The organism is Rhodobacter sp. NTK016B, assembly GCF_017303295.1.
Lineage (GTDB): Bacteria > Pseudomonadota > Alphaproteobacteria > Rhodobacterales > Rhodobacteraceae > Pararhodobacter.
In genome coordinates this window covers 1-57,313 of record NZ_JAFKOK010000011.1, presented here as the reverse complement: position 1 = coordinate 57,313, position 57,313 = coordinate 1, and the positions used below count along the sequence as shown (strand labels likewise).

The window sequence follows — 57,313 nt, the reverse complement described above, 5'->3', positions numbered from 1 at the left end:
GTATCGGCGTCAGCCGCACCCCCGTGCGCGAGGCCCTGAGCCGCCTGAACAACGAAGGGCTGGTGCTTCTGGAACGCTATCGGCGCGGCCGGGTCGCCAGTTTCGACGGCCCCGATGTCGCCGAGGTGTTCCGCCTGCGTGCCAAGCTGGAAGGGCATGGCGCGCGCCGCGCTGCCCGGCGTATCAGCCCTGACGAGATCGCCCAGCTCGAAGCGATCGAGGACCAGATGGAAACCGCCTTCAGCGATCTGGGCTGGCACAAGCATCTGGCCGAGTTCGACCGCCTCAACAACGAGTTCCACGCCCTGATCGCCCATGCCGCCGGCAGCCCTCGGCTTGAGCGCATCCTTGCCGCGTCGCTGGAACTGCCCGCGTCGATCTTCAACACCTATTCCGAACCCGTCCACGACCGGACGCGGCGCACGCATGTGCAGCACCGCGAGATCATCGGCGCCCTGCGCGCGCGCAACCCCGACTGGGCCGAGGCGGCGATGGCGGGGCATCTGTTTTCCATCGTGCATCTGCCTGACTCCGGGGATTAAGACACCGGGATCAAGCGGCTTTGTGCAGGAACCGCAGCGTGGTTTCGGCAAACTCGGCGGCTTTCTCGACATGCGGCAGGTGCCCGCAGGCCGGAAAGACCTCCAGCGCGGCGCCGGGGATCAGGTCGCGATACGCCGGCGCATAGGCGACCGGCAGGACCTTGTCGTCGTCGCCCCAGACGATCAGCGTGGGCACCGCGATGCGATGCAGCCATTTCGGCAGATCGGGATTGTGCAGGCGCGGGTTCCAGCCCAGCCGCGCGGCAGTCTCGCGGTTCTTGAAGGATGCGAGCAGCTCGGCATCCCCGGCGGGCAGCGGCACCGAGGCCGCGAAGGCCTGATCGTGGAACAGGTTGCGGGCGGTTTCCTCGGCTGACCAAAGGAAGATGTCGCCGGGCGGCACGCCCTTGACCCGGATCCCCGCCGGAGCGACCAGCGTCAGCGATTTCAGCGCGCCGGGGTCGCGGATCGCCATCTCGGCGGCGATCCAGCCGCCCAGCGAGGTGCCGACGACATGGACATCGTCCAGCTGCAACTCGCGGATCAGGTCCAGATAGAAATACGCCAGATCCCCCACGGAATCGAGCCAGCCGGGCGTGTCAGACTGACCGAACCCGGGATGCTCGGGGACGATCACGTCATGGGTTTGCGACAAGGTCTCCATAAACGGCATCCAGCCGTCCGCCCCGGCGATTCCATGCAGAAACAGCAGCGGGGCGCCCTCCCCCTTGCGCATGATCCTGACCCGGCACCCGGCGATGGTTGCGCTCGTTTCCTGATGGCTCATGGCCGCCCTCCCCTATGCCTGTCCGCTATGGCAGGTCACTCTCCTTGTCCCGATTTTTGTATACCTTTGGTATATCTTTCGGTCAATAAGACAGCGCGCAGCTCGCTCCTAAATGCCGAAATTGCTCTTTAATATATGAAATACGGAAGAAACTCTTGCCTCACGCGGGCTCGTCATATTGCATACCTTTGTGAAAAAGGAGGCCACGGATGGAGCTTTTCAACCTGACCGGACAGGTCGCCTTGGTTACCGGAGCCGGCAGCGGTCTTGGCCGGGCCATGGCCGAGGCTCTGGCCGAGGCCGGGGCGCATGTCGTGCTGGCCGATATCAACCCCGACACCCTGGCCGAAGCGCACGCGACCCTGCCCGGCAGCGGAGAGGTTCTGCTGCTGGATGTTTCCGACCGCTCGGCACTTCGCGCGGCGATCACTGACATCGACCGACGCCATGACCGGCTGGATATCGCCATCGCCAATGCGGGCATCACCGCCGGACCCAGCCACATGACCGAAGGCGGACAATTGTCGGCAGTGCAGGACGGGCAATGGGATCAGGTGATGCACATGAACCTGACCAGCGTATTTACCACGATTCAGGCCGCCGCCGGGGTGATGAAACCGCGCGGCTATGGGCGGATCATCGCGACGGCCTCGGTCGCCGGGCTGAAATCCGAGCGCATGGTCGGCTATGCCTATGCCGCGACCAAGGCGGCCGTGGTCAATCTGGTGCGCCACTCGGCGGTGGAACTGGCGACGCATGGCGTCACGGTCAACGGCATCGCGCCCGGCCCGTTCCGCACGAACATCGCGGGCGGGCGCATCCGCGACCCAAAGGTGGCGGCGATGTTCGCCGAAACCGTACCCATGCGCCGCATCGCCGATCCAGACGAGATCAAGGGCGTGGCGCTGTTGCTGGCCTCGCCCGCGAGCAGCTATATGACCGGCGTCACAATCCCGGTGGATGGCGGGATCATGGCGATCTGACCTCACAGCGTCAGAACCAGCTTGCCGGTCATCCGCTCTTGCGCGAGCCGGTCATGCGCCTCTTGCAGGCTTTGTGCATTGAGCCCCTTCATGGTGACACTGCGGGTGGTCTTCAGCGCGCCACTATCCATCAAGCCTGCCACCTGCGTCAGAATTTCGCCCTGACGCCCGCGGTCAGCGGTCGCATGGGTCGAGCGGGTGAACATGTATTCCCAGACGATCCCCGCGCTTTTCTGGAACAGCGGCATCAGGTTCTGCGGCTGGCGCAGACCAAGGATCGTGCAGATCATCCCCTGCGGCGCGATCAGCCGCGCCATCGTTTCGAAATACCCGTCGGCATCATAGGCGCACAGGATGCTGTCGAAGCTCATATCCGGCAGTTCAGCCAGCGCCGCGTGATCCACAACCTCGGCCGCCCCCATCGCCCGGCACCAATCGGCGCTCTGGGCACGCGATGCTGTGGCGGTGGCGTGAAGACCGGCCAGCTTTGCCAGTTGCAGCGCCACCGATCCGACCCCGCCCGCACCGTTGATGACCAAAAGGCGTCCGGGCTGGGAGCCGTCGAAGCTTGCGGAATGACCCAGCCGCTCGAACAGCGATTCCCAGGCGGTGAGGGCCGTCAGCGGCATCGCGGCGGCATCGGCGTCGGACAGGCTTTTCGGGGCATGACCAACCAGCCGGGCATCGACCAGATGATAAGCGCCATTCGCCCCGTCCCGGTTCGCCGCGCCCGCATAGAACACCCGGTCGCCCGGCCTGAAGCCGCTGGCATCGGGTCCGACGGCCTCGACCACGCCGGCCGCGTCATAGCCTAGCCGCACAAGCGGCGCGTCGTTCGGGATCATCTGACGGCGCCGCAGATCCACGGGATTGACCGAAACGGCGCTGACCCTGACAAGCAGGTCTTCGCCCTGCGGTTCGGTCATCGGAACGGTAACATCCTCGAGTTTGCCGATCGCCGGATTGAAGGCGACGGCGGGAAAGGTGCGGGTCATTCCAAAGCTCCCTTCGGGACCGGAGCGGGCCGCGCCATGTGACGCTGGACCCGACAACAATTCATCTATAACAAATCATGTTATACAATCCTTGCCAATCACTTCCTCAGGAAGGCGGGTCGAATGAAGCGCATTATCGTCGGCATTTCAGGGGCTTCCGGCACCATCTACGGCATCCGCGCGCTGCAGATCCTGCGCGCGATGGGTGGGATTGAAACGCATGTCATCATCTCGCCCTCGGCCCTTGTGACGGCGCAGCACGAAACAGACATGAGCGCCGACGAAATCCGCGCGCTGGCCGATCACAGCCACGCGTTCAAGGATATCGGCGCGTCGGTCTCGTCGGGATCGTTCCGCTCGGACGGGATGCTGGTCGCGCCCTGCTCGATCAAGACGCTCAGCGGCATCGCCAACAGCTATGCCGACCAACTGATCGTCCGCGCCGCCGATGTCTGCCTGAAGGAACGCCGCAAGCTGGTGCTGATGCTGCGCGAGACGCCGCTGCATGCCGGGCATATCGACCTGATGGCGCGGGCCACGCAGGCGGGGGCCATCATCATGCCGCCGGTCCCGGCTTTCTACGCCCGTCCCCGCACACTCGATGAGATGATCGACCACAGCGTCGGGCGCGCGCTGGACCTGTTCGGGCTGGATACCGGGACCGTCAGCCGCTGGAAGGAATGACCTAGGCCTCGGGCGCCGGATTGGGCAGGATCGTCGACAGCGGCACTTCCCTCAACGCCAGCGAGGCCAGCGCCGCCACGACCGACAGCGCCGCCGCGATCAGGAAGATCGGGTGCAGCACGTCCGAAAACGCCTGCAGGACGGTGTCGCGCGGGCCCGGCGGCAGGGCGGCTACCGTGGCGGCATCGAGTGCCCGCAGATCGCCGATCTCTCCGCGCGCCTGTTCACCGGCCAGCCGCATCTGAAGACCCGACGCGAACATCGCCCCGAAGACCGATGTGCCGATACTGCCGCCAATCAGCCGGAACATGTTGGCGCTGGCCGTGGCCACGCCCAACAGCGAGGAGGCGACCGCGTTCTGCACCGCCGTGGCCCCCACGCTCATCGCCGGGCCGATCCCCAGCCCGGTCACCGCCATGAACAGCGCGATCTGCCAAAGCGGGGTATCGGGGGCCAGCCTCGCCATCAGCAGCATCGCCAGCGTCAGCACGCCCGCGGCGATCATCGGCAGGACCTTGTAGCGCCCCGTCGCCACCATGACCTGCCCCGCCAGCATCGAACTGCCCATGATCCCGGCCATCATCGGCAACAGGAACAGGCCCGACACGGTGGGCGTGACCCCCTGCACCACTTGCAGATACAGCGGCATGAAGGTGATGGTGCCGAACATCGCCGCGCCGGAGATCATGCCCCATAGGTTCAGCAGCATGAAATTGTTGTTAGTAAACAGCGTCAGCGGCAGGATCGGTTCACGCGCGCGGGCCTCGGTGGCGATGAACCCCGCAACCGCTGCCAGACCCAGCACCACAAGCGTCAGCAGCGCGCCCGAATCCCACGCCAGCGTACGCCCGCCCAGATTGGCGATCAGCACGCCGCAGCTGAGCAGCGTGGCCAGCAGGGCGGCGCCCATGTAATCCACCGGCGGCCTGGCGCGCGAGGGTGCGCGGCGCAGGATCAATTGCAGGATCACCAGAACGGCCAACCCCAGCGGCAGATTGAAGAAGAAGATCCAGTGCCAGCTGAGCTGTTCGACCAGAAAACCGCCGATCAGCGGGCCAATGACAGTCGAGACGCCGAACACGCCGCCCATCATCCCCTGCACCCGCCCGCGCCGACGCGCGGGCAGCACATCGGCCACGACGGCCATCGCCGTGACGATGAGCCCGCCCCCGCCCAGCCCCTGAATCGCGCGACCGAGCGTCACCATTTCCAGCGTCTGGCCCAGCCCGGCCACGACCGAGCCGCACAGGAAGATGACGATCCCGCCCTGAATGACGATCTTGCGCCCGAACAGATCCCCCAGCTTGCCGCAGATCGGCGCGCTGATGGTCGAGGCCAGCAGATACGCCGTCACCAACCATGAAATCCGGTCCAGACCGCCCAGTTCGGCGGCAATGGTGGGAAAGGCGGGCGAGACGCTGGTCTGACCCAGCGAGGCCAGCAGCAACACGGTTGCGACACAGGCAAGGATCAGGCCGACCCGTTGCTCTGGCGGCTTGGACGTTTCGGCTGGCGTCACGAAGGCATCCTCAGCCGTCCGCCAGCCGGTAGCCGCGTCCGTTACGCTCGACCCGGTAGAAGGCGGGCGCCAACAGATGCCCGCCGGTAATCAGCGCGCCGTCACCGGCCAGCTGGTCCAGCAGCCGCTTGCGGGCCGCGCGGGCCGTATCGGGGTCGATGTCGAAGACGATCGCGATCTCGGGGTCCGAGATCTGCACATAGGGCGCGTGGACGATATCGCCGACATGCACCAGCTGGTCCCTGCCCGAGGCCAGGCGATAACCGGCATGGCCGGGCGTATGACCCGGCAGCGGCAACGAATGCAGGCCTGGGGCGATATCGGCCTCGCCCTCGATCAGGCGCAGCCGGTCGCCATAGGCCTTGAGCACCGTCTGCGCCAAAGCCTGCCAGTTCAGGATCATCTCGGGGGCGCCGGGAATCTCGTTGCGCCAGAAATCGGCATCGGCTTTCTGCACGACCAGCTCGGCATTGGCGAACACCGCCTTGCCGTCGCCGGTCACTGCACCAGCGATGTGATCGGGATGCAGATGGGTCGCATAGAGGATGTCGATCTGCTCTGGTGTAACGCCCAGCTCGGCCAGCGCTTCAGGCAGATGGCCGCAGGCCGGGCCGAACAGCGAGCCCGCGCCAGCATCGACCAGTACAATCTTGCCGCCGGTGCGGATCAGGTTTGCGTTGAAATTCGTGCGGATGTCGGTTTCCCGATTGGCCTTGAGCACATCGTCGATATGCGCGGCCTCGGTTCCCGGAAACATCTCGGGCCCGAAGGTCGAAACACCGTCGGTCAGAACGGAAACCTCGGCATCGCCGAGCGTCGTGGTCGTCGTGTTGCCCATGGCATGGCCTCCCTCGGCATCTGTGGTCAAAGTCCTGCCGCCGCCTGCACAAGGACCTCCAGCGCGGCGGCGGTCTCGTCCGGCATGTCCGGCCCTGTCTTCGGGGCCAGCACATGGACAAGGTTGTCGCGGATCACCGGCGCGCCCGAAAGGTCGTCGGGCGGCGGGGCGAGGCTTTCGAGCAGCAAAAGCTCGATCTTCTCGGCGCCGATTTCCACCGCCTTCAACTTGTCGCGCAGCGCTTCGGTCCCAGCATCGGGCGCGGGTCTGGGGCCGGTCTTCATGCGGCGCCGCACCGCGCGCAGCGGGCGCACGATCTCGGCGTGCCAATCCGCCACCGCAGCGGCGGCAGACTGCGCCTGTTCCGGGGTCAACCGGGTGCGCCGCACTGCCCCGACCCAGGCGGCGAAGATCAGCAGCGTGACATCCGCCTGATGCCGGTCCTGAATCGTCAGGCAGGCATCGGGGATTCCGGGCGTGCCATAGAGCTCAAGCGTGAAATCCCAAAGCGGCCTGTCCACCCGGCGCCCCCCTGTTTACAGCGTCAGGCCCAGCAGCTTGACCGCGTTGTCCTGATAGATCTTGCGGCGCTGTTCGTCGGTGATGTCCATCGTGTCGAGCAGCTTCATCGTCTCACGGATATAGAACGGCCCGCCCTCGGGGTCGAACGGCGCGTCGGACGCGAACAGCACGCGGTCTTCGGTAAAGAACTCCATCGCGTGTTCGATGGCCTTGCGAGAGCCGAAAGTGGCGGTGTCAGCGTAGAATTCCTTGAAATACTCAAGATGCGGACGCTCGAGCTTGTCCAGCACATCGGCTTTCAGGTCACGATCCGAGGTGCGCGCGCCCATCTGGTCCCAGCCCGGCCCGACGCGGCCTTCGAAGAACGGGATCATCCCGCCGCCGTGATGGGTGATGACCTTGAGGCCCTTGTACTTGTCGAAGAGCCGCGAGAACACCATCCGCGCCATCGTGGCCGAGGTCTCGTAGGGCCAGCCGAAGGTCCAGTAGATCTCGTATTCCGAACGCGTCTCGGTCTTGTAATCGGCGAAGTCCTGACCGCGCGCCGGGTGCAGCCACAGCGCCTTGCCGTTGCCCGCCATGTATTCGAACAGCGGCTCGAATTCCGGCAGATCGACGGGCTTGCCGTTGACGTTGGTAAAGATCTGCATCCCCACTGCGCCCAGATCCTCGATCGCGCGGCGGCATTCCTCGACCATCGCGTCGGGATTGTTCATCGGCACGGTGCCGATGAAGCCGGGGAAGCGGTCGGGGTATTTCTGGCAAAGCTCGGCCATCGAATCCGAGCCGATGCGAGACAATTCCAGCGCGCGGTCGGGGCCTGCGAATTTCTCCAGCGGCGGCGAGGCAAGCGACAGGATCTGGCAATAATCGTCGCCGAACATGTCCATCACCTCGAACCGGCGTTCGAGGTCGGTCATCATCGGCACCATGCCCGAGCGGCGCGTCATATCGCTCATCGTGCCGATCGTGTCGATCAGCGCCTTGAAAAACGGCTCGGGCCAGATGTGATTGAAGACGTCGATCTTTTTCATGGTTTCCTCCGTAAGGACGTTGTTCCGCGCTCAGGCGATGGCCCGCGGGCGACGGATGTAGAGAAGCAGCGCGCCACCAAGGGCCAGCGCCAGAGCATTGGGCAGATGCGAGGTATCGGCGATCACCTGCACCGGCAGCAGCGCGACGATGCCCAGCACGATCAGCGCGCCCCGTTCCCACAGGCGCAGCGGGCGCCAGATGTAGCCGTAGATCGCGCCGGTGGCGAAGACGATGCCCGCGATGGCCCCGGCGCCGTTCCAGACGATGTCCTGCCACGCGCCCTGCATCACCAGACCGGGCTCAAGCACGACCATGAAGGGGATGAGATAGGCAACCCACCCCATCTTCACGGCCTGAAAGCCGGTCTCCATCGGTTTCGATCCCGATATCGCCGCCGCGGTGAAACTGGCCAGCGCCACGGGCGGGGTGATCATCGACAGCATGCCGAAATAGAGCAGGAACATATGCGCGGCGATCGGGTCGATGCCCGCGCGCACCAAGGCCGGGCCGATCAGGCTGGCCAGCAGGACATAGACCCCCACCGTGGGCATCCCCATGCCCAGCACGATGGATACCAGCGCCGCGATGAGCAGCAGCACGAACAGGTTGCCTGAGGCCATCTGCACCAGCTGCAATGTCAGCGAAAAGGATAGCCCGGTGATGTTCAGCACGCCGATCACCATCCCTGCGGAGGCAGAGATGGCGATGATCTCGACCACGCCGAAACCGGTGCCCGGAATGACGCCCAGCAGGTCGCGCACCGACGGTTTCGCCCCGCGATAGGGCACCACCAGCGCCAGCACCGCCAGCGAACCCGCCGCCGCCAGCGCCGACAGCTCGGGCCGCCAGTTCAGCCAGAACAGCGTGCCGATCAGGATCACGAAGGGCAGGATGAAATGCCAGCCGTCGCGCAACACGTCGCGCACGCGGGGGATTTCGACATCCTCGGGGATGGTCAGGCCCTGCGCGGTGGCGTGGATATGCACGTAGAGGAAAATCGAGAAGTAATAGAGCGCGGTCGGGATCACCGCCGCCAATACCACCGTGGCATAAGAAATCTGCAGGAACTCGGCCATCAGAAAGGCCGCGGCCCCCATGATCGGCGGCGCCAGCTGCCCGCCGGTCGAGGCCAGCGATTCCGTCGCGGCGGCAAATTTCGGGCTGTAACCCGAGCGCTTCATCATCGGGATCGTCACCACGCCCGACGCCACGACGTTGGCCACGGCCGAGCCCGAGACCGAGCCGAACAGGAACGACGACACAACCGCGATCTTCGCCGCGCCGCCCTTGGCCCGGCCCACGACCGCCATCGCCAGATCATTGAAGAACGCGCTGCCACCCGAGGCCTGCAACACCTGCCCCATCAGGATGAAGGCATAAACGACGATCGACGCCACCATCAGCGGCAGGCCGAGCATGCCGTTGGTATCGGCGACGACATAGATGAACAGCCGGTCCCACAGCAATTGCCGCGACATGGCGAAGGGCAGAAGGTGCCCGAACAGCCCGTACACCATGAAGGCCGCGACAACCACGGTCAGGCCCCAGCCCGTCGCCCGGCGCACGGCTTCGATGGTCAGAAGCGCGATGATGACCGAGATGATCTTGCCGTCCAGCGGCCGGTAGACCAGTTCGTTCACAAGGACCGGATAGAACAGCGCGATGTAAAAGGCCGCGCCAAATCCGGCCAGCGCGCAGGCAAGGTCGATCAGCCGGAGCCAGCCCTTGAAGGCCGGGTATTTCAGAAAGGCCGTGCCGAGTGTCAGCGCAAGGATCAGCGAAAGGTATTGCTCGGTATAAAGGGCGATCGACAAGCGGCGCGGAACATCCAGCGCATAGGCAATGGCGGCCAGAGTCATCAGGCCAGCCATCGCCCAGGCCAGCCATTGAAGCGCGCGCTCCAGCCGCAACGCGCCTGCGCCCCGTTCCGTCATGATATGTCCGTCCCGTCAGTAGAAAGAACGCACCGCCGGGCCCCGGCGGTGCGTCGATGTCATGCTCAGTCGACCTGACCCATGGCACGATAGGCGTCCAGCGCGCCGTCATGCCAAGCGACACCGATATCGGCATACATGGCATCGGGGTCCATGGTGCTGAAATTGGCGAAAGCCTCGGCCAGGGCGGCCTGATTGTCGTGCAGGACGGTGATCGCTTGCTCGACCACGTCATCGGGCACATGGGCGCCGACGATCAGGACGTAATCATAGGACATCACGCCCATCGCCTCGTCGACGCCGGTCAGGTTCGCTGCCGGTTCGACCGTCTGGACATAGGCTTGCGGCACGATGGCCTGCATCCGCGCGATGGCGTCCTCGTCCATCGACACCGGCAGGAACCGCACACCGCCGACCGCAGCATCCACTTCCGACACTTTACCCGAGCCCATGGCAAAGAAGGCCGCATCCGCGTTTCCGGCTGCGAAATCGTCCGCGCCGCGCACCACGTTGGGCACCAGCACCTGCTCGATATCGTCGGCACCGACTTCGCCGGTCGCCATCAGCGCATCGAGCACGCGGTTCAGCGTCACCTGCGCGGTGAAGCCATAGGTCACGCGTTGACCGGCCAGATCCGCAACCGATTGCACCGGGCTGTCATCGCGCACGAAGACGCCCACCCGGAACGGAAACAGGCGCGCCGCCATCCGCAGGTTGTTCAGCGGCCGCCCCTCGAACGCATACTGACCCGCCGTCGCCTCGCCGATTTCGAGCGCGTTGACGATGCCGAAATCCAGCTCGCCCGCGTCGATCAGCGGCAGGAAGGCGCTGGTCCCGGTCGAGGGCTGCACCAGTGCGTCAACGCCGTTGGCGGCAAAGACGCTGGCGATCGCGGCGCCCATCGAATAGCCCGAGGTGCCCTGCCCCATCGTGCCGATGCCCAGAGGCTGCGCGGCCACCGGAGCCGCGCCAAGCAGGGCCAGACCCGCAGCGGCGATAAGGTTCTTCATGGTCATGTCATTCCTCCCAGAATCTTTGCGGCGCTGTTGCCAGACGCCTTGCCGCGTCATTCAACATTATCGTAGCCATGATGTACATTGGCAAAATGTATGCAGAAGATACACCGATACGGCAACGCCTGCCTCTCAGGCGCTGCGCGGTGACAAAAGCGCGTCCAGACGGTCCCTCAGCCCTGCGCGGGTCTGCACGCCGAGCTTCTGATAAGCCCGCGCACGATAGGTGATCACCGAACTCGTTTTCAGCCCGATCCGCAGCGCAATCTCGGCCTGATCCAGCCCGGCCATGATCAGCGCCGCGACCTGCGCCTCGCGCGGGCTCAGGTCCGCCGATTCGCTTAGCCGCTGCGCAAGGGCGGCGGAATCGGTCAGCGGCGGCGCGGCCTCAAGCAGTTGCGCGTGACGCTCGAGCACCGCATGCAGGCACAGGGCCAGATCGGCAAAGGCCTGCGTATGCGCGGCGTGAAACGGGCCGCTGTCGCGTTCGCGGTAAGCATTGGCGATGATCGACGGCGCGCCCCGGCGATACAGCGACAACCGCTCGGTCACCGAGCCTTCGGTATAGCATTCATGCTGGTATTCCACATCGCGGATCCCCCGTGCCGGACGCTTGAGGATCTGCACGCTGCGATGCGCCCGCCCGAGGGTGGACAGGGCCGCAACATCGCGGCGCCAGTAGCGCTGCGCATAGCGAAGCGAGGCGACCCGTGCGAAGGCCGAGGCCTCGGGATCCCGGCTTTCGGCAACCAGAACACCGGGCTTAGTCCCGGCCAGCGTGAAGACCGAACACAGGTCCGCCCCGCAAGAAGCATGCAGCAGCGTCATCAGCGCCGGGCCGAAATCCGCAGTGCCGATCCGGCTGATCAGGGGGGCAAGGCCGTCAAGCATGTTGTCCTGCTGGAATGGGGACACAAGCATCAATCCGGCCCGTTAGCTTGTCAACATCCGGGGCCGAATGCCCCTTCAGGTCTGGAGGACATGATGACCGACGCACCCAAGATCAAAGGGCTGTATCACTATTCCTTTCCCTGCCGCGACGGCGAGGAAACCCGCAAGTTCTACGAAGACATCATGGGCCTGCCGCTGGTTGCCTGCATGATGTCCGACGTGGTGCCCAGCACCGGCGAGAAGAAACCCTATGCGCATTTCTTCTTCGAGATGGGCGACGGATCCTATGTCGCCTTCTTCGATCTGGGCGAGAACGAGATGCCGAAACCGTCGCCCAACACGCCCGAATGGGTGATGCATTTCGCCGTCGAGGTCGATTCTGTCGATGAGGTTCTGGCGATGCGCAAACGGCTGAACGATGCCGGTGTGAACACCACCGATATCGTCGACCATCACTTCATCAAGTCGATCTATTTCTTCGATCCCAACGGCCTGCGGCTGGAAGTCACCGCGCGCGTCGATGAGCCCGGCTTTCTCGAGCAGCAGGCGCGCGAGGCACGGGGCGAGCTGGACAAGTGGAGCGCCAAGAAAAAGAAGATGCTCGCTGGCGCAGCCTGACACCGCGGCCGCCGCCCTCTCCGGGGTCAGCCCGGCGAGGGCGGCGGATAAGAGTTGACCGGCCCGCATGTTTTGTCATAGTCGAACGAAATTCGATTAAAACAAATATCAGGCGGAGCCCCGATGCCGGCAAAGAGCCCCTGGCAGCGCAGACTGCAGATCGTCTCGTTCCCTGAAATCGTGAAAGCGACCGAGGTTTACGGCTTTGCCGGCAATTCCGGCATGGTCAATCTGGAGGGTCAGCTGCTGTCCGGCGACGCACCTTCCAAGACGGTGCTGATCTTCATGCACCCCGCCTCGACCCTGCAATTGCTGCCGATGCCGATGGCGCTGGCCGATGCCGGCTATCACGTGCTTTGCGCCGCCAGCCGCTATGCGCGCAACGATTCCGCGCTGATCATGGAAAAGGTGGCGATGGATCTGGGCCAGTGGATCCGCCACGCGAAAGAGGTGCTGGGCTATGAAAAGGTCGTGCTGGTCGGCTGGTCGGGCGGCGGGTCGCTGTCGCTGTTCTATCAGGCGCAGGCCGAAAGCCCGACGATCACCCATACCCCCGCCGGCGACCCCGCAGATCTGACGGCGGCCGGGCTGACCCCCGCCGACGGCGTGATCTTCATCGCGGCCCATCTGAGCCGGGCCGAGACCATGACCGAATGGCTCGACCCCTCGGTCATGGATGAGCTGAACCCGGATCAGCGCGACACCGAATTCGACATCTATTCGCCCGACTGCCCGCATCAGCCGCCCTATACGCCCGACTTCATCGCCCGCTTCCGCGAGGCGCAGCGCGCACGCAACCGCCGTATCACTGCCTGGGCACAGGATCTGCTGGCCGAGCTGAAAGCGCGCGACACGCCGGAGATGGAGCGCGCCTTTGTCGTCCACCGCACGATGTGCGACGTGCGCTGGCTGGATCCCAGCATCGACCCCAACGGGCGCAAGCCGGAATGGACCTATATGGGCCATCCGCTGACCGTGAATGTCGGCCCCGTCGGGCTGGCCCGGTTCACCACGTTGCGCTCGTGGCTCAGCCAGTGGAGCTATGACCTGTCCAACGCCAAGGGGCCGATGAACGCCGCGCGCATCACTCGCACCCCGGTTCTGCAGATCGTCAACGGTGCAGACGATGCCGTGCCCGCCACGCATAACCCGGCCATTCGCGCCGCGCTGGCGACCAAGGACCAGAGCTATGTCGAGCTGGACGGCGCGACGCATTACTACCTTGGCCAGCCCGAATTGCTGGCGGAATGCATCGAGACCGTGCGCCGCTGGTGCGAAGCCCGGGGATTCACGCGTTAATCCGATCCAATCGGATTTGACAGTAACGAACGTTATTCTTACATATATAAATATCGACCCTCTCTGCAGGAAGTGAGGGCCTGTCGCGAAAAGAGGGTCTCGACGTGCAAACCACAACCAGGATCATCATTGCCGGGGCGGGGATCGGCGGGCTGACCGCAGCTCTTGCCCTGCTGCAGCGTGGCTTCGACGTGACGGTGTTCGAGCAGGCGCCTGAGCTGAAGGAACTGGGTGCGGGCATCCAGATCGCCGCCAACGGCTCGCGCGTGCTGATCGAGCTGGGGCTGGAAGACAAGCTCAAGCCCATCATCTGCGAGGCCGCCTCGAAAGAGGTGCGGCTGTGGAATACCGGGCAATCGTGGAAGCTGTTCGATCTGGGCGCGGATTCCATCAAGCGTTTCGGCGCGCCCTACTGGATGGTCCATCGCGGCGATCTGCACCGGGTTCTGCTGGAGGCCGTGCAGGCGCTGAAACCCGATGCCGTGGTGACTGGCGCGCAGGTCGATGGCTTTACCCAATCCGACGGGATCGTCACGGTCCAACTGGCCGATGGCCGCAGCTTTACCGGCAACGCGCTGATCGGCGCGGACGGCGTCCATTCGAAGCTTCGCTCGCAGATGTTCCGCTCGCCGCAGGCGCGGTTCACCGGGCTGATGGCCTGGCGCGGGCTGGCCCCGATGGACAAGCTCAGCCCGGAATTGCAGCGGCCCGTCGGCACCAACTGGATCGGCCCGGGCGGCCATGTCATCACCTACCCGATCCGAGGCGACTCGCTGCTGAATTTCGTGGGGCTGGTGGAAAACGTCACATGGACCCGCGAAAGCTGGACCGAGGCGGGCACCAAGGAAGAATGCAAAGCCGATTTCGAAGGCTGGAACCCGTTGATCCACGAAGTGATCGACGTGATGAGCACGCCGTTCCGATGGGCTCTGGTCAGCCGCGACCCGCTGCCGGTCTGGACCGAGGGCAACGTGACCCTGCTGGGCGATGCCTGCCACCCGACGCTGCCTTTCCTTGCGCAGGGCGCGATCATGGCGATCGAGGACGGGCTGATCGTGGCGCGCTGCCTTGAAGAACAGCCCGACGATATCAACGCCGCGCTGAAAGCCTATGAAGCGCTGCGCACCGAGCGCACCGCCGCCATCGTGCGCGGATCGGAAGCGAACCTGCACCGGTTTCACAATCAGGCGCTGGCCGAAACCCAGACGGCAGTCGAATACGTCGAACGCGAATGGGAGCCGGACAAGGTGCGCAAACGCTATGACTGGCTGTTCGAATACGACGCCACGCACGTGCCGATCCCGGCCTGACGCGGGCCTTGAGGGCGTGGAAAAAGGGGGCCTCGCGGCCCCCTTTTCTCAGGTTTTCAGGAAGTAGCGCCCCCTCTCGTCGCGCTCCAGCCCCTGCCCGCGGAACCCGTGCAGCTCGCGCACGATCTCGCGCCCGTCGCGACTGCCGACAGCGGCGATCAGTTCCTCGAAGCGCTTCGGCCCGTCCTGCAGCGCCGCGCGGATCGACGGAAAGCTCTTGCCCTCATAAGTCGGGGCCGAGGGTGTGCGAAGCTCCCAGCGGTCGGCATGTTCCATCGGCCATGTCAGGTCATAGCCCGCCTTCGCCCCGGTCCGCGCCCCATGCAGCGACGGGTCCAGCGGACTGAGCCGCACGCCCGTGGCAATGACCAGATCGCGGTCGGCCTGAAACCTTGTGCCAAAGGCCCATTCCATCTGGTTGTCGTCGAAAATGTCGATGTCATCGTTGACCACAAAGACATTCTTGACCCCCACGGCGCCCAGCACGGCATAGAGCGCCGAGCGGCTTTCGCCCGGATAGGTCGGCTTGATCGAAAAGCGCATGCTCATCGACCCGCCCGCCGCGACCGGCGCATAGACCGCGACCGGCTGGCGCGCGACGCCTTCCAGCGCCGACCAGACCGCCATTTCCATGCGCAACGCCTCAAGGTTCGAGGTATCGGTCAGGTCCATCCGGTTGCCGCTGATCGTCGCAGTCTGGAACAGCGCGTCCTGACGGCGCGTGATGGCGGTGACGTGAAAGACCGGGTTCGTCTTTACCCCGCCGTAATAGCCGAGATACTCGCCATAGGGGCCTTCCTTCTCGACATAACCGGCTTCGTGGAAATAGCCTTCGATGACGATCTCGGCATCGGCGGGCACCATCAGGTCATTGGTCACGCATTTGACCACCGGCAAAGGCGCCGCGCGCAGGCTTGAGAGCAGCTCAAGCTCATCGGTCGGCACTTTCATCGTGGCCGAGACCATATCGATCGGGTGACAGCCGATGACATAGGCGACCGGCACCCGCTCGCCCCGCGCCGATGCCGCCATATACATCACCCGCAGATCCGAGGGCGCGATCAGATCGACCCCGGCTTCCAGCGGCCCGCGCATCATCAGGCGGCGCATCCCGCAATTGCGGCGGCCGGTGGCCGGATCAGCGGTGTAATCGATGGTGGCCGAGATATAGGGCGCGCCGTCCATCCCGTGCTGCAGATGGACGGGGAAATCCAGCAGATCGGCCTCGTCGGGCATCTGCACGACCTGCTGCACCGGCGCCTCGTCGCGCCGCAATTCCACCAGCTGGGGCTTGTTCGACAGACGGCGCTTCACCTCCAGCGCCACCTCGCCGGGCGGCACCCCGAAGGCCATCGCCAGACGCGAGCGGCTGCCGACGACATTGCCGATCAGCTCTTGGCCGCCGGCATTCTTGAACCACACCGCCTTGGGGTTGTTCTGCAAGATCGCCGCCACATCGACCAGATCGACCGGCTCTTCGCGAATATCCAGCTCATCGGCTTGGCGCATCGCCTCGACGAACCGGCGCAGGCTGAAGCGGTCAAGATCGAGGGACTCGGTCGTTCCATTGGCGGCATTCATGTGCGCTCTCCCATGCAGACATGTTGCATGGGAAGGTATGATGAATCCACCAATCTATCAAACGATATTCAACATTATACATCGCACGGCAGCAGCTTTCGCCTAGCCCTGCATGAGCCGGCCGATACGGTCGCGCAGCAGATCGTGCAGCACGTCCTGCTTGTCTGCCGGAAGGTCGGCAAAAACCTCGGCCTCGACCTCGTCCGCGATCTTGTCGCAGGTTTCGAGCAGGGCCAGACCCTCGGGCAGCACGCGGGCGATCAGGATCCGGCGGTTCGCTTCGCTTTCCTTGCGCGCGATCAGGCCGCGCCGTTCCAGCGCCGTGACCGATTCATTCATCGTCTGCGGGGTGACGAAGAACCGCCGGGACAATTCGGCCGAGGAAATGCCGTCGCGGTCGCGGATCAGGGTCAGGATCGTGTATTGCAGCCCGCCCAGATTATGCGGCTTCAACCGCTCGTCCAGCATCCGGCGCACCAGAAGATTGAGGTTGTTGACCAGATAGATCAACCGGGGACGCGCGCCTTGGCTGCGCTTGCTTCGCGTTGATGCCGACATTGACTATGTAAGGTTGCCTTATATAAGATTACTTCAAGGCTAGAGGAAATCAGGGAGTCTGACAATGAGCGACACGGCAAGCGGCCCGGGTTGGGGAGAATGCGTAACCACCGAGGTCAAGGACGGGATCGCCTGGATCACCCTGAACCGTCCCGACAAGCGCAATGCGATCAATCCCGGCATCGTGCGCGAGATGACCGCGGTACTGAACGCTATGGAGGGCGACCCCGACGCCGAGGTGCTGGTGATCACCGGCGCGGGCGACTCGTTTTCGGCGGGGCAGGATCTGAAGGAGTATTTCCGCGAAACCGAAACTTGGCCGCCGCACGAACGCGAGCGGCTGTTTGCCGACAATGCCGCCTGGCAATGGCGGCGGCTGATGCATTACCGCAAGCCGACCATCGCCATGGTCAATGGCTGGTGCTTCGGCGGCGCGTTTCAGGTGCTTGTGGGCTGCGATCTGGCCATCGCCGCCGAGGATGCGACCTTCGGGCTGTCGGAAATCAATTGGGGCATCATCCCCGCCGGTATCGTCACCAAATCGGTGTCGATGGTGATCCCGCAGCGCGATGCGATGTACTACATCATGACCGGCGAGACCTTCACCGGCATTCAGGCCGCCGAAATGCGGCTGGTCAACAAGGCGGTGCCGCAAGAGCAGCTGCGCGCCGAAGTGACCAAGCTGGCCGAAACCCTGAAAAAGAAGAACCCGCATGTGCTGCGCGCGGCGAAATCTGCCTATCACCATGTGCGCCAGATGGGTTGGGAGCAATCGCTGGAATACCTGATGGCAAAAGCGGATTCGACGACGTTCCGCGACCGCGATCGCGGTGCCGAAAAAGGCATGTCGCAGTTCATCGACGAAAAGAAGTACAAGCCGGGCCTCGGCGCATACGACCGCGACGCCTGACGCGGCGAGTGGCGGAAACGAAAAAGCGGCCGGGAAACCGGCCGCTTTTGCTTGGGGTAATGCCAACCTTATTCGGCGGCGGATTCCTGGGCCATGTCCCGCTTGCCGCGGTTGCGATAGGCGGACCAGATCGTCAGCACCACGATCAGCAAGGCCGCCGTCAGGAAGATCGCGCTGATCGGCCGGGTCACGAAGACCGAGTAATCGCCCCGATGCAGCGTCAGTGTGCGCCGCAGGTTTTCCTCCATCATGGGGCCCAGTATCAGACCCAGCACCAGCGGCGCAGGTTCGAATTTCAGGAAGGCCATCACGACCCCCAGGACCCCGAAGAACAACAGCACGTAGAGATCCGTCACGCTGCTGTTCACGCTGTAGACGCCGATGCAGATGAAGGCGACGATGAACGGATAGAGCACCGAATACGGGATCGACAACATCCGCACCCACAGCCCGATCAGCGGGATGTTCAGCACCAGAAGCAGGAAATTCCCGATCAGGAAGCTGACCAGAAGGCCCCAGAACAGATCCGGATGCGAAGTGATGACCGCAGCGCCCGGCTGAATACCGTGAATGATCATCGCGCCCATCATGATCGCCATGATCACGTCGCCGGGAATGCCCAGCGTAAGGGTCGGAATGAAGGCGGTCTGCACGGCGGCGTTGTTCGCGGCCTCGGGTCCGGCGATGCCTTCGATGGCGCCTTTGCCGAATCGGCCCGGTTCCTTGGCGATATGTTTTTCCATCGCGTAGGACATGAACGACGCCAGCAGGCCGCCGGTCCCCGGAAGCGCGCCAAAGAACGATCCCAGCCCGGTGCCCCGCAACATGGCGCCGCGCGACTTCTGCCAGTCGTCCTTGGTCGGGATCATCGAACGGAACGTGATGTCGCGCGCCTTCATCCGGCGCGGCATGATCTTGCCCGCGTTGCGGATGATTTCGGGCAGGCCGAAGATGCCCAGCGCCACGGCCACCAGCGGAAGACCTTCGTAGAGTTCGTCGACGCCGTAGCTGAAGCGCAGCAAGCCGCTATGCAGGTCGCGCCCGACCAGACCCAGAATCAGCCCCAGCCCGATCATCGCCACCCCGCGCAATGGCGAGCCCGAACTCAGCATCGACGCCGCAACCAGCCCCAGCACCATCAGCGAAAAGAAATCCGGTCCGCTGAAGCTCATCGCCAGAGCGGCAAGCGGCGGCGAGGCCACCCCCATCACGATCATGCCGATGATACTGCCGACGAACGAGGCGATGGCAGTGATGAACAGCGCGACCCCGGCGCGTCCGTTCTGCGCCATCGGATAGCCTTCGAGACAGGTCACCGCCGACGATGGCGTGCCCGGCAGGTTCAGCAGGATCGACGCGGTCGAGCCGCCGTAATTCGACCCGTAATAGATTCCCGCCAGCATGATCAGCGCATGCGTGGGTTCCAACCCAAAGGTCAGCGGCAGAAGCAGCGCGATGGCCGCGAGCGCTCCGATACCGGGCAGCACGCCGACAAAGGTGCCCAGCGTGACACCGACAAAGCACCACCAGATGCCCTGCCACGAGAACGCGACGCTGAAGCCGAGCGCAATGTGAGAAAAGAGATCGGTCATAGACGCCACCGCAGGATATCGGCGCTCATGCCGAGGCCGAGCTTGAAGATCAGGACCGACACAAGCGGCACCGCAATGGTCAGCAGGATCTTCTGCAACATCGGGGTCGAGTCATCGGCCAGCGAACCCAGAAAAACGGCAACGGCGGTGGCGGGCAACAGACCCACGCGCTCGATCAGCAGCGCGAAGGCGATCACCCCCGCGAGGATCATCAGCAATCCCCGCAAGCTGGGCAGCTGGCCGAAATTCAGGGCATAGCGAGCGGGTTTGCGCCCTTCGAGGATGATCCCGATACCGATCAAGATCATCAGGACACCGATATAGAACGGGAAGTACCCCGGCCCCATGTTGCGCGTGGTGCCCATGCTGAAATTCAGCGACTCCACAATCGACAGGACGCCGAGCAGGATCACGAAGAGTCCGGCAAGGACGTCTATCTTGTTCAGTTGCGCCAAGGAAGCCTCCGATGGCTCGTGGTAGAGTTACGTATGGCTGTGGCGGAAAGCCTGCGCTCTCCGCCACGTTGGTTCAGGCAGCCCTTGGGACAGGGCGGGCCGGGATCAGTTGCGCGGCAGATCGGCGAGTTCGACCAGCGCCTCGGCCTCTTCGACGGTCTGCACCATCATGTCGTCGACCTCTTGCGGCGTGGCGATCCACGTGTCGCCCCCCATCGAGGCCAGGAACTCTTGCGTGTCGTCGCGCTCCAGCACTTCGGCGAAGAGTTCGTTCAGGCGGTTGACGATATCGTCCGGGGTCTCTGCCGGAACCCAGGCGCCCCACCAGCCGACCTGAGCGATATCCAGCCCGGATTCGGTCAGCGACGGGATATCGGGGGCGACCCGCATCCGGGCACCGGCGCCGGTGGCAAGGGTCCGCGTGCGGCCCTCGCGCGCATTGATCATGGTCGACACCGGGTCCGACACGGCGAAATCGACCGCAAGGCTCATGATGTCCGGCAGCGCATCGGGGCCGGTGCGGTACTGCACCTCGACCGGCGACACGCCGAGCGCATTGGTAAAGGCCGCGCCCAGCACCCGGCCCGATGTGGCCGAAGTCGCATAGGACGCATCTTCGCCCGCCTCACGCAGATAGGCGATCAGGTCGTCGATCGTCTGATGCGGCGAATCCGCGCCGACCACGATGTAGAACGGCTGCTGGTTGATCGCCGCCACGCCGCGGAGGTCGCTGCGCGGATCGATCGGCGGGTTGGTCCACAGATGATAGTTCATCGCCGTCGACGATCCGGCATGGACATAGACCGTGTAGCCGTCAGGATCGGCCCGGGCGGTGTATTCGGCGGCGATGTTGCCCGCCGCGCCCGCCTTGTTCTCGACGATGACGGTGACGCCCGACACTTCGCTCACACCCTGAGCGAAGTAGCGCACCAGCACATCCGCGCCGCTGCCCGCCGGAAAGGCGCAGATGAAGCTGATCGTGTCGGACGGGAAATCCTGCGCGAAGGCAGGCAGGCCCGCCGTCGACGAGAGCAGCGTGGCACCGGCAAGCTGAAGGCTCCTGCGGCGCGTGAGATTGAATTTCGGATTGGTCATGTTTCCCTCCCTGGATCGATGAATTCTGGCTGTCATCTTGCGCGCCGGGCCGGATGTCATCATCGCCCAGACCCTCCCGGTTTGGCGATGTTCCTGGCCTGCCGCAGGCATTCCTCCCACCAGATCCGACAAAGAGGCAAGCGCGGTTCGGCGCCGAACACCCCGTCGTCTGGTATGCATGACAACAGCGCATGTTGTTCGCGCCAGTCAAGAAAATTCTTCAGTTCACGGATCACCTTTTCGGCCTCAAAGGCCCCGAGAAATCACCTCAAATATTTGTTTTTATTTTATTTTATATGGATATCACGCCCCGGAAAAGTTACTCGTCTTTGTCATATCGGTTTATACCATGACAGAAATAACGGATTTTTCTGCATGCAGAACGTGCAGCCGGCGCCGCAATGCATACATCGCGCGTGCTGGCTCAATCGCTCCCGAGCGAGCGCTGCCGAGAGGGATCTGGAGACGCCGACAACATGACATTGACAAACATCATTCACTATACACAAATGGCCGCGCAGCAGGGAAGGGACAGCGCCATGAGGCTCAGGGACAGGATCGCCATCGTCACCGGCTCCAGTTCGGGAATCGGCCGCTCGATCGCGCGCGGGCTGGCCGATGAGGGCGCGCGTGTCATTGTCGCCGCGCGCAGCACCGACAAGCTGGCCACGCTGGTGTCCGAGATCGAAGCGGCAGGCGGCAAAGCGCAGGCGGTCACGTCAGATGTGACCGACGAAGCGCAGGTACAGGCGCTGTTCCGGACTTGCCGCGAGAGCTATGGCGCGCCCGATCTGGTGGTAAACAACGCAGGGATCGCCGATCACACGCCCAGCACCGAGCTAAGCCTGCAGCGTTGGAACGAGGTGATCGCGATCAATCTGACCTCGGTTTTCCTGTGCAGCCGCGAAGCCATGCGCCTGATGACCGGCGGCGGGCGGATCATCAATATCGGCAGCATCTCGGCCAAGGTCCCGCGCCAGAACACCGCCGCCTATACCGCCAGCAAGTTCGGGCTTGAGGGTCTCACGCGGTCGCTGGCGCTCGACGGGCGCGAGAACGGGATCGCCGTGTCCATGCTGCATCCCGGCAGCACCACCTCGTCGCTGGTGCCCGGCATCACCGATCAGCCGCGCCCCGGGTCGATGGACCCCGACGACGTGGCGCGCGTGGTGGTGCTGATGGCCAGCCTGCCCGCCGACGTGAACCTGTTCGAAAGCACGATCCTGCCGGTCAGCATGCCCTTCCTGGGACGCGGCTGACGCACCGCGGGAGCGTTGACACATATACGGCTCCCTGATAAATAATCATCAAGGAGCCGCGGTGGACACCCCGACAGGGGCAGCCCGCCACGATGGGAGGAATTCGAAACATGACGCAGCCTCAGGCTTCGCCGGCGCACGCAGCGACCGGCGGTTCAGACACGGTTGCCCGGCTGTTGCGCCCGCGCTCGATCGCCATTCTGGGCGCTTCGCCCGAACGCGGCTCGATCGGCGGCGGTGTGCTCGCGAATCTTGAGGATTTCGGCTATTCGGGCGAGATCCATCTGGTCAGCCGCTCGCGCGACAACATCAACGGCCGGCCCTGCGTCAAATCCATCGCCGATCTGCCCCGCGGTATCGACGTGGCCGTGCTGATCGTCCCTTTCGCGGCGATCCGCGCCTCGGTCATCGACTGTATCGCGCAGGGGGTCGGCGCAATTGTCATCTACACCTCGGGCTTCGCCGAGGCGAGCGAGGACGGTCGCCGCCAGCAGGAAGAACTGGCCGATCTGTGCCGTGACGCCGGTGTTGCGCTGCTGGGCCCCAACTGCATGGGCTATACCAATTACGTCGACGGCATCCCGCTGACCTTCGAGCCGGTGACCAAAACCAATGCGGGCAGCGGCGGTCGCGTGGCGATCATCGCGCAAAGCGGCGCGACGGCGGCCAATATCCGCTTCGCCATGCAGGCGCGCGAAATCCCGATTGCCCATGTCGTCGCCACCGGGAACGAGGCGCTGCTGAGCGCCGAGGATTTCATCGACTATAGCCTTGGCGATGACGGCATCGCCGCGATTGCCGTCTATGTCGAACAGGTCCGCGACCCGGCCCGCTTCCTGTCTGTCGCGCGAAAGGCGCGCGCGCAGGGCAAGCCCGTGGTCATGCTGCATCCCGGCTCGTCCGAGCGCGGGCGCAAAGCGGCGGAATCGCATACCGGCGCGCTGGCGGGCAATCACGCGGTGATGCAGGCCGCCGCCCGAAACGAGGCGGTGGTCGTCGTCGATACGCTGGACGAGATGTTCGACGTGCTGGCCATTCTGGTGCGCTTCCCCGTGCCGCCGCCGGGCAAAGCCGGGATCGTTACCAATTCCGGCGCGATCCGGGGCCTGGCCTTTGATTTCTGCGAGAAAGTGGGTCTGGAACTGGCTCCCCTGTCGCCCGAGGTCAAAGCCGAGCTGACCACGCAGGTTCCCGAGTATGTGCATGTCGACAACCCCTTCGACGTGGGCACGACCGGGTTCGCCAACCCGGGGATTTTCGGCACCTCGGCGGAAGCGATGCTGAAGGATCCCGGGATCGGTATGATCCTCAGCGCCCATGCCGGGGGATCGCCGGTCATGCAGGTCAAGAAATCCGATTACCTCGTGCCGGTGTACCAACAGGCAAAGAAACCGATCCTGTTCTGCATCATCGGCGACGATTATGCGTTGGACGCGCAGTTCATGCGTGATGTGCGCGACAGCGGCATTCCCTTTTTCCGGTCCCCCGAGCGCGCCATGCGGGCGATGAAGGTGGTCTCGGACTATGCCAACGCCCTCGCCGCGCTTGAAGACCGCAGCGAGGCGCAGGCGCCCTCGCTGGACCTTCCGGCGGGCGGCGCGCTGACCGAGCATGCGGGAAAAGCGATCCTCAGGGATCTGGGCCTGCGCTGCCCGGCCGGCGCGCTGGTGCAGGATCTGGACGGCGCCCTGCGCGTGGCCGGGCGGATTGGCTATCCCGTGGTGATCAAGGCGCAGGCCAAGGCGCTGAGCCACAAATCCGACGCCGGGGCGGTGATCATCAACCTGCGCGACGAGGCCGCGCTAAAGGACGGCTGGGACACGCTGCACGCCAATCTGGCCAAAGCCGCGCCGGGCGTGGCGCTGGACGGCGTGCTGGTCGAGGAAATGGCCGCGCCGGGGCTGGAGCTGGTGGTCGGCGCGCGGCGCGATCCCGATTGGGGGCCCGTGCTGCTGGTCGGGCTGGGCGGCGTGTGGATCGAGGTGCTGAAGGATTCGCGCCTGATGCCCCCCGATATCAGCCACGCCCGTGCCGTAGCGGAAATCCACAAGCTGAAAGCCGCGAAGCTGCTGGAACCATTCCGGGGACAGCCCGCGCGCGATGTTTCGGCCGTGGCCGATGCGGTGGTGGCGCTGGGAGCGCTGATGCGGGCCAATCCGCAGATCGCGGAAATCGATATCAACCCTCTGGTCGTCTATGCCGAGGGCGAGGGGGTGATCGCGCTCGACGCGCTGATTGTCACGCAATAGGGAGAGCGACATGGATCGCAGTTACGGCGATTTGCACCTGTTCATCGATGGCGAATGGCTGGGGCCCGAGGGGCGCACGACCGAAGACGTGCTGAACCCGGCCACGGGCGAGGCCATCGCCGCCCTGCCCCATGCCACGAAAGCCGACCTTGATCACGCCAGCGCCGCCGCCGCGCGCGCCTTTGCCGAATGGCGCAAGGTGCCCGCCTTTGACCGCGCCAAGCTGATCCGCAAGGCCGCCGACCTGCTGCGCGAACGCGCCAACGGCATCGCCCGCCGGATGACGTTGGAACAGGGCAAGCCGCTGGCCGAAGCGCTGCAGGAAGTGTTCATCTCGGCCGATATCTTCGACTACACCGCCGATGAAGGGCGCCGCACCTATGGGCGGATCGTGCCCGCGCGCATGCCCGGTGTCCGCTGGATGGTGACGAAAGAGCCCGTGGGGCCGGTTGCCGCCTTCACGCCGTGGAACTTCCCCGCCGTGATCCCGGCGCGCAAGATCTCGGCGGCGCTGGCGACGGGCTGCACGATGGTCATCAAACCATCCGAGGAAACGCCCGCCAGCGTTTTGGAACTGGCGCGCGCGCTGCAGGATGCGGGTCTGCCCAAGGGCGTGCTGAACGTTGTCTACGGCGTGCCCTCGGAAGTCTCCGAACACCTGATCGCCGCACCGGAAATCCGCAAGATCACCTTTACCGGCTCGACCGGCGTGGGCCAGCATCTGGCCGTTCTGGCGGCCAAGGCCGGGGTCAAGCGTGCGACGATGGAACTGGGCGGCCATGCCCCGGTGCTGATCTTCGACGATGCCGATGTCGATGCCGCCATCGCCGTGATGGCCGGGGCCAAGTACCGCAATGCCGGGCAGGTCTGCGTCTCGCCCACGCGGTTCTTCGTGCAGGAAGCGGTCCATGATCGCTTCGTCGAGGGCTTCACCAAGGCCGCTGCCGCGATCAGGACCGGCAACGGTCTGGACGACGGCGTGACGATGGGGCCGCTCGCCAATGACCGGCGCGTGGGGGCGATGGAGCGTCTGGTCGCCGATGCCGTCAGCCACGGGGCCGAGATCCGGCAGGGCGGCGAGGCTTTGGGCAACCGGGGCTATTTCTTTGCGCCCACCGTGCTGGCCAACGTCCCCGACACCGCGCGGATCATGATCGAGGAACCCTTTGGCCCGGTCGCGGTGACCTCGTCCTTCGCCACTTTTGACGAGGCGATCGCCCGCGCCAACCGCCTGCCCTTTGGCCTTGCCGCCTATGCCTTTACCCGCTCGACCCGCATTGCCGCCGATCTGGGCGATGCGCTGGAAGCCGGGATGGTCGGCATCAATAACCCCTTCATCAACATGCCCGAAACCCCCTTCGGCGGCGTCAAGCAAAGCGGCTACGGCAGCGAAGGCGGGACCGAGGGCATGGACGCCTATCTGGTAACCAAGACCATAAGCCAATCCTGAAAGGCCACACCATGACAAGCACGCAAAGCTGGGGCGACAATGTCCTCGTCGAGTTCGAAGACGGCATCGCCTGGGTCCAGCTGAACCGCCCGGACAAGCGCAACGCCATGTCGGTCGGGCTGGCCGAGGACATGAACAAGGTGCTTGACGCGCTGGAAGTGGACGACCGTTGCGGCGTGATCGTGCTGACCGGCGTGGGCGACGCATTCTCGGCGGGGATGGACCTGAAGGACTTTTTCCGCGCCACCGACGGCGTGTCCGATGTCGAGCGGATGCGGGCCTATCGCTCGACCCGGGCCTGGCAATGGCGGACGCTGATGCATTATGCCAAACCGACTATCGCCATGGTCAATGGCTGGTGCTTCGGCGGCGCCTTCACGCCACTGATCTGCTGCGATCTCGCCATCGCCTCGGAAGACGCGACCTTCGGGCTGTCAGAAATCAACTGGGGCGTGATCCCCGGCGGCGTGGTATCCAAGGCGATCTCCACGCTGTTGAACGATCGCAAGGCGATGTACTACGTCATGACCGGCGAGAAATTCGACGGGCGCAAGGCCGAAGAGCTGGGCCTCATCAACGAGGCCGTCCCCGCCGATCAACTGCGCGCCCGCACGGTCGAGCTGGCCAAAGTGCTGCTGGCCAAGAACCCGACCGTTCTGCGGCAGGCGCGGCTGGCCTATAAATACGCCCGCTACATGGATTGGGAACAGGCCGCCGAGTACCTGACAGCCAAGGCTGACCAGACCACCTTTGTGGATCCCGAGCGCGGGCGCGAAGAGGGGCTCAAGCAGTTTCTCGACGACAAGACCTATCGTCCCGGCCACGGAACCTATCAGCGCGAGGGCTGAATGCGTCTGACGCTGACCGAAGAACAGCGCGCCCTGCGGGAATCCGCGCGGCGTGTGCTGGGGGATACCTATGGTTTCGCCGAAAGACGGCGGATCGCGGCCGGGGGCGGGTTTGACCCCAAGACATGGGCGCGCTTCGCCGATCTGGGATGGCTGGCACTGCCCGTGCCCGAGGAACATGGCGGGCTGGGCTGCGGCCCGGTCGAGGTTGCGGTGCTGGCCGAGGAACTGGGCCGCGCGGCGGTGATGGAGCGCTGGATCGCATGCGTGGTGCTGGCCGGCGGCGTCATCGCGGCTTTGGGGACGCCCGAACAGGCGGCGGCCCTCTTGCCCCCGCTGGCCGAGGGGACCTCGCGCCCGGCGCTTGCCCATGGCGAGCGCAGCGATGCGCTGATGCAGGTGGCGACAACGGCCCGTCCGGTTGCCGGCGGCTGGGAAGTCACCGGCCACAAGGCGTTGGTGCTGGACGGGCATGCAGCCGATATCCTGCTGGTCACCGCACAGACCGGGGACGGACTGGGCGTCTTCGTGCTGCGCCCCGGCGCCGAGGGTCTGACGCTTTCGCAGGCGGACACGATCGACGGGGGAAAAGCGGCGGATCTGGTTCTGGACCGGGTTCAAGCCGAACGCCTTGGCGCGGGGGATGCGACCAAGGCCGTTCTCGCCTGCCTCGATCGTGCGAATGCGGCGCAATGCGCCGATGCGGTAGGCGCGATGGCCGCCCTGCTGGACGCCACCGTCGCCTACACGCAGGAGCGCGTTCAGTTCGGCCAGCCCTTGGCAAAATTTCAGGCCCTGCGCCACCGCATGGCCGAGATGGCCGTCAAGGTCGAGGAAGCGCGCGGCGCGGTCCTGCTGGCAGCGCTGAGCGCCGAGGGCGACGCCGAGACCCGCATCCGCGGCGTTTCCGGTGCCCGCGCCAAGATTGGCCGCCTGTCGCGCCATGTCGCGCAGGAAGCAATCCAGCTGCACGGCGCGATGGGTTTCTCCGAAGAAATGCCTATCGGCACATGGTTCAAGCGGCTCTATACCTTTGAAAACCTGTGGGGCAGCACCGCGCTGCACCTCAAACGCTATGCCAGCGTGATCACCCGGCCCGAGGTTCTGGCAGGCTCTCTGCTGCGCCCCGGCGAGGCGTCGGACGAAACGCTCAACCTGACGATGAGCGCCGAAGATGCGGCCTTCCGGGACGAGGTTCGGGATTTCCTGAAAGAGCAGCTTTCCGAAGACACCAAACGCGCCGAACGCCTGAATCCCAGTTTCCTCGCCGATCCCCGCATCGGCCTGCCGTGGCAGGCAAAGCTGGCGCAAAAGGGCTGGGCCGCGCCCTCGTGGCCGCCGGAGCATGGCGGGCCCGGCTGGACGCTGACGCAGCGCTATATCTTCGATCAGGAAAGCGAACGCGCCGGCGAGCCGCATTTCCGGGGCGCCAGCCTGAAGATGATCGCGCCCGTGCTGATGCATTTCGGAACCGAGGCTCAGAAGGCCTTCTACCTGCCGCGCATCCTGTCGGGACAGGATTTGTGGGCGCAGGGCTATAGCGAGCCGGGTTCGGGCTCGGACCTTGCGTCGCTGTCCACCAAGGCCGTGCAGGACGGCGACCATTACGTCCTGAACGGATCGAAAATCTGGTCCACGCTGGGCCACCACGCAACGCGCATGTTCGCGCTGGTGCGCACCGATGACACAGGGCGCAAGCAGCAGGGCATCACCTTTCTGCTGATCGACATGAAAGCGCCGGGGATCACGCTGAAGCCGATCATCTCGATCTGCGGCACGCATGAATTCAACCAGGTATTCTTTGACGATGTCCACGTTCCCGTAGCCGACCGCATCGGCGATGAGGGACAGGGCTGGACCATCGCCAAGTACCTGCTGGAATTCGAGCGCGGCGGCTCGTTCGCCGGTGGTCTGCTGCGTGCCCTCTATGCCCGGCTGCACCGCATGGCCGACACGCCGGGGCCGGATGGCACACGGGCGCTGGACGATCCACTGTTTCTGGCGCGCTTCGCCGAGATCGGCACCGATATCGACGCCAACGACATGCTGGAACTGACCGCGCTGTCCGCCGTGCAATCGGGCGGCAATCCCGGCGCCGTGCCGTCCTCGGTCATGAAGATCGAACGCAGCCGCATCCGGCAGGCAATCACCGAACTGGGCGCGCAGATCCTCGGCCCCGAGGCTTTGCGCTGGTATCCGGAGCGGCCCCTGCACGATCTGCCGCAGCAGGACGCAGTGGCCGAGGACCGGCTGGTTGCGCCTGCGATCTATCTCAATGCCAGATCGCAGAGCATCTTCGGCGGCAGCAATGAGATCCAGCTGGAAATCATCGCGCGCGAATTGCTGGGCTAGCCCGCCTGCCCCAGCTTGCCGGGGTTCATGATGCCCTTGGGATCGACCGCCGCCTTCAGCGCCTTCATCATCTCGACTGCGGCTGCGCCATGTTCGCGCCGCAGGTATTTCAGCTTTGAAATGCCGATCCCGTGCTCGCCGCTGAACGTGCCCTCCATATCCATCGTGCGCTGGTACAGGCGCTCGGCCAAACGTTCGGCTTCGGCCAGTTCCTCGGGGATCTCGGGCTTGATCAGATAGCCCACATGGAAATTCCCGTCGCCGACATGGCCGATGATCTTGCCGATGATGAACGAGCCATCCAGATCCGCGCGGGCCGCCAGAATGGCCTCGGGCAGGCGCGAGACGGGCACACAAACATCGGTGGTGAAGGTCTTGCAGCCCGGACGCAGCGACTGGTTGGAATAGAGCGTCTCGTGCCGGGCCGTCCACAGCCGGGTGCGGTCCTCGGGATTGGTGGCCCAGTCGAAATCCTCGCCGCCATTCTCCGCCGCCAACGCGCGGACGGTTTCCGATTGTTCCTGAACCCAGCGGGCGCTGCCGTGGAATTCCAGAAACAGCGTCGGCTGGCGTTTCAGACCCAGCCCGGAATGGGCATTGGCGGCATCGACCGCGACCTCGTCCAGAAATTCGATCCGCGCGACCGGGATGCCGCTTTGCAGCGTCTCGACCACGCTCTGTACGGCGCCCGCCATGGTGGCAAAGCTGCAAATCGCCGAGGCGATCACCTCGGGCACCGGATGCAAGCGGACGGTTACCTGCGTGATCACCCCCAGTGTCCCCTCGGCGCCCACGAAGAGCTTTGTCAGGTCATAGCCGGTCGACGATTTCTTGACCCGCCGCCCGGTCGTGATGACCTCGCCGGTGGGTGTCACCACCCGCAACGCGATGACATTCTCACGCATCGTGCCGTAGCGCACGGCGGTGGTGCCACTGGCCCGGGTCGAGGCCATGCCCCCAAGGCTGGCGTCGGCGCCGGGATCGACCGGAAACATCAGCCCCACGTCGCGCAGATGCGCGTTGAGCTGCTTGCGCGTGACGCCCGCTTCGACCACGGCGTCGAAATCCTCGGCATGAACGGCAAGGATGCGGTTCATCCGGGTCATGTCCAGCGAGACGCCGCCCCGCACCGGGATCGTGTGCCCCTCCATCGAGGATCCGGCGCCGAAGGGCGTGACCGGAACGCCGTGTTCGTGGCACAGCTTCAGGGTCTGCACGACATCCTCTTCGCTTTCGGCGAAGACCACGGCATCGGGCAGATGGGCTGGCTGGCGCGACATGTCATGGCTGTGATGCTCACGCAAAGCAGGGTTCAGCGACAGCCTGTCGCCCAGCACCTGTTGCAGCGCCTTGATCGCGGTCTCATTCATCCGGGCCTCCGAAATCGGCGCGGGTCCATGCACCGGGATGGCGGGTCTGCAGGCCGGTGGCCTGTTCCACGCCGGTGATGCCGCTTTGCGCCATCGCGTTGCGCAGCTCTTCCATAAAGGCGTCGGTCATGTGCCGCGCGCCGATATCGCCCAGCGCCGCCAGCGCCAGCATGAAGGCGCGCCCGGCAAAGACGCCCTGCGCCCCCAGCGCCAGCGCGCGCAGGGTGTCGACCCCGCCCGTCACGCCGCTGTCCAGCATCACGACGCCCCGCCCATCCATCACGCGCACGATCTCGGGCAGCATGTCCACGCTGGCGGGCGCGGCGTCGAATTGCCGGCCGCCGTGGTTGGACACGACCACCCCGTCGATCCCCAGCGATAGCGCCTTTTCGGCGTCGGCGGGATGCATCACGCCCTTCAGCATCATCGGCCGGGTCCAGCGGTCGCGCAGGCGGGCCAGAACCTCCCACTCAAAACCGCCGCCGACATTCTGCTGCACGAAGCGCGCGGTCGGCTCGTAACCGCCGCCGCTATAGGTCAGCATATTGGCAAAGTTCGGCCGCCCGCGTCTGGCCAGAGCGACCGACCACGGCAGCGCCCCCATCATCTGCCCCAGCATCCCCGCCGACAGCCGAAAGGGCATGACGAAACCGTTGCGCAGATCGCGTGGGCGCTTGGTGCGGGTGGGCACATCGAGCGTCGCCACCAGAACCTTCGCCCCGGCGCGCATCGCCCGGTCGGTCAGGTCGAAACTGACGCGATGATCCTCGGCAGGCAGGGGATAGAGTTGAAACCACGTCACATCCGGCGCCAGCGACACCACCGTCTCGATGGTTTCTGTCGCCAGGGTGCCGACCAGATAGGGGATCGTCGCGCGTTGCGCCGCCTCGGCGAATAACCGCGTCGCGCCGGGCCACATGATGCCGTCGAAACCGATGGGCGAGATCCCTACCGGCGCGGCATAGCGATGGCCGAACAGGGTGGCCGAGGTATCGATCGCGCCAACGTTCACGCCGTATCGCGGCACGATCTGCACGGATTGCAGGGCCGCACGGTTTCGGGTCAGCCCGCTTTCGTCCCCGGCGCCGCCCTGAATGAAATCATAGGCAAAGCGCGGCAGCCGCCGCGCCGCGCGCCGTTCCAGATCGCCCAGCATCGGATGGCTGCGGCGCAAACGGGCGAGGCGGGCGGCGTCCTTGTCCATGATCAGTAGCTGACCACCACGTCCAGCAAAGCCTGCTGCCCGTTGCGCGTCGCGGCCAGAGCGCGCGCGATGGCGTCGGGCAGATCGGCGCCATCCTCGACCCGCTCGGCATGGGCGCCGTGGGCGCGGGCGATAGCGGCATGATCCGGCATCGCTGCCAGCTGGGTGATCGGCATGGTGTTGGCGGTGGCCGCCTTGCCATCGGGATACATGTACAGCGTCGATCGCCGCACCGCGTTCCAGATGCCGTTGTTGAACACCACCGTCAGCAGCGGCAAACCGTGCGAGGCGGCGGTCTGATGGCAGGCGACCGGATTGGCAAAGACATACGATCCGTCGCCAATGCAGGCGATCACCTGCCGTGAGCGATCGGCCAGCTGCGCGCCGAGGGCCGCGGTCAGACCCCAGCCCAGCCCGCCCGACAGCGGCGACGAGAAATAGGTCTTCGGCGCGTCGAAATCCATCACCGTCGGATCGAAACCCAGTTCGTTAAAGAAGGTCGTGTTGTCATCCGCCGCATCGCTCAGGCACTGACTGACATAGGCCGGGTTCATCGGTCGCCCTTTGCCCTGCTGCACCCGCTTCGCCACGGCCTGTGCCTGCTCATCGCGGAACGCGGCGACGCGCGCGCGCCGTTCGGCATGATCGTCGCCGGTCGCCGCCGCATCGAGGGCGTCAGACAAAGCCTGCAGCGTCGCCTGCGTGCCGCCACCCAGCGAGATATCCATGTCGAAACTGCGCATCGGCACGGCGCGGAATTGCGGGTCGGGACCAAGGCCCACCACCACGCAGCCTTCGGGCGGCGAGACATGGTCCGACACCCACGGCACCATCGCGTTGACGGCGACGATCACGTCGGCATCCCTGACCCAGGGCGTGGGGTCGCGCCCGGCATGCATCGGATGCCGGGTCGAAAGCGCCTGCCGGGTCGACCAGTATTCCACCACAGGAAGCGCGTGTTTCTCGGCCATGCTGGCCAGCGGCTCGAACCCGGAATGATGATCGGGGCTCTGCGTGATGATCACCGGGCGCTTAGCCTTGGCCAGCAGGTCGGCGACATGGGCGACCTGCGCGGCATCGGCGGCGGCATAACGCGTCGGCGCGACCGAAGGCTTGGACTGCGCCTGCGATCCCGGCACGGCCTCGGCCAGCACTTCGCGCGGCAGGCTGACATAGACCGGGCCGCAGGGCTCGCTCAGGGCGATGCTCATCGCGCGGTCTATGACGGCTCCGGCCTGTTCGGGATAGCGCAGTTCATAATCCCATTTGACGACCTCGCGGATCATCGCCGCCTGATCGCGCATCTCCTGCCCCCAGTGGATCGGGCTGGATCGGCTGCCGAAGCGGTTGTTTTCGGTCAGCGGGGTCCGGCCCGAGCACATCAGCAGCGGGATCTGTTCGGACGCGGCGTTGACGATGCCCATCACCGAATTGGCAAGGCCCACATTCACATGCACGATGACCCCGGCGGGCTTGCCCGCCATCAGGTAATAGCCATGCGCCATGCCCAGCGCGACGCCTTCATGGGTGATGATGACCGGCTCGGGCATATCGATGCCGGTTTCAGGCGCGCGGGCATAGGCCTCGATGATCGAGGGGAAATCGGTGCCGCCATTGGCAAACAGGACATCGACCCCGGCGGCTTTCATCCGGCTCAGGACGTCTTCGGCGGCGATCACGCCTTCGGGGGGCTGGTATTTCATGGCGCTCTCTTTCCCGGTCAGGTGATGCTGAGGGTCTTGGTGACCAGATAGGCGTCCAGCCCCTCGACCCCGACTTCGGACCCCATGCCGCTTTCCTTGACGCCGCCGAACGGCACCTCGGGCATGGAGATGTTGAACGAATTGATGCCCAGCATTCCGGCCTCGATATCGTCGGCAAGCCGATGGATCGTGGCAACATTCTGCGAAAAGGCATAGGCGGCCAGACCGTAGGGCAGGCGATTGGCCTTTTCGACCGCGTCATCCACGCCGCTGAACCGGTTCAGCACGGCGACGGGACCGAACGGCTCTTCGGACATGATGCGGGCGCTGTCGGGGACATCGGCCAGCACGGTGGGGGCATAGAAAAACCCCTCATTGCCAAGACGCTCGCCCCCCGCCAGCAATCTTGCCCCGTGGTCGAGGGCATCCTGAACAAGCGCCTCGATCGCGTCGCGGCGACGCGCATGAACCATCGGGCCCATCCCGGTTTCGGCGTCCAGCCCGTCGCCGACGCGGATGCGCTTTGCCCGCTCGGCAAAGCCGTCGCAGAAAGCGTCATACGAGGCGTCCTGCACATAGAACCGCGTGGGCGACACGCAGACCTGCCCGCTATTGCGGTACTTGCGCTGCACGGACTGGTCCAGCACCGCCTGCTGGTCGGCATCGTCGAAGACCAGAACCGGCGCATGGCCGCCCAGTTCCATCGTCGTGCGTTTCATCGTGTCGGCGGCCAGTTTCACCAGATGCTTGCCCACCGGCACCGATCCGGTGAACGAGATCTTGCGGATGATCGGTGAGGCCAGCAGATGGCGCGAGATCGTATCGGGCACGCCGAAAACCACCGCGATCACCCCGGCTGGCACACCGGCCTCGACCAGACAGCGGGCGACGGCAAGGGCGGCGGCGGGCGCTTCCTCGCCGGGTTTGTAGATCATCGGGCACCCCGCGGCGAGCGCGGTGCCCAGCTTGCGGCAGGCATTGCCGATGGGAAAGTTCCAGGCCGAGAACCCGGCGGCAGGCCCGACCGGCTGTTTGTGGACCGAAAAGCGCGTCTCGCCAAAGCGGCCCGGCGGCACGCGGCCCCAGGTGCGACGCGCCTCTTCGGCGAACCATTCCAGTTCCTCGCAGGCGACATGCAGCTCGATACGCGATTCAGCCAGCGGCTTGCCCATTTCCAGCGTGGCCAGGCGCGCGACCTCTTCCCCGCGGTCGTGCAGCAGATCAGCGGCGCGCTTCAAGATGCGCCCGCGTTCGCGCGGACTGGTCTTGCGCCAGCGGGGAAATTCACGCTCGGCCGCAGCCAGCGCGCGGTCCAGATCGGCGGCACTGGCATGGGGGACATGACCCACCGCGCGCCCGGTGGCCGGGTTGATCACCGGCGAGGTCTCGCGCGCATCGGCGCCGATCCACTCCCCGTCAATCAGAAGCTGCGGCGCCACGTATCGGTGTGCACCCTCGGGCGATGCGCCCGCCTTTGTCGACATGGTCATTGCAGCCCTCCCAGACGCACGGCCATCCGGCTGTGACCGATTCCACTCCCTTTTGTTATAAGGAAACCTTACAAAGTCAAGTGCATACCATTTGCCGAGCATGCTGCTGAGGCGATGGCGCCAATCGCGAGGGACAACGTGAGAAACGCGGCAAGAAAGCCCCGATCTCCGGGACACCGGACACGACCTGACACCAACAATAAAGTCCAAAAAATAGGGATTTACTGCGCAGGACGGTCCCGTTCTCGTCGTTATACTTCAGCGGCATTTTTCGTCCATATCAAAGTTTATTATACATTGTATTTTTATTGACCGCAGACCGAAAGATATACATTTTGGGCCAACGGCGGCGCCACACCGCCATGGGAGGAGCCACGATGAAATTCTACTTCATGCACCTGATGCCCTATGCGGATCTGGACCAATCCTATGATCAGCACCACGATTCCGCCTGGGTCACTCTTCCCAACACCTATTACGACCCCGAGAAGGGCCACGCGCTGTACAACCGGTATCTGGACGAGCTGGAATACGCCGACACGCTGGGCTTCGACGGCATCTGCGTGAACGAGCATCATTCGAACGCTTACGGCCTGATGCCGGTGCCCGCCGTGATGGCCGGCGCGCTAGCGCGGCGCACCAAGAATGTGAAGATCGCCGTACTGGGCCGCGCGCTGCCGCTGGTCAATAACCCGCTGACCATCGCCGAAGAATTCTCGATGATCGACAACATCACCGCCGGGCGCTTCATCGCGGGCTTCGTGCGGGGGATCGGCGCGGAATACCACGCCTGGGGGGTGAACCCCGCCTTCTCGCACGAACGCTTCCACGAGGCGCATGACCTGATCCTGCAGGCCTGGACCCAGCCGGGGCCCAGCGCTTTCGAGGGCAAGCATTACGAATTCCCCTATGTGAACGTCTGGCCCCGCCCCTATCAGAACAAGCCGCATCCGCCGATCTGGGTGCCCAGCCAGGGGTCGACCGAAACCATCGAATGGGCCGCCCATCCCGACCGGCGCTATACCTATCTGCAGACCTTCGCCGCGACCTCGGTCGTGTCGAAATACATGCAGATGTACAAGGACGTCGCGCGCCGCCACGGCTACGAGGCGACCGAGGATCAGCTGGGCTGGTCGCTGCCGGTCTATGTGGGCGAAACCGACGAACAGGCCTATGCCGAAGCGCAGCCGCATATCGACGCCTTCCTGCAGAAGTTCCTGCGGATGCCGATGGAGATGCTGCTGCCGCCCGGCTACACCTCGGCCCAGTCGATGATGGGCGCGATGAAGGCCAAGGCAGGGCATTCAAAGAAACAGACCATCGACAGCGTGATGGCCGAAGGCAAGTTCATCTGCGGCAGCCCGCAAACCGTGGCCCGCAAGCTGACCGAAGCCTACCGCGAAATCGGCTTCGGCCATCTGCTGACGATGCTGCAATTCGGCACGCTGCCCGCCGATCTGACGAGGAAGAACATGGACCTGTTCGCGACCGAGGTCATCCCCGAGCTTCGCAAGGCCGGGGCCGATGCCACCCTGCAGACGGCCTGAGGGCAACACGGTGAAATTCAACTTCTTCCACCTGATGCCCTATCCCGATTTCGACCGCGAACCGCATGAATGGCCGGTCAGCACGCAGGGCATCGACAGCAGCCACATCACCGGCCTATACCGGACCTATGTCGATCAGCTGATTGAGGCCGAAACCAGCGGCTTCGACTGGATCGGCTGTAATGAGCATCATTACAGCCCCTACGGCCTGAACCCCAATCCCAACCTGATCGCCAGCGCACTGGCGATGCGGACGGACCGGGCGAAGATCGCGGTGATGGGCAACCTGCTGCCGCTTCTGAACCCGGTGCGAGTGGCGGAAGAATACGCGATGATCGACGTGATGAGCGGCGGGCGACTGATCGCCGGTTTCCTGCGCGGCATCCCGCATGAATATATCGGCTACAACGTCCCGCCCGATGAATCGCGCAGCCGTCTGCGCGAGGCGACCGAGCTGATCCTGAAATGCTGGACCGAGGACGAGCCCTTCGGCTGGGAGGGCGAGCACTACCAGTTCCCCGCCGTGTCGATCTGGCCAAAGCCGGTGCAGAAACCGCATCCGCGCATCCTGATGTCTGCCTCGAACGCGGAATCGGCCGAATTCGTGGCCAAGATGCGGGCGATCATGGGGATCACGCTGATCCAGAACCTTGATGCGGCCAAGGAAGCGATCACCCATTTCCGCAAGGTCTCGAATGGCTATGGCTGGGATCCGACGCCGGACGATATCCTTGTTGGTCAACAATTCTGCCTGTGCGACACGGATGAGGAAGCGCACGCGGTCATGGCCTCGGCGCAGGACTATTTCCACCAGACACTGATGCGGCCCCAGCGGTCGGCGCAGCAGCTGGTACTGCAGCAAAGCCGCTATTACACCGGCTCGGATATCGGCGAGAATTTCCAGAAGCGGCTGGCGACCTTGCGCGCCCGCAACGTGCAGGAACAGATTGATGCCGGGTCGATCATCTGCGGCGGTCCGGACAGCGTGGTCAGACAGATCAGGCGGCTCAAGGACGAGCTGGGCTGCGGAATCATCAACCTGACGATGAAGGTCGGCAACATGCCCGACAGCGTCGTGGACCGGGGCATGGCCTTGTTCCGCGAGCGGGTCGTGCCACAGGTTGCATCCTTGTGAGGAAAGCCATGAGCTATCGGATTGAACGCGCCACGCTTCCGGGCGGGGCGATCGACTATCATATCGCGGGCACGGGAAAGCCCGTTTTGTACCTGCACGCGGCGGGCGGGGTTTCTATCTCGAAGCCGATGGAGGCGCTGGCGCAGACCCACACCGTCTATGCCCCGGTCACGCCGGGCTTTGACGGCACCCAAAGCCTGCCGGGGATAGACAGTGTGCTCACCTATGCCGCCTTTGTCGGTGATTTCGCCGAAGCGACCATTGGCGCGCGGTTCGATGTCATCGGGTCGTCCTTCGGCAGCTGGGTCGCCATGTGGCTGGCGGTCCTGCGGCCCGACATGGTCGATCACCTGATCCTTCAGGTCCCGGCCGGGTTTCGCTTCGACGGCAAGGGCGGTCTGCCCGATGATCCCGCTGCCCGGATGAAGGCGCTGTATGCCCATCCCGACCGCATCACCGCGCCGCCCAAGCCCGGCCCGGTCATGGCCGCCAACCGCCTGACCTATGAGGCGATGGCGGCGCTTCCCGCTGGCGCCACGGTCGACGAAGCCCTCAACGCCCGGCTGGCCGAGATCAGCGCGGTGACGCTGATCCTGCTGGGTACCGAAGATCCGGTCGTCCCCGCTTCGGCCGGCGCGCATCTGAAGCGGCACATCCCGGTATCGCAGCGCAGCTTCGTCTTTGACGCCGCGCATGCCATCGAATCCGATCAGCCGGACAGGGTTTCGCGGCTCTGGACCGAGTTCCTCGCCCGGGGACAGGGCTTTGTTCTCAATCGCGGAGCCGCTGCATGAGCCATATCGGTGCACCGATCCGCCGCAGGGAAGATCTGCGGCTTCTGGCCGGTCAGGGGAAATACGCCGATGACCGGCAGGACGCGGGCATGGTCTATGCGGTTTTCGCCCGCTCGCCCTATCCGCATGCCCGGATCCTGGGCGTCGATACAAGCATGGCGCGCGAGGCCGAGGATGTGCTGCTGGTCCTGACGGGCGACGATCTGGTGCAGGCCGGGTTGCAGCCGATCCCGCATGCCATCGGCAGTTCGAAATTCGGCGCGGATGTGCGGCTGGCGAACCGCGACGGCTCAGAACGTGCCCGCACACCGCATCTGCCGCTGGCGACCGACAGGGTGCGCCACATCGGCGAAGCCTATGCGGTGGTGATCGCCCGCACGCTCGAAGCCGCCAAGGATGCCGCCGAGCTGATCGACGCCGATTGGGACGAATTGCCCGCCGTCACCAGCGCCCTGAAGGCGCTGGAACCCGAGGCGCCGGAACTGTGGGACCATGTTTCCGGCAATCTGGCGCTTGAGGCGGAACTGGGTGACAGCGCCGCCGTGGAATCCGTCTTTGCCAAGGCCGCCCATCGCGTGCGTTTCGTCAGCCAGATCAACCGCGTGACCGGCGTGCATATGGAGCCGCGCACGGCCTCGGCGGAATACGATGCCGATACCGGCCGTTTCACCGTCCATTGCTCGGGCGGCGGCGGTGTTGTGCAGATCCGCGAGCATATCGCGGCCTCGCTGGCGGTGCCGCTGGAACAGGTCCGCATCAGGGCGCCCGAGGATGTCGGCGGCAATTTCGGCACCCGCAACGCCACCTATCCCGAATGGGTGGTGATCGCCCACGCAGCGCGGCTTATCGGGCTGCCGGTGAAGCATCAGGTCGAACGGGTCGAAGCCTTCACCACGGATTTTCAGGCCCGCGACCTGCATGTCGATACCGAACTCGCCCTCGATGCCGAGGGGAATTTCCTCGCCCTGCGTTGCGTCAACACCTCGAATATCGGCGCGCATACGGTGTCCTATACGCCCCTGAACAAGGGCGTGCAGCTGATGACCGGGCTTTACCGCATCCCCGTGGTCCATGCCGTGGCGCGGGCGGTCATGACCAACACGCTGCCGACCATCCCCTACCGCAGCGCCGGACGCCCCGAGGCGATGTATGCCATCGAGCGGCTGGTCGATCTGGCCGCGCGGCAATGCGGGTTCGACCGGGCCGAGCTGCGCCGCCGCAACATGATCCCGGCCGATGCCTTTCCCTATGCCAATCCCTTCGGCGTGACCTATGACAGCGGCGATCATATCGCGGCGATGGAGAAAACGCTGGAGATGGCCGATCTGGCCGGGTTCGAGGATCGGCGCGCGGAATCGCTCAAAAAGGGCCTGCGTCGCGGCCTCGGTTTCGCCAATTACATCGAAGGCACCGGCGGTAACCCGCGCGAACGGGCCGAGATCACGCTTCGCCCGGAAGACGGCATCGCCGAGGTGATCCTTGGCACGCAGGATACCGGACAGGGCCACCGCACCGCTTTCGCGCAGCTTGTCGCCTCGTGGCTGGGGCTGGAGGTCGAAAAGGTGGTGATCCGCTCGGGCGATACCGATTTCGTGCTGGCCGGCGGCGGCTCGCATTCCGGGCGCTCGCTACGGTTCGGCAGCATCGTCATGGATCAGGCGTCAAAGCGGGTGATCACGCGCGGCAAGGCGATCTTCGCCGCTTTGCACAATGTCCCGCCCGACGACGTGACCTTCGCCGACGGCTATTTCCGTCACCCCGGCGGCAACGCGGTGCTGCATCTGTTCGAGATGGCCCGCGCCGCCGAGCAGGATCAGACCCTGCCCGATGACCTGAGAGGGCCCGTCGTGGAAAGCTGCGACGAGATCACGGCGGGGCTGGCCTTCCCCTATGGCTGCGCGGCCTGCGAGCTGGAAATCGACCCCGAGACCGGCGCGCTGGAGATCCTGCGCTATACCTCGGTCGATGATGTGGGCCGGGCGCTGAACCCGATGATCATCGACGGCCAGACGCATGGCGGTATCGTGCAGGGCGTCGGTCAGGCGCTGTTTGAAAGCTTCGCCTTCGACCCCGAAACCGGACAGGTGCTGACCGCGTCCTTCATGGATTACCAGATGCCGCGCGCCACGGATTTCCCCAGCTTCGACACCGCCATCAGCGAAGTGCCCGCCACCAGTCACCCAATGGGCTTTCGCCCCGGCGGCGAAGGCGGCACAACGCCCGCGCTGGCCGTAGCGATCAACGCCGTGGTCGATGCGCTGGCCCCGCTGGGCGTAGACCATGTCGAAATGCCAGCCACCCCGCTGCATATCTGGCAGGCGATAGAGGCCGCGAAGGAGCAAAAGCCATGAGCGACGAAATCGACGTAAAGCGCGACGGCGGCGTCCTGCGGATCGTGCTCAAGCGTCCTGAACAGGGCAACGCGCTGACCCCGGCGATGACGGCGGCGATCACCGATGCGGTGATAACGGTCCATGCCGAAACCCGCGTGATCGTCCTGACGGCAGAAGGCAACGATTTCTGCACCGGGCGCGTGGCCGCGATGCCCAAGCCCGGCACACAGGCCACGGCAAACGACCTGCGCGCGATGATTTCGGACCCGGTGCTGGATTTCTACGACGTCCTGCGCAACGCCCCGGTGCCGGTCCTCGCCCGCGTACAGGGCAAGGCGGGGGGCGTGGGCTGCGCCTTGGCGGCGCTGGCGGATGTCGCGGTCGCCGCCGAAAGTGCGGTCTTCGTGGTGCCCGAGATGAACCACGACATCGCGCCGACATTGGTAATGGACGCTTTGTGCGACCGGGTATCGCGCGCGACCTTGGCGCGACTGGTCCTGACCCGCGATCCCGTCAGCGCGACCGAGGCGCTGGAAATGGGCGTGATCGGCAAGGTGGTTGCCGATGCCGATCTCGACGCGGAAGTCGAACGGCTGGCCGCGCAGCTGGCCAAGAACTCGGCCGCGACGGTCCGCGCGATCAAGGCGTTCCTGATCCGCGCGCCGGAATCCTCGCATGCCACGCGCAAGGAACTGGCGGCGCTGCTGAACGCCACCGCGACGGCCGAGAAATTCCGCTGAGGCGGGGCTAAAGCGTCAGGCCCGGGACCACATGCGCCTGCAATTCGGCGCGGGTCTCGGGCGTCAACTTGATCATCGCGCGTTTACCCAGATCGAAATCCAGCGCGATGGATTGCATCGAGCCATAGATTTGCCCACTGACCGGATTCAGCATCCAGTGGATCAGCGATTTGACATGCCCATCGACGCTGGCCAGCCCCGAGCGGATTTCGAACACGTCGCCCGCGCGCGGCCAGTCCAGATGCAGCACCCGGAACTCGACCACCGCGCCGCCCATCTGCTCCACCGGGGTGGCGGTGGTGCGCGAGACGATCTCGCGCAAGGGCGCCGTCAACGACCGGATGCCGTCCGACACCGCCCCGATGAAGCCCGGCGCCGCCATGCGCCCGAAAGCGTCCAGCTTTTCCGTCCCGATCGCCCCGGCGGCGATGCACATCAGTCCTTGCGCGCGGTTGATGTCGGCGGCGCTCTCGACCGGGCCATCCGCTGTCCCGCGCGGCAGGGCGTTGTCGGGCACCGCGACACGCACGGGATCAAAGCCCGCAGGCCAGGGATGCAGCGTGGTGGCATCCGCGCTGTCGGCATGGTCCAGCGCGATGCGGAAGGTCGCCTTGACCTCGCCGCTGCGAAGATCCTCCATCACCAGCACGGCCTGCGCGCGGGCCTCGTCATGCGCGAAGAAACCGCCCCGCATCCGCAAGGGCGCGGCCAGCAGCGCCTCGCGGTGGAACCGGATATGCATGTCGCGGATCACCGGCGTAGTCGGCGCGGCGGGGGCATACAGGCCCGGCAGACCGCAGCGCGCGAACAGCATGACCAGCCCTTCGCAGGCACGATGGACATAGAAACGCGTGTTCATATGCCCGTTTTCGTCGCATTCCCAGGCATTGACGCCACCGCGCCAGACCTCGACCAGTTCACTCATGTCCTGCCCTCTCGCCCCCTGCCGATAACCCGCTGCGGACTTTCCCCAATCCGTACACGTTTTTTCGTATCAGCACCCCTGATATGAGGCAACGGCCTTGACCGGGTTGCGATGTCTGCTAGCCATATAAAAAGACATTCAACGATGTTGAATGGATCGGCCACATTCCGGGAGGGGATCGATGACCGACTATCTGGTCTGCGACGAAAGCGACATCGCCGAGGGCGGGCGCAGAGTGGTCCAATGCGGACAGCACGAAATCGGCATCTTCCGCATCAAGGGTCAGCTTCATGCGTGGCACAATATCTGTCCGCATCGTCAGGGGCCGATCTGTCAGGGCCATATCTATGCCCGCGTTATCGAGCCGGTGGATGAGCGCGGACAGGTCCGGCTGCTGCAATACGATGAGGGCGACCAGCATGTGGTCTGCCCTTGGCATGGCTACGAATTCAATCTGGAAACCGGGCGCTGCAACGGGAATGACCGGATGAAGCTGTTCCGCGCCGAAATCGCCATCCGCGACGGGGCCATCCATGTCATTGTCTGAGCCCGCCTCTGACCATGCCCCTGACAGCGCAGGCCGCAACGATCCTTTCGCCTGGATCGACGACGCCGCGCGCCGGATCGAGGAAGACAGCCGCGCGCTGACCGAAACCGGCGAGGCGGCGCGGGTCTCGGACGAGGCCGTGGCGCAGCTGATGACCGCCGCGATCCGCCTCTATGCCGCCAAGAGCGACGGCGAGGAACGCACCTTTCGTCCTCTGACGGGACAGGGTGATGTCGTCTCACCGACCGAGGCCCTGACCGCCCTGTCCGAGGTTCTGCGCGCGCTGCATCTGGGCCCGATGGAGCTGGCCCTGTGGTATCGCCGCCGCCCCGACGAAGACTGAAATCCAACCGGAGTTCTGCCATGGATGCCACGACACCCCAGCGCGCCACCGACTTGCCGGTGCAGGAAATCGACGTCACCACCGATACCCGCGATATCCTGGCCCATGCGAACCAGGGCGCGAAGAAACGCGGGCTGCAGGATTGGCTGATCTGCGATGTCGACGCCCATCACGTCGAAACCGTCAGCTGGCATGAACTGGTCGAGTATATCGAGGACCCGGTGATCCGCCATCAGGCGATGCTGTTCCACAAGGAAAAGCTGGGCGGCGCGCCCTATGGGCTGAACGGCGATATGGGGCTGAAATATCAGGATGTCGGCGGGCGTATCCCGCATCAGGCCAGCCTGCGTGAAAAGACCGAACCGGGCACGCACCGCGATGTCACGCTGACGCGGCGGGCGATGCAGTCGCTTGGCGTGGATTACATGGTGCTGTTTCCTACGCCGATGCTGACGCTCGGCCTGCATCCGCAGCCGGAAATGGAAGTATATCTGGGCCGCGCTTATAACCGCTGGCTGATCGACAAGGTGCTGAGCGTCGATAGCCGCATCAAGACGCTGGCCTATCTGCCCTTCAACGTCCCCGCCGAGGCCGAGCGCACGATCGAGGAATTCGCCGATAAGCCCGGCGTCATCGGCTTTTGCGTGCCGTCCACCCGACACAAGCCGGTGCATCACAACGATTACATGCGCACCTATGCGATGCTGGAAGAACGCGGCCTGCCGATCGCCTTCCACGCCGCCTATCACTGGCAGGATGCGTCGCTGGCGACCGTCAACCGGTTCCTCGGGATGCATGCGCTGGGCTTTGTGTGGTGCAACATGGTCCACATGACCAACTGGATTCTGAACGGCATCCCCGAGCGTTTCCCCAAGCTGAAAAGCATCTGGGTGGAAAGCGGGCTGGCGTGGATCCCGTTCCTGATGCAGCGGCTGGACGATCAGTACCTGATGCGCCCGTCCGAGGCGCCGCAGCTCAAGAAACTGCCCAGCGCCTATATGCGCGAGAATTGCTGGTACACAACGCAGCCGATGGAAACCAGCAACATGAAGGCGCTGGAACTGACGCTGGAGATGATCAACGCCGAGTCCCAACTGCTGTTCGCGTCCGACTGGCCGCATTTCGATTTCGACCTGCCGCAGGAGATCTACGATCTGCCTTTCCTCAGCGAACAGGCAAAGCGCAATATTCTGGGGCTGAACGCGGCGAAGCTGTTCAATCTGGACCCGACGCCGGTCAAGCGCCTCTGACGCGGTCCATCAGCCCCTCGGGCGCGGTATCGCCGGCCCATGCCACGAACTGGTCGGGGCGGATCAGGATCAGCGGTACGCCGTAGGCCTCGCGCGCGGCTGCGCCGGTGTCGCGGATCAGCCGCAGCGGAACGCCTGCCTTCGCGGCCTGTGCCTGCAACGCGATGATCGCAGCGGGATCGGCATCGGCCAGCGCCAGCAGCGCATGGTCCGCCCCCAGTCCATCGAACACATTGCGCCCGTCCGACAGAGGTTGCGGCGCTAGGTGGTGCCCGGCGCGCGCGCGCATCTCGTGCCCGCCCAGCGACGAAGGCGCGCCGGGCGCGCCGTCGACAAGGAGCGAGCCCTGATAATGCGGCTCGAAGGCTGTCACCTCGCTGGTATCGGCGCTGCGCGCGTCCCAATGCGCGGTGAAATCCGCCAGATCGCGGTCGGGCGCGTGGTTGCGCAGAAAATCCCGGTCCTCGCGGATGAACTTGGCGATGAAATCCTTGATGGTCGAGGCAAAGACGCCGTGGCGTTCGGTGTGATAGCTGTCCAGCAGCGCCTCGGTCCCCCAGCCCTGCAACTTGGCGGCCAGCTTCCAGCCCAGATTGGTCGCGTCCTCTAGCCCGCTATTGATACCGTAGCCGCCATAGGGCGGGTGCGAATGCGCAGCATCCCCGGCGATGAAAACCCGGCCCTTGCGGTAAGCGTCGGCCTGCGCAAAGCGCATGTCCCAGAAACCGACGTAATCGAGGGTCAGATCGAAGGGCTGCCCCACGGCCTCGTGAAGGAAGGCGGGGAAGTCGAAATTCTCGGCCGTCGTGCCGGGCGGCACCGGGGCGTGGAAGAACCACGACCTGCCGTGATCAACGCGGCCGAAGAACAGCCAGTAGCCATCGTATTTCGGGTTCAGGACGCTGTAGAACGCCTTGCCCGGATAGCGCTTGAGCAGATCGTCCAGCTCGACCGAGGTAAAGACCACCAGCGCCATCAGGCGGTTATGGTCCTCTTGCGTCTGCGTAATGCCTGCGGCCTGCCGGGTGAAGGAATGGCTGCCGTCGCATCCCACCAGATACCGCCCGCGCAGCACGCGCTGCGCCTCGCCCTGCCGTTCGGCGATGGTCAGCGACACGCCCGCCTTGTCCTGGGTCAGTGCCACCCCCTGCCAGCCGTAAAGGATGTCGACGCCCGCGACCTCGGCCGCGCGGCGGCGCAGGATCGCTTCGGTGGTGTATTGCGGCAGGCGCAGGTTGCGGGTGAAATAGAAATCGCGAACCTTCGAGCGGTCCAGCCAGTTGTAATGGTACTCCGACAGCAAGGTGCCATAGACGGTCAGCCCGCCGATGCCACCGCCTTTCGGCACGCTCAGCGCCGCCTGCATCTCTTCCTCGCAGCCCCAGAAATGGAAATGCTCGGTCGTGCGCTGGGTCAGGTTCTGCCCCTTGGGCACCGGCTGCGGCGTCGTGTAACGTTCGACCACGCAAACCCGCACGCCCCGCTGTCCCAGCTCGATCGCCAATCCCATCCCCACAGGACCGCCACCATTGATGACAACGTCATAATCCGGCTGTTCGGTGAGCGACGGGTGATCGTCCGGGGTGCGTGGCATGGATTGCTCCTTCGGGATGGGAACGGCAAAGCCCCGCGCCCTGAGAGATGAAATCAGGCCACGAAACGCGCCGCATCGGCGTGGGATACGACGTTTAACACTGTAACAATCTGTTTGACAGTGGGCGTGTCACTGGCCCGAAGAAAGGCCCATCCGGCCCCGATTCCGGCGCCGCGATCAGGCCACGCGTCTCAGCGCCCGTGATTTGGGGAACAAAGAAACGGGAACCGGCGCCGCAAGGGCCGCGCCGGTTCTGTCTGGTTACCGGACCGCCGGTTGCACCTCGCCGCGCAGATCGGCCACGTCCGAGGCCGAGACCGGCGCCGCGTCGTTGCTCCATGCCGAGCGCACGAAGCTGGCAAGGGCTGCGACCTCGTCATCCGACAGACGCTCGCCGAAACCCGGCATCTGCAGCCGATAGGGACGCAGTTCCGTCGAAGGCAATTGCGAGCCCGCAAGGATCATCGCGATCAGGCCGGTTGGCCGCTCTGCCGTCACCAGCGAATTGCCGTCGAGTTCCGGGAACACCTCGTCCGCGCCCCGGCCATTCACGAAGTGACAGGCGTTGCAATTGTCGAGATACAGACGCGGGCCCAGCGCCATGTCGGGATCGGCGGCGGTCAGCAGCTGTTCGGTCTGGGTCGGCTCGGCGTCGTCGCTTGTCCCGGCGCGCGGGGCGTCAGGATCGTTCAGACCGACCAGAAAGGTGCCGATCGCCATCAGATCGTCATCGGTCACGAACTGCGTCGAGTCGCGCGCCACAAGCTGCATCTCGCCGTTCAGCGCGGCATGGGCGTTGCGGGCCGTGCCGAGGATCATCGCAACGTCTTCCGCGCTCCATCCACGGATCGCGCTTTGAGGGCCGCGCAGCGGAGGCGCCGTCCAGCCCGCGATCTCGCCCCCGGCGAGGAATTCGGGATCGCTTGCGCGCAGACCGGCCTGCGCCATGACGGTATTGCGCGGCGTATGGCAGGCCGAGCAATGGCCGGGGCCCTCGGTCAGGTACTCGCCACGCGCCAGAACGGGATCGTCGTATTGCGGCGTGAAACCGGGATCGTCCAGCGCGACCCATTTCCACAGCCGCAGACCCCAGCGCTGGTTGAACGGAAAGGCAAGCGCCGTTTCCTCGACCTGCAGCCGCACGGGTTCGACATCGTTCATGAAGTAGTCGTACATCGCCCGCAGGTCTTCTTCGCTGACCTGCCGAAAATTCGCGTAGGGCATCGCGGGATAAAGCTGCGTGCCGTCCGGGCGCACGCCGTCATAAAGCGCGGCCCGGAAATCGGCGAGGGTCCAGTTGCCGATACCGGTTTCCGGGTCCGGCGTGATGTTGGTGGAATAGATCGTGCCCAGCGGGCTTTCGATCGCGCGGTTGCCGGCAAAGGGCTCGCCTCCCTCGGCGGTATGGCAGGCCATGCAATCGGCAAGGCGCATGGCGTATTCGCCATGGCCGTCCTCGGGTTGCCAGTCATCGGCCAGCGCGGTCTGCGCGGGGGTGCGCTGAACCGGGACATAGATGATAGCCAGCAGCACCAGAATGCCGATCACGACAAGGGCGGCGATTGTTTTCAGGAAGATGCGCATTGTCAGTCCTCCTCAGACCAGGGGCCGCGGATCGGGCAGATAATCGTTGATGATCGCGTCCGCCGCCCAATAGGCCAGCGCGCCCACCGCGCCGGTCGGGTTGTACTGGATGTTCTGCGGGAACGCCCCGGCGCCCAGCACGAAGACATTGTGCTGTCCCCAGGCCTGCAGATAGCGGTTCACGGCCGAGGTATTGGGATCGGTCCCCATGATCGCCCCGCCCACATTGTGGGTGGTCTGATAGGGGCGGATATCATAGCGCGCGCCCTCGGACTTGTAGCCCGACCGCCAGCTATCGGGCTCCATCGCCTGCGCGATCTCCTCGATCTTGGAGCGCATGAACTGGGTCATACGGATATCGTTGGGCTTCCAGTCGAAGGTCATGCGCATCAGCGGACGCCCATGCGGATCGGTATAGGTCGGATCGAGATCCAGATAGCAATCGCGATAGGACAGGTTGGACCCGTGCGAGCCAATCGACATCGCGTGGCCGTACCACTCGCCGATCCCCGCCTTCCACTCAGCCCCCCACGAGGGCGTGCCCGCCGGCAGCGAGATCCCGCGGATCGGCTGACCGTTGGACAGCCCGGCGGTGATATAGCTGCCGCCGATGAATCCCTCGGCCGCGAAGTCGATCTGGTTGATGGCGAAATCGTCGATGCTGATGCCTGACGAGCCCGAGGCGGCGAAGGGATTGAACTCGACATCGCGGTAGAACAGCGTCGTGCCGCCGGTCATCTGATAGGCGTAGTTCTTGCCCGTCACCCCTTCGCCGGTGCGCGGGTTATAGGGCTCGCCGATGCCCGACAGCAGCATCAGATGGACATTGTGCAGCTGATAGGCGGCAAGGATCACCAGATCGGCGGGCTGGGTGACTTCTTCCTGTGCCTCGTCGTCCCAATAGGTAACGCCGGTCGCCGTTCGCCCGTCGGCGGCCAGATTGACGCGCAGCACCTCGGAATTCACCCGGTACGAGAAATTGTCGTAACGCTTGAGCGCATCGAGGATGCAGGTCTGCGGCGAGGCCTTGGAATAGTTGATGCAGCCATAGCGTTCACAGAAACCGCAGAAATTGCACGGGCCAAGCTGCATCCCGTATTCGTTCGTCCATGCCGCCGAGGCATTGGCGGCCGGGCGCGGGAACGGGTGATAGCCCATCGAGGCCGCGGCCTCGCCGAACATTTGCGAATCCACCTGTTGCGGCAGCGGCGGCAGGGGATAATCCCGGCTGCGCGGCGCTTCGAACGGGTTGCCCCCGGCGATGATCTCGCCGTTGATATTGCCCGCCTGCCCCGAGATACCGGCCATGTATTCGAACCGGTCGTAATAGGGTTCCAGCTCTTCCGCCGTGACGCCCCAATCCTGAATCGTCATGTCCTCGGGGATCGTGTCGGCGCCGAAATTCTCTTCGACATAGGACCGCAGGTTGTATTCGTTGGCCATCGGCCGCCATGTCTGGCCGTTCCAGTGGATCCCGGCCCCGCCGACACCATCGCCGGGCAGGAACGACCCCAGCCGCCGCATCGGCTGCGCCACCTCGTCCAGCGAACGACGCACGGTAATGGTGGAATTGCGCGGCTTTTGCATGAACCCAAAGCGGATCCCGTATTTCAGTTCGTCAATGACGTTGGGATACTGGAAATCGGGCACGGTGCTGCGGTCGGGCCCGCGCTCGAGCGCAAGGATATCCAGCCCTTCCTTGGCCAGTTCGATCCCCATGATCGAGCCGGTCCAGCCCAGCCCCACGATGACGACGTCTCTTTTCGGATCTGTGCGTGCCATGGTTCAGGCCCTCTCGCCGGCGATATTGACGGGGCCGAGGCGGTATTCTTCGTTCCGGCCCACCCATTCGAGATAATTGGCGCGCGCGCCCGGATAGCCGATATAGAGCCATGCCTGCATCCCGGCATTGCCGCCATACATCGGGTCCGCGAAATAGCCTTCCTTGGTGTTCTGCACCAAGAGCGACCAGAATTCGAGCAGCTCGGGCCGCAGCTGAGGTTCGCCCTGCGACAACGCGGTCAGCGCGGCGTCCTGCGCCTGCGCGTCGAGGTCGGCAAAGCTTCCGCCCTGATTATCCACGCACCACGCGTCAAAGGCGGCAATGCCCTCGCGGTAGATCTCGGACGGGGTCAGCGGCGACTGGATGCCCAGATTGGGGTCCGCATCGACGTCGAACGGCCCCTCCATATAGAGATCGGCGGCGGCACCGAACGGCCCTGCAAGCTGGCGGTCGATAAAGACCGGCACCCGCGTTTCGATCGCGCCGGGGCCGTCCCCGTCAGAGGGGATGATCCGCGCCGTCGCGGCCATGATGAAGGCCCACTCCGCGGCATTCAGGAACGTGGGTTCGTATTCGTCGAGCGGGACAAGGTTTTCCTGCGCCTGCAACGGCATCGATAGGCTGGCAAGCGCCGCCACCGATGCGGTACCGCCAAGAAACCGGCGTCGGGTGGCATGAAGAAATCTGGGGGTCATCGGGCATCCTCCGTCTGACGTGAAACGTGCTGGAAAGGCGGGGACGGCCAGAAGGGAAGGCTGCTCAGGACGACGGTAAAAACTGCGCGCCTTGGGCTTTTTGAAAAGTCTTCGCGATCAGGCATTGCCGCCCGCGATGGCAGCGAATCCCCGGAAAGGCATGGGCTCCTCTGGTGTGATCAGAGTTATTGGGCGCGGTCTGACCGCGCAGGCGCTCTGCGGGTCAACGCGGGCGCCGCCGTCCGGGTTCCTGTTTTTTTCAACTTCTTTCAAAAGCCCGTGCGCTACTGGAACTTCCTTTCCCGCAGCAGGCTGTTGAATTCCTCGCGCGTGCGCAGCGGCCGCATCTGTTTCGTCAGCACGTTGCGCGCGTTGAACCAGACCGTGCCGCGCTCGTCGTCGCTTGTGACGCTGAACGTCTTGGACGCACCGACGATCCGCTCGGCCTGACCCGAGATCGCAACGACCGAAATCGTCACGCTGTCGATCTGCTCGAAGAACCATTCCTCATCCAGCCGGATACGCGCCCGCCGGACCAGATCGTTGAGCGAGCCGATATCGACCGTCTGCCCCGGTTGCAGCGTGCCCCGGTTGGTGCGCGACATCGGGTTGTCGGTCTCATCCTCGCTGATCTCGTCACGGTCGGTGACGATGGTGCGCGACATATGATCGTCGCGGACCAGATCCGCGACGATGCCCTGCACATACAGAGCGCCAGAACTCAGATTGGTGACCAGACACCGCGACTGCGCGCCCTTCGCCGCCCCCAGATCAATGTGAATCACACTGCGCGACTGGCGGCGATGGCTGATCAGGAAGATCTGCAGATAGACGACCCAGATCACCACCATCGCCGCGTTGAGCACCGCGTTCACGACCTGAATATGGTCGGACAGGAATTGCAGCATGGTGGGCGGACCTCCCTGGGCCGGGTTTCGGGGCACGATACCGGGGGCAACCACCGCCGCGCGGTTTGGTTTCATGGCGCGCCACGTACGGCCCCTGTGGCGCGCAGGACAGGCCGCTGTCAGGCCGTGTCCTCGGCCGCCTTGCGCTCTTCGGCTTGTTCTGCGGCCCAGACGCCTGCGGCTTCGACGGCAACAGGGGACGCGCTTGGCAGAACGCCGAGATAGCTTTCCGTCTCGCTCACCGGCGCTGCGGCGCGCTGGGTCATGCGGTAGAGCGCGTACAGCGCGATGACGCCGAAAGTCCCGCCAAGCACCAGCCAGAACGCGTACGGCCCAAGGGATTGCATCGCCCAGCCCGTGGCCAGCGGCCCGAGAATGGCGCCGATCCCGAAGGTCAGCACCAGCCCGCCCGAGGCCGCCGGCATATCCTCGGCCGGAAGCGAGTCGTTGGTATAGGCAAGAAAGAGAGCATAAAGCGGCGTCGTGACGCCCCCGGCGAAGAAAGCGGCGGCCATCAGCGCCCACAGATTGTCCCCGGCCATCCACGCAAGGCCGCAGCAGACAAAGCCCAGAGCCGCCGCGCCGAAGATCAGCCTGCGCCGGTCCATCCGGTCGGACAGCCAGCCGATGGGATATTGCAAGACCAGCGCCCCGGCAAAAAGCATCGCCACGAACAGCGAAATCTGCGCCGCGCTCAGCGCGATCTGCGACCCGAAGACGGCGCCCATGCCCGATTGCGTGGCGTAGACGCTGCCCAGAAAGAAGATCCCGACGGTGCCGAGGGGTGAGCTGTTGAACAGCGTGCGCAGCGGCATAGGTCTGGCCACCTCGGCTGCCGGGACGGGTGATACCGACAGCAGGATCGGCGCGAACGAAATCGACACGAAGATCGACGCTCCGATAAACAAGGCCGACGAGGCCGCGTCGCCCAGGGTCAGCAGGGCCTGCGCGCCGATGATGCCCAGCGTCTGCGCGATCATGTAGGCGGCCAGCACCTTGCCCCGGTTTTCGTTCGTCGAAGCATCGTTCAGCCAGCTTTCCGCCGTCACGTAAATGCCTGACATGCAAAAGCCGATCAGCACGCGCAGGATCGTCCATATCCACGGCTCGGTCACCAGCGGAAAGGCGATCAGACCCGCCGACATGAAGCTACCGAGCGCCGCGAAGACCCGCACATGCCCGACCCGCCGGATCATGATCGGGCTCACGCGCGCGCCCGCAAGGAAACCGGCGAAATAGCCAGAGGTCACGACCGCAAGTTCGCCCGCCGAGAACCCCTCGATTCCGCCGCGCAGGCCGATGAGCGTGAAATGCATGCCGTTGCCCAGCATGATCAGCACGACACCCAGCAGCAGGGCCCAGACCCCGGACAGTACCTGAATCACGCGACTACCTTCCCGTTGGCGAACACCCGTCCCGCCAACTGTAACAGCCGGTTTGTTTCATGCGAGCGTCTCGATACGACGCAAAGAGGTCACCCCGCGCACGTCTGCTCATCAGTTAGCGGGTGCATGGAAAATCCGCTTCGGGGACGGATAACGCGCGCGCGGAGGACGGAAAGCCGGTGGCGAGATCGCGTCAGCGCAGCAACGGGCCGGTCTGATCCAGATAGGCCGGATCGAACTCTGCCAGATCGACCAACCCGCGATAATCGTGAATCGTCACCTGCCCGTCCCGAAAGGTCACCAGACCGGCTTCGCGCAATTGCCGCAGCACGCGGTTCACATGGACCGCACTCAGCCCGAGCGCGTCGGCAAGGTGGTATTGCGTGAGCGGGCAGGCGTAGCCCTCTTTGCTGCCCAAACCCACCAGCGCCAGCCGCGAGGCCAGTTCCAGCAGGAAATGCGCCATGCGGGCCTCGGCGTCGCGCCGACCGATCCCGACAAGGTGCTCGACCACCATAGCCTCGTCCCGCGATGCCGCCCACAGAATCGCGGTGGCAAGACGCGGCGTCTGCGTGAAAGCGTCAAGAAGATCGCTGGTCAGGACTTCAGCCGCCAGAATGTCCATGACAGGCTCGAAACTGTGGTCAGAGGCGCGCAGCAATACGCTGCGCAATCCGAGGAAATCGCCGGGCACCTGAAAATCGACGATCTGCCGCGTGCCGTCCGGCTGGATCTTGTAGGAACACACCCAGCCCGCCGACAGGATATAGGCGGCCTGACCTGACTGCCCCTGATGCGCCATATCCTGACCGGCCAGAAAGGACCGCCGCCGCCCGTGCAGACGCGCCAGCACCGAAAGCTCGGCCTCCGACAAGGCGACAAAGGCCGAGAGTTTGCGGGTGAGCGGGCTTGGTGCCGCCGTGGCCATGGCGCGCGCCTTTCATAAGCGGATAAAGTGCCGGGAACGACGTGCAGACTGCTTTCGATCAGCCCGGCATCGGGCCCTTCATGCGAAAAGGGCGAACGCGTCGGGCCGTGCTGCCGGAACGCGACACGCTGAAAGGACCCCATCGGATGTCTATGTCAAGCGACGCTGCAGGACTGGCCGCCCTTTCCATCTGCGAGTCCCTGCTTTTAGCGATAAACGACTGCGGCTTGCTGCCCGGGCACGAGATCGTGGGGATCCTCCGCGACGCGGCGGCCACGCATGAGAACACTTCCTTCAACGGCCCCCAATCAGAAATGCACAAGGCCGCCGCGGCGCTTATCAACCAGATCATCGCAGCAGAGACGCCGATGCGCACTCCGCCCGCGGGCCTCAGCCAACCCTGAGGAAAGCGGGCCCGCCGGAGTCACGCGCGGTGCGCCCCCGGCGCATACCGCAAAATCCCGGCCGTTGCCCCCGCCGAAAGCGGAAAGGCAAAGGCCGTGATTCTCAGGGCCGCAATGCCCCGCCCATCCCTCAGATCGAAGGCGGTTCTGCCTGATCTGCGGGACGGGTCGCGGCAGGCGCTTACAGCTCAAGCTCTGCGAGACAGGCTTGCGCAATGTCGCGGTCGGGCTCGTCGGTTCCGGGGACAGTGGCCCATCCGGTCTCCATCAGCACGACGCGCCGCTGATAGGTCGACGCAGCGCGGATCAGTTCCAGCTTTGCCGCCCGCTCGGGATCAGTGCGCGCCATTTCAAGGCAAACGGGCACCATGGCGGCGACGACATCGTCATGGGCCATGGTCATGGCCCTCTCGCTCGACGTGCCGCCAGTCACCCAGCCGCCCCAGGTAAACCCGACGACGCCAACAACGATCGCACCGGCGACAGCGCCATAAAGCGCGGGTTTGATCCATTCGGGAGTGTTCATTTCATATCCTCTGACGGGGAAAGCGCCGCCTCGCTATGGTCGGTGGTGGATTTCCGGTCAAAGCCCAGCGCCATGTCCAGATCGCGTTCGCTGATCGCGCGCAGCTCAGAGCGCCCCGCCATGCGACCCCTGCCGTTCACGGCCAGATAGGTCGCCGTCTTGCGATAGGCCTCGAAGCTCAGGCCTTCCAGACGCTCTTCCTCGACGATCACGTCGTACGTGCCGGCGGGCAATTCGTCCGGATAGCCGGACAGAAAGAACGGGTGATCGAAGGTTACAGTCGTCGTGGTCGAGCGCATGGCCATCGCTGGTCTCCGTGCTGCGTGCAGGGGGCCGTCACCGGGCCCACCTTGCGCCGATTTACGGCAAAGACGACCCGGCCTGCTGGTATGGCCGCTTATAACGGGCGACCGGGCGACGCGGGCTGACCCATGTTAGCGCAGCTATCAATGACAGCCGCGCCAACCCGGACCGAAACCGCATCGCGAGAGCAAGAAAACAGCAAGATAGCGGGGCGTCAGACTGATCTGCGTCAGCCTGCACAGCGCGTGACTGCGCTAAGACTGGATGCAACCAAAGTTCCTTTGGCCGCGCCCGGCGAAGGACTTTCCGTTTCTTCCGCCATACCGCGATCCGAAGCGCCATAGAAGGTGGAAACGACCATGTCCGTGACAAGCCCGCTGAACCCCAACGACCCCGCCTTCGAGCGGTTTCTCTTCGCCTCGGTCGGTGAAGACATGAACGGCGCCAAGGTGACCATGCTATCGGTGCTGGCGCGGCTGAATCTCGATCCGTGGGAAGAGGCCGCAGGGCTCGCCGCCTCGCGCCGCGACGCGGCGGTGTCGCGCCTGGGGATGCTGTTGTCGCGGTGCCGCGACGTCCCCGCGCTTGCGACCGGCAATAGCGAGGTCGCGCGTAAGCTCGCCCCTCTGCTTCCGGGGTCCGCACCGGCCAGCGCGGAAGGCGACGACACGCGCAGGAAACTGACCTTTTCGCCCGCAATCCTCCTGACCGCGGCCATCGTGACGATGATCCTGCTCGAGCTTGTGTTTTCCGGCACATGGGGCGGCGTCTGAATGACGCCGTACCCCACACGGAGCACCGCCCTCGACCATGCCGCGCATAGATCGGGACTGCCCTCACCGCTGGATCAGAAGATCCTGTGGGACCTGGAACAGCGTTTCTGGACCGGCGACACCGAAAGCGTGCGCGCGACAATGGCAAACAACGCGATCATGATCGTTCCCTATCCGCCCGGCATTCTTGAGGGCGACACGATCTGGCACGGCGCCAAGCGACGAGGCGGATGGCAATCAATCATCATGGCCGAGCGCCGGGCAACGGAATGCGGCGACGTTGTCATCCTCAGCTATCGCGCCACGGCAGAGAAGCCCGACCAGCCTCTGTATCGCGTCCTGTGCGCCTCGACCTATCTCAGCGACGCGGGCGGCTGGCTGCGACTGTCGCATCAGCAAACGCTTATGGCCTGATCCGCCCCGCCGGGCATGCTGCCGATCGTGCCGCCGGTCGCCCTGTCACTCGCTGCAAGCCGCGTGTCAGAACGCTACCTGATCGCCGCCTTTCAGCGCGAGGATCGCGCGCGCCTCGTCCGGCGTGGCGATTTCATGGCCGAGCTCCTCGACCAGACGGCGGATCTTGGCGACCTGCTGGGCGTTCGATTCCGCCAGTGCCCCGCGCGAGATGAACAGGCTGTCCTCCAGACCGACGCGCACATGCCCGCCCATCTGGCTGGCCGTCACCGCCATCGGGATCTGCGCCGCCCCCGCCGCCAGAACCGACCAGCGGTACTGATCGCCGAACAGCTTGTCGGCGGTGCGCTTCAGGAACACGAGGTTCTCGACATCCGCGCCGATCCCCCCAAGGATCCCCAGCACGAATTGCAGGAAGATCGGCGCCTTGAAATGCCCCTGATCCATCATGAATTTCAGGTTGTAGAGATGGCCCACATCGTAGATCTCGTGCTCGAACTTGATCGCGTGCGGCGCCAGCGTCTGGGCCGCTTCCTTGATGTCCCGGAACGTGTTGCGGAAAATATTGCCTTCCGAGCCCTCGACGTAATCCTTCTCCCAGTCGAATTTCCACTCGCTGTAGCGCGCCGCCAGCCCGTGAAAGCTGAAATTCAGCGACCCCATGTTCATCGAGCACATCTCGGGCGAGAAGGTCTTCGCGGGCGCGATCCGCTCCTGGATCGAAGCGGTCAGCGAGCCGCCGGTCGAGATGTTCACCACCGCATTCGTCGCCTGCTTGATCCGCGCGAGGAAGGGCGCGAAATCGTCGGGGTTGATCGAGGGCGCGCCGGTTTCGGGGTTGCGCGCGTGCAGATGCAGGATCGCGGCCCCGGCCTCGGCCGCAGCGATCGCCTGCTCGGCGATCTGGTCATAGGTGTAAGGCAGGGCGTCCGACATGGTGGGCGTATGGATCGCCCCGGTCAGGGCGCAGGTGATGATGGTCTTGGGTTTGCGGGCCATGTCAGGCCTCCTTCTTGGCAAGGCCGCTCACACGACGGCTGAGCGGGAAAAGTTCAACGCCCCAGCGGTCACGCAGAAACCCCCAGAGACCGCGTGGCGCGAAAAGCATGATGACCATGCCACGGCGCCGCGCGCGATCAAGCACAACCTGCCGACCCCGCGCGCCCTCCCCGCGTCTTTCACTTTGTTGGAAATACTCCGCGGGGGTCCGGGGGCGCGAAGCCCCCGATTCCCCGCTCAAACCGTCGCGCCTTTCTAGGTGTTCAGTCCCGGCAACTGGTGGATCGGATCGACATTGAAACTGTCTGGCTCTGAAG

Annotated in this window: 52 protein-coding genes (1 of these 52 cut by a window edge); 23 read left to right on the top strand and 29 right to left on the bottom strand. The window is 64.7% G+C overall.

Annotated features, from left to right (window positions below):
- Positions 1 to 542, top strand: the 3' portion of a protein-coding gene (locus JI664_RS15125) for a GntR family transcriptional regulator (RefSeq protein WP_207014599.1). It extends 121 nt beyond the left edge of the window; only the last 542 of its 663 coding nucleotides appear in the window; its start codon lies beyond the left edge, outside the window; the stop codon is at positions 540 to 542.
- A gap of 10 nt (positions 543 to 552) precedes the next feature.
- Here JI664_RS15125 and JI664_RS15120 read toward each other — a convergent pair whose 3' ends face one another.
- A complete protein-coding gene (locus tag JI664_RS15120) occupies positions 553 to 1,329 on the bottom strand; it encodes an alpha/beta fold hydrolase (protein ID WP_207014598.1) in 777 nt (258 codons plus the stop codon).
- Positions 1,330 to 1,538: 209 nt separating this feature from the next.
- Between JI664_RS15120 and JI664_RS15115 the strand changes: the two genes are divergently transcribed.
- Positions 1,539 to 2,312 carry an SDR family NAD(P)-dependent oxidoreductase gene (locus tag JI664_RS15115; protein ID WP_207014597.1) on the top strand — a complete coding sequence of 258 codons (774 nt, stop codon included), beginning with the start codon at positions 1,539 to 1,541 and terminating at the stop codon, positions 2,310 to 2,312.
- Positions 2,313 to 2,314: 2 nt separating this feature from the next.
- Here the strand turns inward: JI664_RS15115 and JI664_RS15110 are convergent, their stop codons facing one another.
- A complete protein-coding gene (locus JI664_RS15110; RefSeq protein WP_207014596.1) occupies positions 2,315 to 3,307 on the bottom strand; it encodes a zinc-binding alcohol dehydrogenase family protein in 993 nt (330 codons plus the stop codon).
- Positions 3,308 to 3,430: 123 nt separating this feature from the next.
- Between JI664_RS15110 and JI664_RS15105 the strand changes: the two genes are divergently transcribed.
- Positions 3,431 to 3,991 carry a UbiX family flavin prenyltransferase gene (locus JI664_RS15105; RefSeq protein WP_207014595.1) on the top strand — a complete coding sequence of 187 codons (561 nt, stop codon included), beginning with the start codon at positions 3,431 to 3,433 and terminating at the stop codon, positions 3,989 to 3,991.
- A 1-nt stretch (position 3,992) separates the two neighbouring features.
- Here JI664_RS15105 and JI664_RS15100 read toward each other — a convergent pair whose 3' ends face one another.
- From JI664_RS15100 to JI664_RS15070, 7 genes are all read right to left on the bottom strand, one after another.
- Positions 3,993 to 5,510: an MDR family MFS transporter gene (locus JI664_RS15100; protein ID WP_207014594.1), complete on the bottom strand. Its 1,518-nt coding sequence runs from the start codon at positions 5,508 to 5,510 to the stop codon at positions 3,993 to 3,995.
- Between the two features lie 10 nt (positions 5,511 to 5,520).
- Positions 5,521 to 6,348 carry an MBL fold metallo-hydrolase gene (locus JI664_RS15095; RefSeq protein ID WP_207014593.1) on the bottom strand — a complete coding sequence of 276 codons (828 nt, stop codon included), beginning with the start codon at positions 6,346 to 6,348 and terminating at the stop codon, positions 5,521 to 5,523.
- A 26-nt stretch (positions 6,349 to 6,374) separates the two neighbouring features.
- The gene (locus JI664_RS15090) at positions 6,375 to 6,869 is read right to left on the bottom strand and encodes a TIGR02444 family protein (protein WP_207014592.1); all 495 of its coding nucleotides are present in this window, start codon (positions 6,867 to 6,869) and stop codon (positions 6,375 to 6,377) included.
- Positions 6,870 to 6,884: 15 nt separating this feature from the next.
- Positions 6,885 to 7,904 (bottom strand): amidohydrolase family protein, encoded by a 1,020-nt coding sequence (locus JI664_RS15085; protein ID WP_207014591.1) that lies wholly within the window; start codon positions 7,902 to 7,904, stop codon positions 6,885 to 6,887.
- 30 nt (positions 7,905 to 7,934) lie between these two features.
- Entirely contained in the window at positions 7,935 to 9,839 is a 1,905-nt protein-coding gene (locus JI664_RS15080; protein WP_207014590.1) for a TRAP transporter permease, read from the bottom strand.
- A 65-nt stretch (positions 9,840 to 9,904) separates the two neighbouring features.
- Positions 9,905 to 10,855, bottom strand: a complete 951-nt coding sequence (locus tag JI664_RS15075; RefSeq protein WP_207014589.1) for a TAXI family TRAP transporter solute-binding subunit — start codon at positions 10,853 to 10,855, stop codon at positions 9,905 to 9,907.
- Positions 10,856 to 10,984: 129 nt separating this feature from the next.
- Positions 10,985 to 11,743 carry a helix-turn-helix transcriptional regulator gene (locus JI664_RS15070; RefSeq protein ID WP_207014588.1) on the bottom strand — a complete coding sequence of 253 codons (759 nt, stop codon included), beginning with the start codon at positions 11,741 to 11,743 and terminating at the stop codon, positions 10,985 to 10,987.
- 93 nt (positions 11,744 to 11,836) lie between these two features.
- Between JI664_RS15070 and JI664_RS15065 the strand changes: the two genes are divergently transcribed.
- The 3 genes from JI664_RS15065 (at position 11,837) to JI664_RS15055 (ending at position 14,970) form a co-directional block, all read left to right on the top strand.
- On the top strand, positions 11,837 to 12,361 hold the full coding sequence (locus JI664_RS15065) for a VOC family protein (RefSeq protein ID WP_207014587.1): 525 nt from the start codon (positions 11,837 to 11,839) through the stop codon (positions 12,359 to 12,361).
- A gap of 123 nt (positions 12,362 to 12,484) precedes the next feature.
- Positions 12,485 to 13,660, top strand: coding sequence for an alpha/beta hydrolase family protein (locus tag JI664_RS15060; RefSeq protein WP_207014586.1), 1,176 nt, complete (start codon positions 12,485 to 12,487; stop codon positions 13,658 to 13,660).
- A 104-nt stretch (positions 13,661 to 13,764) separates the two neighbouring features.
- Entirely contained in the window at positions 13,765 to 14,970 is a 1,206-nt protein-coding gene (locus JI664_RS15055; protein ID WP_207014585.1) for an FAD-dependent monooxygenase, read from the top strand.
- Between the two features lie 48 nt (positions 14,971 to 15,018).
- Here the strand turns inward: JI664_RS15055 and JI664_RS15050 are convergent, their stop codons facing one another.
- Together JI664_RS15050 and JI664_RS15045 are read right to left on the bottom strand one after the other, a co-directional pair.
- Entirely contained in the window at positions 15,019 to 16,551 is a 1,533-nt protein-coding gene (locus JI664_RS15050; protein WP_207014584.1) for a UbiD family decarboxylase, read from the bottom strand.
- A gap of 102 nt (positions 16,552 to 16,653) precedes the next feature.
- A complete protein-coding gene (locus tag JI664_RS15045; protein ID WP_286174116.1) occupies positions 16,654 to 17,061 on the bottom strand; it encodes a MarR family winged helix-turn-helix transcriptional regulator in 408 nt (135 codons plus the stop codon).
- Positions 17,062 to 17,173: 112 nt separating this feature from the next.
- Between JI664_RS15045 and JI664_RS15040 the strand changes: the two genes are divergently transcribed.
- On the top strand, positions 17,174 to 18,019 hold the full coding sequence (locus JI664_RS15040; protein ID WP_207014582.1) for a p-hydroxycinnamoyl CoA hydratase/lyase: 846 nt from the start codon (positions 17,174 to 17,176) through the stop codon (positions 18,017 to 18,019).
- A 68-nt stretch (positions 18,020 to 18,087) separates the two neighbouring features.
- On the opposite strand, the gene JI664_RS15035 is transcribed toward JI664_RS15040, so the two are convergent.
- From JI664_RS15035 to JI664_RS15025, 3 genes are all read right to left on the bottom strand, one after another.
- The gene (locus tag JI664_RS15035; RefSeq protein WP_207014581.1) at positions 18,088 to 19,611 is read right to left on the bottom strand and encodes a tripartite tricarboxylate transporter permease; all 1,524 of its coding nucleotides are present in this window, start codon (positions 19,609 to 19,611) and stop codon (positions 18,088 to 18,090) included.
- On the bottom strand, positions 19,608 to 20,066 hold the full coding sequence (locus tag JI664_RS15030) for a tripartite tricarboxylate transporter TctB family protein (RefSeq protein WP_207014580.1): 459 nt from the start codon (positions 20,064 to 20,066) through the stop codon (positions 19,608 to 19,610). The genes JI664_RS15035 and JI664_RS15030 overlap by 4 nt, the downstream gene beginning before the upstream one ends.
- Positions 20,067 to 20,171: 105 nt before the next feature.
- A complete protein-coding gene (locus JI664_RS15025) occupies positions 20,172 to 21,161 on the bottom strand; it encodes a Bug family tripartite tricarboxylate transporter substrate binding protein (RefSeq protein ID WP_207014579.1) in 990 nt (329 codons plus the stop codon).
- Between the two features lie 539 nt (positions 21,162 to 21,700).
- On the opposite strand from JI664_RS15025, the gene JI664_RS15020 reads away from it, so the two are divergent.
- The 5 genes from JI664_RS15020 (at position 21,701) to JI664_RS24050 (ending at position 29,319) form a co-directional block, all read left to right on the top strand.
- Complete coding sequence (locus JI664_RS15020; RefSeq protein WP_207014578.1) at positions 21,701 to 22,420, top strand: SDR family oxidoreductase; 720 nt, start codon at positions 21,701 to 21,703, stop codon at positions 22,418 to 22,420.
- Between the two features lie 110 nt (positions 22,421 to 22,530).
- Positions 22,531 to 24,669: an acetate--CoA ligase family protein gene (locus JI664_RS15015; RefSeq protein WP_207014577.1), complete on the top strand. Its 2,139-nt coding sequence runs from the start codon at positions 22,531 to 22,533 to the stop codon at positions 24,667 to 24,669.
- A gap of 10 nt (positions 24,670 to 24,679) precedes the next feature.
- Positions 24,680 to 26,119 carry an NAD-dependent succinate-semialdehyde dehydrogenase gene (locus JI664_RS15010; protein WP_207014576.1) on the top strand — a complete coding sequence of 480 codons (1,440 nt, stop codon included), beginning with the start codon at positions 24,680 to 24,682 and terminating at the stop codon, positions 26,117 to 26,119.
- A gap of 11 nt (positions 26,120 to 26,130) precedes the next feature.
- The gene (locus JI664_RS15005; protein ID WP_207014575.1) at positions 26,131 to 26,967 is read left to right on the top strand and encodes a p-hydroxycinnamoyl CoA hydratase/lyase; all 837 of its coding nucleotides are present in this window, start codon (positions 26,131 to 26,133) and stop codon (positions 26,965 to 26,967) included.
- A complete protein-coding gene (locus tag JI664_RS24050) occupies positions 26,968 to 29,319 on the top strand; it encodes an acyl-CoA dehydrogenase (protein WP_286174115.1) in 2,352 nt (783 codons plus the stop codon).
- On the opposite strand, the gene JI664_RS14990 is transcribed toward JI664_RS24050, so the two are convergent.
- Genes JI664_RS14990 through JI664_RS14975 form a run of 4 tightly spaced genes read right to left on the bottom strand, consistent with a single transcriptional unit; the run spans position 29,316 to position 35,086 of the window.
- Entirely contained in the window at positions 29,316 to 30,689 is a 1,374-nt protein-coding gene (locus JI664_RS14990) for an FAD-binding oxidoreductase (protein WP_207014574.1), read from the bottom strand. The two genes, JI664_RS24050 and JI664_RS14990, sit on opposite strands and share 4 nt — an antisense overlap.
- Entirely contained in the window at positions 30,682 to 31,893 is a 1,212-nt protein-coding gene (locus JI664_RS14985; RefSeq protein ID WP_211201718.1) for an alpha-hydroxy acid oxidase, read from the bottom strand. Before JI664_RS14985 ends, JI664_RS14990 begins: the two co-directional genes overlap by 8 nt.
- 2 nt (positions 31,894 to 31,895) lie before the next feature.
- Entirely contained in the window at positions 31,896 to 33,596 is a 1,701-nt protein-coding gene (locus JI664_RS14980; RefSeq protein ID WP_207014573.1) for a thiamine pyrophosphate-requiring protein, read from the bottom strand.
- A gap of 17 nt (positions 33,597 to 33,613) precedes the next feature.
- Positions 33,614 to 35,086 carry an NAD-dependent succinate-semialdehyde dehydrogenase gene (locus JI664_RS14975; RefSeq protein WP_286174114.1) on the bottom strand — a complete coding sequence of 491 codons (1,473 nt, stop codon included), beginning with the start codon at positions 35,084 to 35,086 and terminating at the stop codon, positions 33,614 to 33,616.
- Between the two features lie 377 nt (positions 35,087 to 35,463).
- Here JI664_RS14975 and JI664_RS14970 point away from each other — a divergent pair, with 377 nt between their 5' ends.
- The 5 genes from JI664_RS14970 to JI664_RS14950 are packed head-to-tail and all read left to right on the top strand — an operon-like array spanning position 35,464 to position 41,635.
- Entirely contained in the window at positions 35,464 to 36,633 is a 1,170-nt protein-coding gene (locus tag JI664_RS14970; RefSeq protein ID WP_207014572.1) for an LLM class flavin-dependent oxidoreductase, read from the top strand.
- A gap of 10 nt (positions 36,634 to 36,643) precedes the next feature.
- Positions 36,644 to 37,768, top strand: coding sequence for an LLM class flavin-dependent oxidoreductase (locus JI664_RS14965; protein ID WP_207014571.1), 1,125 nt, complete (start codon positions 36,644 to 36,646; stop codon positions 37,766 to 37,768).
- An 8-nt stretch (positions 37,769 to 37,776) separates the two neighbouring features.
- Positions 37,777 to 38,562, top strand: a complete 786-nt coding sequence (locus JI664_RS14960; RefSeq protein WP_207014570.1) for an alpha/beta fold hydrolase — start codon at positions 37,777 to 37,779, stop codon at positions 38,560 to 38,562.
- The gene (locus JI664_RS14955) at positions 38,559 to 40,913 is read left to right on the top strand and encodes a xanthine dehydrogenase family protein molybdopterin-binding subunit (RefSeq protein ID WP_207014569.1); all 2,355 of its coding nucleotides are present in this window, start codon (positions 38,559 to 38,561) and stop codon (positions 40,911 to 40,913) included. The genes JI664_RS14960 and JI664_RS14955 overlap by 4 nt, the downstream gene beginning before the upstream one ends.
- Positions 40,910 to 41,635, top strand: a complete 726-nt coding sequence (locus JI664_RS14950; protein WP_207014568.1) for an enoyl-CoA hydratase/isomerase family protein — start codon at positions 40,910 to 40,912, stop codon at positions 41,633 to 41,635. Before JI664_RS14955 ends, JI664_RS14950 begins: the two co-directional genes overlap by 4 nt.
- A gap of 7 nt (positions 41,636 to 41,642) precedes the next feature.
- On the opposite strand, the gene JI664_RS14945 is transcribed toward JI664_RS14950, so the two are convergent.
- Entirely contained in the window at positions 41,643 to 42,560 is a 918-nt protein-coding gene (locus JI664_RS14945; RefSeq protein WP_207014567.1) for an acyl-CoA thioesterase, read from the bottom strand.
- Positions 42,561 to 42,741: 181 nt separating this feature from the next.
- On the opposite strand from JI664_RS14945, the gene JI664_RS14940 reads away from it, so the two are divergent.
- From JI664_RS14940 to JI664_RS14930, 3 genes are read left to right on the top strand one after another with little or no spacing between them, the layout of a single operon-like run.
- Positions 42,742 to 43,107, top strand: a complete 366-nt coding sequence (locus JI664_RS14940) for a Rieske (2Fe-2S) protein (RefSeq protein WP_207014566.1) — start codon at positions 42,742 to 42,744, stop codon at positions 43,105 to 43,107.
- Positions 43,094 to 43,450: a hypothetical protein gene (locus tag JI664_RS14935; RefSeq protein ID WP_207014565.1), complete on the top strand. Its 357-nt coding sequence runs from the start codon at positions 43,094 to 43,096 to the stop codon at positions 43,448 to 43,450. The genes JI664_RS14940 and JI664_RS14935 overlap by 14 nt, the downstream gene beginning before the upstream one ends.
- A gap of 20 nt (positions 43,451 to 43,470) precedes the next feature.
- Positions 43,471 to 44,700 carry an amidohydrolase family protein gene (locus JI664_RS14930; RefSeq protein ID WP_207014564.1) on the top strand — a complete coding sequence of 410 codons (1,230 nt, stop codon included), beginning with the start codon at positions 43,471 to 43,473 and terminating at the stop codon, positions 44,698 to 44,700.
- Here the strand turns inward: JI664_RS14930 and JI664_RS14925 are convergent.
- From JI664_RS14925 to JI664_RS14895, 7 genes are all read right to left on the bottom strand, one after another.
- Positions 44,687 to 46,294 carry an FAD-dependent monooxygenase gene (locus JI664_RS14925; RefSeq protein ID WP_207014563.1) on the bottom strand — a complete coding sequence of 536 codons (1,608 nt, stop codon included), beginning with the start codon at positions 46,292 to 46,294 and terminating at the stop codon, positions 44,687 to 44,689. The two genes, JI664_RS14930 and JI664_RS14925, sit on opposite strands and share 14 nt — an antisense overlap.
- Positions 46,295 to 46,555: 261 nt before the next feature.
- On the bottom strand, positions 46,556 to 47,878 hold the full coding sequence (locus tag JI664_RS14920) for a cytochrome c (protein WP_207014562.1): 1,323 nt from the start codon (positions 47,876 to 47,878) through the stop codon (positions 46,556 to 46,558).
- A 12-nt stretch (positions 47,879 to 47,890) separates the two neighbouring features.
- Positions 47,891 to 49,660 carry a GMC family oxidoreductase gene (locus JI664_RS14915; RefSeq protein ID WP_207014561.1) on the bottom strand — a complete coding sequence of 590 codons (1,770 nt, stop codon included), beginning with the start codon at positions 49,658 to 49,660 and terminating at the stop codon, positions 47,891 to 47,893.
- Positions 49,661 to 49,663: 3 nt separating this feature from the next.
- Complete coding sequence (locus tag JI664_RS14910; RefSeq protein ID WP_207014560.1) at positions 49,664 to 50,356, bottom strand: gluconate 2-dehydrogenase subunit 3 family protein; 693 nt, start codon at positions 50,354 to 50,356, stop codon at positions 49,664 to 49,666.
- 284 nt (positions 50,357 to 50,640) lie between these two features.
- On the bottom strand, positions 50,641 to 51,339 hold the full coding sequence (locus tag JI664_RS14905; protein ID WP_207014559.1) for a hypothetical protein: 699 nt from the start codon (positions 51,337 to 51,339) through the stop codon (positions 50,641 to 50,643).
- A 44-nt stretch (positions 51,340 to 51,383) separates the two neighbouring features.
- Positions 51,384 to 52,649, bottom strand: coding sequence for an MFS transporter (locus JI664_RS14900; RefSeq protein ID WP_207014558.1), 1,266 nt, complete (start codon positions 52,647 to 52,649; stop codon positions 51,384 to 51,386).
- A gap of 193 nt (positions 52,650 to 52,842) precedes the next feature.
- On the bottom strand, positions 52,843 to 53,577 hold the full coding sequence (locus JI664_RS14895) for a Crp/Fnr family transcriptional regulator (protein WP_207014557.1): 735 nt from the start codon (positions 53,575 to 53,577) through the stop codon (positions 52,843 to 52,845).
- 41 nt (positions 53,578 to 53,618) lie between these two features.
- Between JI664_RS14895 and JI664_RS14890 the strand changes: the two genes are divergently transcribed.
- Positions 53,619 to 53,981, top strand: coding sequence for a hypothetical protein (locus JI664_RS14890; protein ID WP_414707740.1), 363 nt, complete (start codon positions 53,619 to 53,621; stop codon positions 53,979 to 53,981).
- Positions 53,982 to 54,162: 181 nt separating this feature from the next.
- Here JI664_RS14890 and JI664_RS14885 read toward each other — a convergent pair whose 3' ends face one another.
- Complete coding sequence (locus JI664_RS14885) at positions 54,163 to 54,507, bottom strand: hypothetical protein (protein WP_207014556.1); 345 nt, start codon at positions 54,505 to 54,507, stop codon at positions 54,163 to 54,165.
- Positions 54,504 to 54,812, bottom strand: coding sequence for a hypothetical protein (locus JI664_RS14880; RefSeq protein WP_207014555.1), 309 nt, complete (start codon positions 54,810 to 54,812; stop codon positions 54,504 to 54,506). The genes JI664_RS14885 and JI664_RS14880 overlap by 4 nt, the downstream gene beginning before the upstream one ends.
- Positions 54,813 to 55,169: 357 nt before the next feature.
- Between JI664_RS14880 and JI664_RS14875 the strand changes: the two genes are divergently transcribed.
- Both JI664_RS14875 and JI664_RS14870 read left to right on the top strand, forming a co-directional pair.
- The gene (locus JI664_RS14875; protein ID WP_207014554.1) at positions 55,170 to 55,583 is read left to right on the top strand and encodes a hypothetical protein; all 414 of its coding nucleotides are present in this window, start codon (positions 55,170 to 55,172) and stop codon (positions 55,581 to 55,583) included.
- On the top strand, positions 55,584 to 55,997 hold the full coding sequence (locus tag JI664_RS14870) for a hypothetical protein (protein WP_286174113.1): 414 nt from the start codon (positions 55,584 to 55,586) through the stop codon (positions 55,995 to 55,997). It abuts the gene before it with no gap.
- A 66-nt stretch (positions 55,998 to 56,063) separates the two neighbouring features.
- On the opposite strand, the gene JI664_RS14865 is transcribed toward JI664_RS14870, so the two are convergent.
- Positions 56,064 to 56,996, bottom strand: a complete 933-nt coding sequence (locus JI664_RS14865) for a 3-keto-5-aminohexanoate cleavage protein (protein WP_207014553.1) — start codon at positions 56,994 to 56,996, stop codon at positions 56,064 to 56,066.
- Positions 56,997 to 57,313: the final 317 nt, after the last annotated feature.

Coding starts and splice junctions, on each gene's coding strand:
- JI664_RS15120 (WP_207014598.1), bottom strand. CDS start 1,329: ATGAGCCATCAGGAAACGAGCGCAACCATCGCCGGGTGCCGGGTCAGG.
- JI664_RS15115 (WP_207014597.1), top strand. CDS start 1,539: ATGGAGCTTTTCAACCTGACCGGACAGGTCGCCTTGGTTACCGGAGCC.
- JI664_RS15110 (WP_207014596.1), bottom strand. CDS start 3,307: ATGACCCGCACCTTTCCCGCCGTCGCCTTCAATCCGGCGATCGGCAAA.
- JI664_RS15105 (WP_207014595.1), top strand. CDS start 3,431: ATGAAGCGCATTATCGTCGGCATTTCAGGGGCTTCCGGCACCATCTAC.
- JI664_RS15095 (WP_207014593.1), bottom strand. CDS start 6,348: ATGGGCAACACGACGACCACGACGCTCGGCGATGCCGAGGTTTCCGTT.
- JI664_RS15085 (WP_207014591.1), bottom strand. CDS start 7,904: ATGAAAAAGATCGACGTCTTCAATCACATCTGGCCCGAGCCGTTTTTC.
- JI664_RS15080 (WP_207014590.1), bottom strand. CDS start 9,839: ATGACGGAACGGGGCGCAGGCGCGTTGCGGCTGGAGCGCGCGCTTCAA.
- JI664_RS15075 (WP_207014589.1), bottom strand. CDS start 10,855: ATGACCATGAAGAACCTTATCGCCGCTGCGGGTCTGGCCCTGCTTGGC.
- JI664_RS15070 (WP_207014588.1), bottom strand. CDS start 11,743: ATGCTTGACGGCCTTGCCCCCCTGATCAGCCGGATCGGCACTGCGGAT.
- JI664_RS15065 (WP_207014587.1), top strand. CDS start 11,837: ATGACCGACGCACCCAAGATCAAAGGGCTGTATCACTATTCCTTTCCC.
- JI664_RS15060 (WP_207014586.1), top strand. CDS start 12,485: ATGCCGGCAAAGAGCCCCTGGCAGCGCAGACTGCAGATCGTCTCGTTC.
- JI664_RS15050 (WP_207014584.1), bottom strand. CDS start 16,551: ATGAATGCCGCCAATGGAACGACCGAGTCCCTCGATCTTGACCGCTTC.
- JI664_RS15040 (WP_207014582.1), top strand. CDS start 17,174: ATGAGCGACACGGCAAGCGGCCCGGGTTGGGGAGAATGCGTAACCACC.
- JI664_RS15035 (WP_207014581.1), bottom strand. CDS start 19,611: ATGACCGATCTCTTTTCTCACATTGCGCTCGGCTTCAGCGTCGCGTTC.
- JI664_RS15025 (WP_207014579.1), bottom strand. CDS start 21,161: ATGACCAATCCGAAATTCAATCTCACGCGCCGCAGGAGCCTTCAGCTT.
- JI664_RS15020 (WP_207014578.1), top strand. CDS start 21,701: ATGAGGCTCAGGGACAGGATCGCCATCGTCACCGGCTCCAGTTCGGGA.
- JI664_RS15015 (WP_207014577.1), top strand. CDS start 22,531: ATGACGCAGCCTCAGGCTTCGCCGGCGCACGCAGCGACCGGCGGTTCA.
- JI664_RS15010 (WP_207014576.1), top strand. CDS start 24,680: ATGGATCGCAGTTACGGCGATTTGCACCTGTTCATCGATGGCGAATGG.
- JI664_RS15005 (WP_207014575.1), top strand. CDS start 26,131: ATGACAAGCACGCAAAGCTGGGGCGACAATGTCCTCGTCGAGTTCGAA.
- JI664_RS24050 (WP_286174115.1), top strand. CDS start 26,968: ATGCGTCTGACGCTGACCGAAGAACAGCGCGCCCTGCGGGAATCCGCG.
- JI664_RS14990 (WP_207014574.1), bottom strand. CDS start 30,689: ATGAATGAGACCGCGATCAAGGCGCTGCAACAGGTGCTGGGCGACAGG.
- JI664_RS14985 (WP_211201718.1), bottom strand. CDS start 31,893: ATGGACAAGGACGCCGCCCGCCTCGCCCGTTTGCGCCGCAGCCATCCG.
- JI664_RS14980 (WP_207014573.1), bottom strand. CDS start 33,596: ATGAAATACCAGCCCCCCGAAGGCGTGATCGCCGCCGAAGACGTCCTG.
- JI664_RS14975 (WP_286174114.1), bottom strand. CDS start 35,086: ATGACCATGTCGACAAAGGCGGGCGCATCGCCCGAGGGTGCACACCGA.
- JI664_RS14970 (WP_207014572.1), top strand. CDS start 35,464: ATGAAATTCTACTTCATGCACCTGATGCCCTATGCGGATCTGGACCAA.
- JI664_RS14960 (WP_207014570.1), top strand. CDS start 37,777: ATGAGCTATCGGATTGAACGCGCCACGCTTCCGGGCGGGGCGATCGAC.
- JI664_RS14955 (WP_207014569.1), top strand. CDS start 38,559: ATGAGCCATATCGGTGCACCGATCCGCCGCAGGGAAGATCTGCGGCTT.
- JI664_RS14950 (WP_207014568.1), top strand. CDS start 40,910: ATGAGCGACGAAATCGACGTAAAGCGCGACGGCGGCGTCCTGCGGATC.
- JI664_RS14945 (WP_207014567.1), bottom strand. CDS start 42,560: ATGAGTGAACTGGTCGAGGTCTGGCGCGGTGGCGTCAATGCCTGGGAA.
- JI664_RS14940 (WP_207014566.1), top strand. CDS start 42,742: ATGACCGACTATCTGGTCTGCGACGAAAGCGACATCGCCGAGGGCGGG.
- JI664_RS14935 (WP_207014565.1), top strand. CDS start 43,094: ATGTCATTGTCTGAGCCCGCCTCTGACCATGCCCCTGACAGCGCAGGC.
- JI664_RS14930 (WP_207014564.1), top strand. CDS start 43,471: ATGGATGCCACGACACCCCAGCGCGCCACCGACTTGCCGGTGCAGGAA.
- JI664_RS14925 (WP_207014563.1), bottom strand. CDS start 46,294: ATGCCACGCACCCCGGACGATCACCCGTCGCTCACCGAACAGCCGGAT.
- JI664_RS14920 (WP_207014562.1), bottom strand. CDS start 47,878: ATGCGCATCTTCCTGAAAACAATCGCCGCCCTTGTCGTGATCGGCATT.
- JI664_RS14915 (WP_207014561.1), bottom strand. CDS start 49,660: ATGGCACGCACAGATCCGAAAAGAGACGTCGTCATCGTGGGGCTGGGC.
- JI664_RS14910 (WP_207014560.1), bottom strand. CDS start 50,356: ATGACCCCCAGATTTCTTCATGCCACCCGACGCCGGTTTCTTGGCGGT.
- JI664_RS14905 (WP_207014559.1), bottom strand. CDS start 51,339: ATGAAACCAAACCGCGCGGCGGTGGTTGCCCCCGGTATCGTGCCCCGA.
- JI664_RS14895 (WP_207014557.1), bottom strand. CDS start 53,577: ATGGCCACGGCGGCACCAAGCCCGCTCACCCGCAAACTCTCGGCCTTT.
- JI664_RS14885 (WP_207014556.1), bottom strand. CDS start 54,507: ATGAACACTCCCGAATGGATCAAACCCGCGCTTTATGGCGCTGTCGCC.
- JI664_RS14880 (WP_207014555.1), bottom strand. CDS start 54,812: ATGGCCATGCGCTCGACCACGACGACTGTAACCTTCGATCACCCGTTC.
- JI664_RS14875 (WP_207014554.1), top strand. CDS start 55,170: ATGTCCGTGACAAGCCCGCTGAACCCCAACGACCCCGCCTTCGAGCGG.
- JI664_RS14870 (WP_286174113.1), top strand. CDS start 55,584: ATGACGCCGTACCCCACACGGAGCACCGCCCTCGACCATGCCGCGCAT.
- JI664_RS14865 (WP_207014553.1), bottom strand. CDS start 56,996: ATGGCCCGCAAACCCAAGACCATCATCACCTGCGCCCTGACCGGGGCG.